This window comes from Deinococcus sp. JMULE3 (assembly GCF_013337115.1).
Classification (GTDB): domain Bacteria; phylum Deinococcota; class Deinococci; order Deinococcales; family Deinococcaceae; genus Deinococcus.
The window spans coordinates 113,924-167,208 of sequence record NZ_SGWE01000002.1; the positions used below are offsets into that span (position 1 = coordinate 113,924).

Below are 53,285 nucleotides of genomic sequence, written 5' to 3' on the forward strand. Positions count from 1 at the left end.
TCAGGGGTTCTTCAATGAGTGTCACGCCCCGCTCGTGCAGCAGCGCGCGGTGTTCCTCGGAGAGGTCCGCCGGGCGGTCAGTGCAGACCAGGACGTCCCACGTGATCTTCTGGTGATACAGCACCGTTTGGACGCCGCCCAGGCCGCTTAAGCCTGGCATGTACAGCGCGATCTGCCCGCCCCTGAGCTCCCATCCGTAGCAGTAAGGGCAATGGTGCACGCCTCTCCCCCACTGCTCCCGCAGCCCGGCAGGTGTCTCGGGCAGCACATCCCTCACCCCGGTCGCCAGGATGACCTTCCGGGCCCGCATGGTCTCACCCGTCGAGAGTGTCGCGGTGAAGTTTCCGTTCTGTCCAGTCAGTGCAGTGACTTCCGCCTCGAGCACTGGGAAGTCATATGGACGCAGGTCATCCCGAGCAGCGGCCAGGATTGCCGCTGGGCTCTGCCGGTCGTGGGCGAACACTCCACCTGCATGTGGGCTGGGCGCGCTCCGGCTCGGCCCCCTCGTAATCAGGAGGCCACGCTTCAGACCGCGCGCCGTGTAGAGCGCGGCACTCAAGCCTGCGAAGCCGCCACCTACGATCAGGACGTCCAGGAGGTCGGTGGCTGGGTGAGGGGCGGAGTCCTCGGGGGTGTCGGTATCTGCTGTTGTGATGAGGTGGTCGGTCAGCAGGGCGACTTGCTCCAGATTCGCCTGGTCGTGCGGGGACATGCCGCGCAGCATGTCATACGGAGGCACCCGCGAATGCCACAGGTGTGTCGGGATGAACCCACAGTGGGTTTCTAGACGAACACCCCATTCGCGTGACAGACGCGAACGGGGTGCTGGATGCAAACGGTGCGCTATTGAGCGCCGTGGCGGATGCTCAGGCCGGCGGCCACGATGGCCAAGAGTGTGCCGTACACCCCGATTGCCGCGATGCCGATCGCAGCAGCGACGGGGATGATGACGGCGGCGAGCAGGCTCATGTAGTGCGCGCGCGCGCGGAGCCAGCCATTGAGTGAGGTACCTCCAAACGGAACGCCTCGAACGTACGCGACAGCGGTAAGCGCAGCGAAAATCGCGCTGTATCCCACTGTGGGGTATACGTCGCTGCTCAGCCCCAACGTGGCGATCCACAGGATCGCCATGATGGCCTCTGCGCATGCCAGGACGGCAAAAATCACCACGTAGGGGCTCAGGCGATTACGAATTGGTACTGTCATGCCTCAGTTTGCCACGCCAGATTGCCGGCGATATGCCCACATGAGCAACCGGGTTTTCGTGGCACAGCGACGGGGTCATGATGACGGCGTTCCAGCCCCGTTGGATGACGTACGTCACCGGATAGTGGCCTGCATTTCAGAGCGAAAAAGAGACAGGAGCGCGCAGGTCCCATCCCCTGTTCAGCCTAGCAGCAAGGACCCGAAGGGCTCAGCTGACACCCACCATGGGCTGTGCCGGGAGTTCCATAGGGTCAACCCATTCCAGGTGGATGATTGTTGCTCCAACCTGCTGAGCCGAGAGGTGGAGCCCCTGCTCAAAAGGGAGATCTGTGTTCCATGCCAAGCGTTCGGAGAGGGCGGCGAGGACCGGTGCGGGCTGTCGCTGCTGCCACGTGCCGTCTTCAACATTCAGGGTGACGCGTTGTCCAGTCCCCAGGAGGAACACCACCTGGATCAGACGAGTGGCTTCACGGTCACGAACGGCGGTCTTTGGACTCAGCACTCCGCACACGGATCAGCCTGCTCAACATCTAGGCACTCCGGGCAGATGGATTGCTCGCGACGTGCAGGACTGGCTACTTGACCGGTGAGCACAGCCGGCGTGGGAATGGGTGACGAGTCCAGGAGTTGTGGGGGCACCTGATGAGTGTACTGGCACCTCCTCACGCCCGCACGTGCATCTGCCAGACAGTGCCGCGGGCGGAGGAAGGGAGCAAACTGATTGGCACGCTGAATCCTGACCGCGTTGGATTCTGCCTTGAGCAGAATCGGCTAAACTGGCGGTGATGACGGGGGATGTGCTCACCCAGGCGCGGGATATCCTGCAGCGGATCTGGGGATATGACGACTTTCGCGGGACGCAGGGCGATATCGTCCGCACGGTCGCGAGCGGTCAGCACGCCATGGTCCTCATGCCCACGGGTGGCGGGAAGAGCCTGTGCTATCAGGTGCCCAGTCTGGTGCGCCCTGGCGTGGGCATCGTGGTCTCGCCGCTGATCGCCCTCATGAAGGATCAGGTGGATACCCTGCGGCAGCTCGGCGTGCGAGCGGCATACCTGAATTCCACCCTGGCCCCATCTGCTGCCCGTGCCGTAGAACACGCGGTGCAACATGGGCAACTCGACCTCCTGTACATCGCGCCGGAACGCCTCTTGCTGCCACGCACCCTGGAACTGCTCCACCAGGCGCCGATCGCGTTGTTCGCCGTGGACGAGGCGCACTGCGTGTCCCAGTGGGGTCACGATTTCCGCCCGGAGTACCAGCAACTCAGCGTCCTGGTCCGCGAGTTCCCTGACATCCCCCGCCTTGCCCTGACGGCCACTGCCGATGACCGCACCCGCGCAGATATTCGCCGCGTGCTGGGCCTGGAGGACGCCTCTGAATTCCTCTCCAGTTTCGACCGCCCGAACATCCAGTACCGGGTGGCCCCCAAGGAGCAGCCCAAAGAGCAGCTGCTGGACTTTATTCAGGCTGAACACCAGGGGGATGCGGGCGTCGTGTACTGCTTGTCCCGGAAGTCCGTCGAGGACACTGCAAAGTGGCTGCAAGAGCAGGGCCTGCCGGTGGTGGCCTACCATGCGGGACTGTCCCAGGAGGAGCGGAGCCGCGCGCAGGAGCGCTTCCTGAATGACGAGGGCGTGATTGTGGTGGCAACCGTCGCGTTCGGCATGGGCATCGACAAACCCAACGTGCGCTTCGTCGCGCACCTTGATCTGCCCAAGAGCATGGAAGGGTACTACCAGGAGACCGGCCGCGCCGGACGCGACGGGCTGCCCAGCACCGCCTGGATGGTGTACGGCCTCGCGGACGTCGTGAACGTCCGCCGGATGCTCACCGACAGCGACGCCCCGCCGGACATCAAGCGAGTGGAGGCGGGAAAACTCGACGCGCTCCTGACGTACTGCGAGACGGCCGCGTGCCGCCGGGAAGTCCTCCTGGCGTACTTCGGGGAGGATCACCCTGGCCCGTGCGGGAACTGCGACACCTGCCTGAACCCGCCCATCGTGCGGGACATGACCCGGGAGGCGCAGATGGCCCTGTCTGCGGCCGTGCGCACCGGGAATAGGTACGGGGCGGCGTACCTCACGGACATCCTGATGGGCAAGGACAACGACAAGAACCGGCGGCATCGGTCCCTGCCCACGTACGGTATCGGGAAGGACCACGGGTTACGGGTGTGGCGGAGCGTGCTGCGCCAGCTCGTCAGCCTGGGGTACCTCACGGCGGGCCCGCACAACGGGCTGACGACCACGGCCAAAGCCCGGTCAATCCTGGCGGGCACGGCGCCGCTGCTGCTGCGCGAGGACACACTCGTGGTGCGGACGCCCAAACGGGTGAGGGACGCGGCACGGGTGGCGCAGGCCGTCATCGGAGATGAGGACCGGCCGCTATTCCTGGCGTTACGCGCGTGGCGGGCTGAGCGCGCCGCGCAGCTGGGCGTCCCGCCGTACGTGGTGTTCAGTGACACGGCCCTGAAGGCCATTGCGGAACTGCGGCCCGGCAGTCTGCACACCCTTGGCACCGTTCGTGGCATTGGGGAGCGGCGTCTGGCGCAGTACGGGCTGGAAGTCTTGCAGGTGATCCGGGATGGCGTGCATGAGGCGGCGCCGCGCCCGCTAGGTACCGTGCAGGCCCATGAGTTCGGTCTGACGCCCATTCGGAGCGTGCGGCCAGGCCCAGGTCTGCCCGCACGGCCCAGTGACTCCGTCCGATCTATGGAGCGCCCGCTCGACGTCGTGCCGCCTACTGGTGATGATGTGGCGATGGCAACGGCGCCAGTGGTCCGGAGGCCAGAAGTCGTGGACATCCTCCACGTCGACGAGGTAACGCCGCGTCCTGCTGAAGTTCAGCCCGACGCACTCGGGGCGTCACTCGCCGACGAGGGGATCACGACGGCGCTGAGTTCACTGCGCCGGGATCTGGCCCGTGAGACGGGATACGCGGCGTACCTCATCTTCCCGAACGCGACGCTGGCCGCACTCGCTGAACGTCGCCCGCGAACTATGGCGGACTTTGGCGGCATCGCTGGATTGGGACCGAAGCGGATTGAAGCGTACGGGGAACGCATCCTGGCGACCATTGAGAACGCCGTGCGCTCGTCGGGGAACCCTATCCAACCAACGGCGTTACCGGATGTGGACGTGCAGAACAGCGCACCTCCCCCTCTTGCCGCCGACCTGATCTCGATTCCGCCACTCGCTCAGGTGCCCGAGCTCGCCATTGAGCATCCTGCGGGGCCCGTGCTGCCTCCGGTGGCCGAGCTGCGCCCTCGGACGGCCGCTGAACTGCTGGAACAGGTGCGGGTCGCGATTGAAGGGGACGGTGGCCTTCTGGCCGTGCTGGAAGAACTTGCTGCTCTGCCTGAGATGGTGGGCGGTCTTGATCCGGAGCAGGCGAGAAGCGTGCTGGAGCCGCTGGATGACGCGCGGGGTTTGCTGGGCACGCTGGTGGTGCTGCACAAGAGAGCGCGGCGGCAGCAGGCCGCACGCCCCGAGGGTGAGCCGTCAGAGGTCTGAGGCATGTGCGGCAGCAGTGACTTCGGTCGGGCAGTACCCTCAGACCCACGGCCAGGGCGCTGCCCGACCCAAAGGAGGCCGCATGATCTGCCCCGAGTGCATCTGAACACCCTCAATCGTGACCGCACGCGGCCAGTACCCATAGTCGGGTGCGGGCCGCGTCTTCGTTTCAGTCGAATGCGCCTCGGACCACGGCAGGCCGCTTGTGTCCCCGTCAAACTGGCTCCATGATCCGCGAGCAACTCACAGCGCCGTCCCCGCAGGACCTCGCGGCGTTCCTCAACCGCCATACGCGCACCCGCGACTGTCTGATCCAGGTGGCGGGGCTGGCCGAGGTCACCTACCTGGGTCGCGCAGCCAGTACGGCCGATCTGGGGACATACTTGGTGCTGATCAAGCAGGATGGCAGTCTGCAGATCCATCACCCGACTGGCATCAAGCCGATGAACTGGCAACCGAAAACAGACCGCATCACAGCGGAAGTCGCGGAGGACGTGTGTATGTTGCTGGCTTCCCGGCGGAGTCCGGAGGAGCTGGTGCAGGTGGTGTTCCTGGAACCGCAGGTGGCTCTCGCGTTGGAACTCGCGCAGGCTGGGGGGTTCGTGCTGAAGGGGTCTGAAGCGCAGATGCAGCAGGCGTTGGCGGATCACCCGGAGTTGATCGAGCCCGGTCTGCGCGTGCTGAACCGGGAGTTGATGGTGGAGTCCGGCGGTATCGACCTGTACGCGCAAGACGCGCAGGGCCGCTATGTGGTCGTCGAACTCAAACGCGGCCGCGCGACCCAGCACGCCGTGTCCCAACTGGCCCGGTACGTTCGGTCCGTGCAGCAGACCGTCGGCAATCGGGCGACCGTGCGGGGCATCCTGGCTGCGCCGTCCATCACGGCGCCCGCGCGCCTGGAACTGGAGAACCGTGGGCTGGAATTCCGCGAGATCTCCGCGCTCCCCGAGCAGGCGGCCAGTGCCCTGCCTGTGACCGCGCAGCCCTCCTTGTTTGGCCCCTGACACGCCCCCGAGCACCCCACCAACGACACGGGCACGCGCCACTGCGCGTGCCCGTGCAACTCATGGACCGATCAGGGCTGGCAGATCGGGCAGTAGGACGACGGACTGACCGACGGCGTGATGAACGTGACGCTCTCGGTCGAGTACTCCAGGCCGTCCGCGGGCGGGTACACGGGGTACGCGCCGGCCACGCAGGCGAGAGTGGGAATCAGGGTCAGCAGAACAGTACGGAACTTCTTCATGGATCACCTCGAGGGGATGAGACGCGACGGGTGCGGGCGGACACGGCGGGCAGCGCGGGAGGCGCGCGACTCCGCACGCAGAGCGTGGGACGGGGCATGGGTCAGTACGGGAAGAGGGTGTTCAGTCGGTCGCCGTTCGCCACGGGGTTGGGAGAAGTCAGCCAGTACCGGTAGAAGCCGGTGCCTCTGGGGTGGAAGGCTGTGAACGCGAAACTGACGTCGTTCGCGCCACTCATGAGGTACGCCGAGGTGGCGGCGGTGGGGGACGTGGCGTGCACGCCGACCTGCACGCCCGCGTCCTGGCACGCTTCCTTGACGTCCGGTCCCAGTTGCGCTGGATCGCTGGTGTAAGACCCGGTGCCCGCGCGGTACGGGATCTGCGCGGCGACGATGGCCCGGCCGCACTGCTGGGCAGCCACGTTGTACGGTCGCTTCTGCGCGTCACTAAAGGTGGGGAGCAGGATGGCGGCGAGGACGCCAATGATGGCGATCACCACGAGGAGTTCGATCAGGGTGAAACCTTGGGTGTGCTGGTTCATGGGGGGCTCCTGAGTCTGGGACTGGAGGTGCGTCACGCGCTGCGTTTCGCGGGTGATGTCCTGCAACTGGGTGTGCAGGTCCGCGTGGCGGCGTTGGAGGTTGACGTGCACGTCGGGGGTGGGGTGGGTGAGGGCGATGCGGGCGAGGTGGTCGAGTTCCAGGGCGACGCGGGTGAGGTCCTGGGTGAGCTGCGCATGGCGGTCATGCAGGACCCGGGGGTCGGGGCGCATCAGTAGGTGCTGTACTGGCGGAGTTTCCAGCCGTCGCCAGTGCTGGTGTAGTACGACGCGCTGCCCCGGCGGCTGTACACCCAGAAGTTGTAGTTGAGGGTGTCCGCGCCGATCGCGCCGTTCCCGGCCTGGCCGGTACCGGGCACGAATCCTGCGGCGTAACTCTGGACTTCCACGCCCGCGCACGCCTCGGTGACGTCAGCGCCCAGCGCGGCCGGGGAGGTCGCGTAGGTGCCCGTGCTGATCTTGTGGGTGGTCTGCGCGGTGATGATCGCCCGCCCGCACTGGACGGCGGCGGTGTCATGCGGTCTCTTCTGCGCATTCGAGAAGGTGGGGAGCAGGATGGCGGCGAGGACGCCGATGATGGCGATGACGACGAGGAGTTCGATGAGGGTGAAGCCCTGTGTGCGATTGGTCATCAGAGCCCCCAGGCGGACCAGCGGAGGAAGTAGAGTTTGCAGCCCTTCGGACCACAGAACGCATCGTCACTGTTGGAGGCGAACGCGCCGCTGCCCCGGCTGTTCGCCACGAAGAATGACGGGAGGCCTTTGCTGTCGAGGCTCGTGATGGCGTACTCGGCCCCGGCGGTGGAGGTGGGCACGGCGTACGGCATGACGCGCTGCCCCGCGCAGGCCTCGCGGACATCCGCGCCGAGGACGTCTGGGGAGAAGGGCGCGGCGGGGAGTGTGCCGCCGTTCCCGGCGCGGTACGCCACGGCGCCCGTGATGATGGCCCGGCCGCACTGGAGGGCGGCAGTGTCGTTGGGTTTTTTCTGCGCGTCACTGAAGGTGGGGAGCAGGATGGCGGCGAGGACGCCGATGATGGCGATGACCACAAGGAGTTCTATGAGGGTGAAGCCCTGCGTGCGGTGGGATGCGGGTGTGTTCATGTTGAGTCTCCTGGGGTTACCAGCGGTAGAGGCGATTGAGGCGTTCACCGGTGCTGGGGGCGCTCTCCTGGTTGAAGAGGTAGTAGCCGGTGCCGCGCGGGTGGAAGACCTGGAAGGCGTAATTCGTGGCGCTTGTAGAAACCGCCTGACTCACGCCGGCGCCCGGGTTGTCGGCGCGGACGTTATTCAGCGCGACGCTGACACCTGCCGTGGTGCAGGACTCCTGCACGTCTGGGCCCATGTCCGTGAGCGCTGAGGCGTACGAACCGCGGGTGAGGTTGGCGGTGGCCTGGAACGCGACGATGGCCCGCCCGCACTGCAGGGCGGCGGTGTCGTTGGGTCGCTTCTGCGCGTCACTGAAGGTGGGCAGGAGGATGGCGGCGAGGACACCAATGATGGCGATGACCACGAGGAGCTCGATCAGGGTGAAGCCCTGGGTGCGGGTGTTCATGGGGTCTCCTGGGGGGACCAGCGGTGGAGGTGGCCGAGCCGGTCACCGCTGGCCGCGCCACTCGGGGAGGTGTAGAGGTAGTAGCCGCTCCCACGGGGGTGGAACACCTGGAAGGCATAGGTGTTCGTGGTGGTGGCGACGGCCTGCGTGGTGGTGGCGTCGGGGGTACTGACCTGGGCGTTCGCTGGGGCGACCTGCACGCCGGTCGTGAGGCAGGCCGCTTTGACGTCGCGACTCATGTCGGTCAGGTCACTGACGTACCGGCCGAGCGTGAGGGGCGCGGTCGTCTCGAAGGTGACGATGGCCCGGCCGCACTTCAGGGCGGCCGTGTTGTACGGGCGCTGCCGCGCGCCGGTCACGCTGGGGAACAGCGCGGCCGCGAGCATGCCCAGGACGGCCATGACGAGCAGGATCTCGATGAGGGTGAAGCCGGGCGTTCTGGTCGGCATGTCAGAGGCAGATGACGTCGTCGGCGTCAATGGTGGACGGTGAGGAGGCGAGGTGGGCACCGAGCGTCCACGTGACGCGGGTGGCGGCGCGGGTGGGGTCTTCGCGTGCACCGTTCGGGGGGGTGCGCAGGGCGGTGAGGAGGTCGTCGAGGGGGCGGGCGTGCGGCCAGAGGATGACGGGGCTCTGCTCGGGGTGCTGCTCGTTCCAGAGGCGCACGGTGCGGGTCTCGAGTTCGTCGAGGGCCCAGGTGGGGATGGTCTCGGGGAAGATGAGGTGGCGGAGGGTGCCCGCGTGGACGCGGTAGAGCGTCCACGGGCCGCAGGTGGTCGCCTGTACGTGGAGGCCCTGATCGGTGTGGGGCGCACTCCAGGTGGGGTCGGGGCTGCACGCGGCGACGTGGAGGAGGTCGCTGCGGAGCGTGCGGTGGGCAGCAGCGGTATCGGTGGGACTGCGGAGGGCGCTGAGGACGCTGAGCCAGGGGCGGGAGAGGATGGGAAGGGTGAGGTCACCGACGCCGGGGAGGAGGGTGCCGTCGGACCAGAGGACGGTGCCGCCGTTACCGAGGTGGTGGGCGAGGGGGTGGACGCCAGCGGGGAGGGGACGCTGCCAAGCACCATCGAAGAGGTCATGGCGGGGGGCTGGGCTGCGGACGCGGAAGGCGCCGTCGAGCCAGCACAGTTCCCACCAGGTGGGGGGTGAGGGGGAGACGGTCTGTGCGGTCGTCATGGGGCGTACCGTCCCATGCATGGGGGTGACCGTCTGGGTGGGGGTGTGGGGGCACCCGGTAGGGGTGCTGCTCTTGCAAATCCAGGGGCGGTGCGTAGGGGTGACCGCTTAGCGTTTGAGGAAGGTTTCGAGCTGGCTGTACCGGCGGGGGGCGCCCGTGTGGGCGGCGTGCGTCCAGGCGGCGCGCAGGCCAGACGCGGTCAGGGCTTCCTTGGCGCGGGTGACGGCCGTGTACGCGAGTTGCCGGGAGAGGAGGCGCTCGTGTTCCGGAGCGAGAGTGACGATGATGTCCGGCCACTCGCTGCCCTGGCTGCGGTGGATGGTCATGGCGTACGCGAGGGTGAGGGTGGGGTCGCCTGGGCTGAAGGTGTGCTCGGTGTCCTCGATGATGCAGGTGACTTGCTTCCCCGCACCGATGACGAGGCCGGTCATGCCGTTCATCAGGCCGGTGTTGTGGTTGTTCCGGGTGACGAGGATGGGATCTCCGGCGCGGAGGCGGGTGTCGCCGGGGTTGAGGGCGGCCTGCAGGGCGAGGTTCAGGGCGTCCACGCCCAGGGGGCCGGCGCGTCCGGCGGTGAGGATCATCGGACGTGCCTGACCTTGACGGGCCTGGACGAGTCGGACGATGTCCTCGGCGGATTGTGCGCCCACGAACGGCACGCCGGTCTGGGCGGGGCTCTCCCCGCTGATGAGCTGGGAGGCGAGGGTGAGGATGGGACTCCCGGCGGCCTGGCGGTGCGTCTGCGTGAGCCGCCCGGTGGGAACGGTGCGGGTGAGAGCGGCCAGCGGGTGCCCGGGGTCGATGGGGGGCAACTGGTCCTCGTCGCCGACGAGGATGACACGGGCGCCATCGCGGACGGAGCGCAGGAGTGCACCGAGAAGGGCGTTGCTCGCCATGCTGACCTCGTCGACCACGAAGACGTCGCCAGGGAGGATGCCGCTGCTGAACTTGTGACCGTCGTAGCTGAGCAGACGGTGGAGGGTGGTGGCGTCGCGGCCCGTACTCTGTTGCATGCGGCTGGCGGCCTTCCCGGTGGGGGCGCACAGGACGCTCCGGAGGTTGGCGGCGTCCAGGGCATCGAGCAGCGCGCGGAGCGTGGTGGTCTTGCCGGTGCCGGGTCCGCCGGTGATGACGCTGACGGCCGTGCCCGCCGCGAGGAGCACGGCCGCGCGCTGCTCCGTTGTCAGTCCGGGCGTGGCGGGGACGGACACCCGTGCGGGCGTGCTGGCCATGAGTCGGGCGATGTCGTCGGCGAGCCAGGCTTCCACGCGGTGCTGCTCGGGTAGGAAGGCCGCCTGAGCGTCTTCCAGGAGGAGCTGACCGTTCAGGGCGTCTTCAATGGCCTGCTGGGCTTCGTCATCGTCGAGCGCATGACTGTCCCGGAGTTCCCCGGCGAGGACGGGCAGGGGGAGGCAGGTGTGGCCGTACTCGAGGGCGGCGCGGCGGGTGAGTTCGTACGCGAGGGCGGGGCCGCGGCGGGGGTCGAAGGTGCTGAGGCCCTGGAGGCGGGCGGCATGGTCGAGGACGCGCAGGGGGATGCCGTGGCGGATGGCGAGGTAGGGCTGCTCGCGGAACGCGGCTGGTGCGCCGGCGCCGTGCTGGTTGAGGAGGGCGTGGGTGTGTTCTGGGGGGAGACCGAGATCAGCGAGGGCCTGAAGGGCGCCGTAGAGGCGGCTTTCGCGGCGGGCGTGGCGGGTGAGGGCCTGGGCGATGCTGGCAGGGACGCGGGTAGAGAGGCTGGGGGCGTTCTGGGTGACGGTGTGGTGGGGGTCTGGGCCGAGCCTGGGCAGGAGGTCCAGGGCGGTGGTTTTCTGGGGTGGACGCAGGCGGCTGTAGAAGGCGCGGGCGAGTTCGTAGGGGGTGATGACGCGTTCGGCGCGGGTGAGGGTGGAGCCTTCGGTCCAGGCGCGGAGGGTGCAGCCGGGGGTGACGGGGGGGAGGGGGCCGTAGAGGGTGAGGGAGCCGTCCTGGGTGCGGAGTTGGCAGCCTTCGCTGGTGGGGGTGCGCCAGGCGCGGAGGACGGTGCCGAGGATGGGCGCGCCGGGGTCGCTCATGCCCCTCAGGGTGGCGTACGTGGGGGTGGCGGTCCGCTGGGGTCCTGGTGGGGGGCGGCGCGCGGTCACCCCTACGCAGGGGAGGGTGCGGGCATGACATCGCGGGGGGTGGAGGGGTTCCGGTGGCGGGTGGTGGTGGCGCGCGCGGACGTGCCGGGGGTGCAGGCGGCGCTGCGGCACCTGGCGGCGCGGGTGGTGGCGTGCTGCCCGGCGGCGGCGTCGGTGGTGGTGAGTAGCGGCTGCGGCGTGGGGCTGCTCGACGCGCAGGGGGAGGTGCTGGACGTGTCGGATCTGGATGCGGAGGTCGCGGCGGACCTGGCTTCGCTGCTGGGGGTGGGCGTGTACGCGCTGCCCCTGGCGGGCCGCGCGGGGTGCCGGGTGGAAGCCGCGTACGAACCGAAGGCCGGGAAGGGAAAGCCGTGAGTGGGGTGCCGGGTCGCGCCCGCGCCTGCCTGGTCTGGTGTGAGTCCGGCGTCAGTTGAGTCAGGCGCGGGCGCGCGGGGCCCGTGGCGTCAGGGGCGCCGCTCCACCCGGACGATCAGTTCGACGGTTCGTCCGGCGAGGACGTCCACGGGGCCGAAGCGTTTCCTGGGGTACTCGCTTGAGCCGCCGTCGTAGGAGGTGTTCGCCTGGGACCGGACGTACTGCACGATGGCGTCGGCGTCCGCGTCGGGGGCGATGAAGGCCAGGAAGGCACGCAGGGCACGGGCCTCGCCGTCGTCCAGCACTGTTTCCGGCAGGTCGCCGGGCCACCGGATGCTTCCTTCCGTGAAGGCCTGAGCGGCCGGACGGAATTCGACGCCCATCGATTCCCCGGGCAGGGTGGGGTGGTCGAAGCGGTAGCTGTGGTTGCGACCCCCGGATTTCAAGTCCCACTCGTCTTTCTCCTGAAGGGTGTTCGCCTGGAACAGGGCGCTGCGTTCGAAGGCCGCCTGACTGAACGGGGACTCGGTGGTGGGTGGTGTCTCGTCCGGGACGGTGGGTTCGGGTGTCGTGGGGGGCGGGGTGGTCTCGGTGACGGGTGGCGTGACGGTGGGGGTGGCGGCGGGGGTGTCCTGGCGGGTGTGGTCTGGTCGGTGGGGACGGTGAGGATGGCGATGACGAACACGACTGGGGAGAGCAGGATGGCCAGGAGCCCGGTGCGTTTGCGCCCGCGGCGCTGACGCACGGCCCGGATGAGGAGCGTGACGCCGCCGAACAGCATGACGACGCTCAGGAGCCACAGAACAATCCACATGCGGTTCAGGAGAGCACAGGTGGCGCGGATCAGCTCGCTGAGTTGAGCGGGGGAGTGTCCGTCTTCGGGGCGTGCGTCGGAACGGCAACGTCGGATCAGCGTCAGGTTGCGCAGCTCACGGGTGGGTTCGGAGGGCGGTGGGCTATGGTCTGCGTGCTGCGTGCGGCGGCATCGTCCAGGCTGCACCGGTGACGTTTGCTTGAGGAGATCAATGGCTAAGAAAAAAATGGGGCAGAACTTCGTCACGCGCCTGCTCAAACCTGTCCGGAAGCTGGTGCAGCCTCTGCTGCCGGTGGTGCAGCGCATCTGGGCGCCCGTCGCGGCAGTCGGCAACAAGCTCCCGGATTTTGCTGGCGCGCAGCGCAGCGTGGCGCGGGATCTCGGGGGGTGTGCGCTGGCGCTGAAGAAGAAGGCACAGGATGAGCCGCTTCACCGGTCCGTGGTCCTGTATGTTCGCGCCTACCTGCTCGCGCTGGCGAGCGTCGCGATTCACTTCTACGTTGCCAATGGCGTGTCTGCCCTCCCGTTGGCGCTGCTCAAAGCTGCCCTGTTCGTCGTTGGTGTGCTCGGGATCGGGATTGCCACGGGTACGTTGTTGCTCTTGGTGGCTGCCGCACTCATCGCCACGGTGGGGCTCGCGTTGACCAAGGGTCGGAAGGCCCTGGAGGACATGCAGCCTGAGGAGGAGCCGGTCCTGCGCAGTTGGCGGGAGATTGTTCACCGGGCGTACAGCGCGCTCCGCCGTCGGCCGCCGCTGGGCTGATCACCTCAGGGGGCAGGACAGGGCGTCCGACACTGGTACTGAGCAGGGCGAGGGGGGTATGCCAGATAGATGGCATACCCCCCTGTAGAACGATGAAAACCAAGGACACGGCAGGCTCGCCGCTCACTGATCCCGAACAGCTGCCGCACTTCCCGGATGACCCGTCGTTTGACGGGCGTCTGGGCCTGCGACGACTGGTCGGGATTCACCACTTTCTGCCAACCACCTCTTTCAAGATGCTGTTGTCGAGCGCCAGATCCGCGACCAACTTCTTCAAGCGGCGATTTTCTTCTTCCAGCTGACGGACGCGCTTCGCGTCGTCCTTGGTCATGCCCCCATACCGTGCCTGCCAACGGTGAATGGTGGCCTTGGAGACCCCGGACAACCGAGCGACGTCACCGACCGCGGTGCCCGCCTCAACCTGGGCCAAGACATCGAAGATCTCGTTTTCGCTGTACTGCTTGTGTTTCATGACCCCTCCCTGGAGACGATCTTGTCTCATTCGTAGTGGGCCGACCAATTGGGGTCACGTCAGTACGGCGACACCACCGCTGGCGAAGCCAAACGGCTTCGCCAGCTTGAAAAGGAGAACGCCCGCCTGCTGAAAATAGTCGGGCAGCAACGCCTGGAAATCGATGCCATGAAGGACGTGATCCAGAAAAAGCGGTGACGCCCGCCGTGAGACGGGCGGCAGCGAGGCAACTCGTTGCCGCCCAGGTCAAGCCCGAACGGGCTTGCCTCCTGGTGGGCATTCCCAGATCCAGCTGGTACTACCGTCCGTCTGTGATTAGCGGTCGGCCGAAAGGCCGAGTACCGGGTCAGCTCATCAAGCCGGTCAGGACCGCGACGGGGTCCTGACCGCGCAACCGCGCCGTCTCCACGGTGGACTTGATCCGCATGTACGTCTGCGCACCCACCGCGTTCTTGCTGCACTGTGAGACCTTCCTCGCCATCACCACCGTCCGCAGGCTCCGTTCCGCGGCGTTGTTCGTCGGTGGAATGTCCGGGTCCTTCAAGAACCGCCATAACCGACCGAGCACACGCTGCTTCAGGATTCCGAGTCGGAGTCGCTCGTTCGCCTTCGATTTCAGTGGTGCCCGGTTCAGCAGGGCATCCAGGCGCAGGGTGAGTCCCTCACCCTGCTGCGCGTATTCCTCTCGCGTACAGACCCCGGTCGTCACCTCCCGGTGCAGTCGGATGCCATCCCGGAACACCTGCGCGACCCGTTGCCCGTACCGCTCTCCCCGCCCGGGTTGCCGCTGGAGAACCGCGGCGACCTCATCCGCGTTGCGGATCAGGTGCGCCAGGCACTTCTGCTGCCGGACGTCCTGCAGGAAGCGGCTGTCGTACGAGGAGAAGCGGTCACTGATCAGCACGCCGGCGAAGTTGTGCCCCAGGCCTTCCCGGACTTCCACGTTCGTATGCCGCAGGTTCGCGCGGAACAGCACGGTGTCCGCGCTGCGGAACGTACCCACCCAGGCGTTCTGAGCGCCGATCCGCCAGCCGGTATCGTCGTGATGCACGAACGGCGCCTGTTGAATCTGTGTCTGCAGCGTGTCCACGTGGGCCGCCAGGGCGCTGCCGTCGACTGCAAGCCGCTGGGCGGCTTGCGTGATCGCACTCTGCGTGATCTGGAGGCCGCCGAGGAGGTCCATGACCCGACCAATGCGGCGGACCAGGAGGCCCAGCTCGTGATGCAGGGTCTGCAGGGTGGCGTGCAGGACGGGCCCAAGGCGATGAGAGGTCGCGCCGACCTGATCGGCTTTCAGATCGGGATGGTCACCACGCACCGCGTGGTGACACTGCGGGCACGCCATGACGGGCACGTGGTACTCGGTGACCTGCATGGCGTTCTGGGGGACGAGTTCCGTGACCCAGGCCTTGTCCTGACGGGTGAAGATCAGCAGACCCATGAACCCACAGCGAGGACAGGTGTTGGGCGCGTCGACCTCCACGGTGGCCCTGATCTGCTCCGGCGTGGGTGGGGCCTTGTGGGCGAAAGTGCCTTCACCAGGACGCCGTCCTGGTGATTTGAGATCGGCGGTCCGCTTCTCCCGACTGAAGGGGGCAGCGTACCTGCGTTCCCGCCGCTCCAGCTCTTCGATGCGCTTCTTCAGGCGGGCGATGTCCGCCTTGAGGGCCTTGTTCTCGGCGATCAGTTGGTCGATCTGCTCGGATTGGCGACGGATGATCTCGAAGAGATCTTTCTCGGTCACCCCGGAGCCCATACCCAGCATGGTAACGGCAAGAGTGCCCGGCCGGCGGCCGGGCACCTGTGACGGGCGCTAATCACAGACCCGGGCGTTTTACAACGAGAGGCGGCCACATTCGTCGCTGGGCTACCGAACCCCTCACGAGTACGCCGAACAGTCCAGGGGGCGGCCGAACGCCCCCCTGTGCGGACAGGACACCGCACAGGCGAACGTCCGACCTTCCCCTGGTCAGGTAGGAACCGCTGATGATGTACCCTGCTCTTGAGCCGAGTCTCTACTCGAAACTGTCCAAACTTTGGGGCCAGCCCACTGCGGGATGTGAAAAGCCTGGAACGGCTGGTCATGGTGATCTCGGTGGCGATGTTGCTGCTGGTGTCCGAGGGGCTGGACGTGGTGGAGCGTGGGGATCGACGACGCGTCGATCCCCACTGGCAGCGCGGATTTAGCTACCTGAAGATTGGGCACAAAGCGATGAGCTACGCGCTGAGTCGAGGTCAGAGGTTCTTCAGAACCCTGAGATTGCGGGGCGGCCCGGACCCCGAGCCACCGAAGCCCAGAAAACGCGGCCAGCCGTCCTCGTTGGAAGCACTCAAGAACGGCTGGCACGTCAGTTTTCACTTCATCTCATAAAATCTGTCAGGCGGTTAGGGGAAAGCAGACCGCAAAGCGGTCTGCAAGGTATCGTGAGGTGGTCGGCTCCTAGGAGTTTTCATCGCAGAAACACCGTACAGGAGCCGACTTTCTGCTGCTTACTGTGCGTTTTGAAGGGTAGTTAGGCCGGGATGGTGGTCACATCAGCTCGCGCAACTGGCTGGATCCAACTACAATGTGGCTAAACAAGAGAGAGGAGGTGAAATAATGAAAATCAAATTTGTCAAAGTTGAGAAGATCAAGGCCACTAATGGCTCTGTTACTCTTTGCCTGAACCCCGGCGACGGCGTTTGGTACCTGTGCTCGTAATCTAAACATCGGCGAGACGGAAGTGATGATGCATCATCACTTCCGTCTCGCCGATGTTTATTCAAACCTAATGGCGTCTTATCGTCATGGTTATATTTTGAATCTATGCAAGCTTTTGAACTCGCTTTTTCGATATCCTCTCGGCAAGCAGCTTGAAACCAATAAAAATAGGTGTTGTCATCCGCAAAACGGCCATAAGGGCAATGATTAGGCTCCCCCAAAAGTCGAAAGACCAGATTGATCCTGACTGAAGTGTATTAATCGTCCATTTCAGCATAATCAACGAGCTTGGGATCATAATTTTAATCAAGAAAATGATGGTCCAGAGTACGCCGAGCAGCAGAATGATGATGAACCATCGCGAAGCAGTGATATCGTTAATATGAGCATTTTCAAATTTTTTTGATTCATCTCTACTAATTAGCCTGAGGGCCGATTTCAGTCTTATCCATGATATTTCATAGAGATTGAAGCAATTGAATATATTGACAATTATAAGATAAAGATCCGTTCGAAGAAAAATAAGAAGCTGCCATGATATACTAATGGACTGGAGAAGAATAACGAGGCCCGAGATCCTATAAATAGTTCCGGATATATCCCCAATACCGAAATACCACATTAGCTTTATTACAATCGCTATGAAGAGGATACAAGTGTCGTTTGCCAAGCCTGCCATTATGGGTGAGTATCTATGTCTTTTCTCCTTTAACCATAGGTTGCTGAGATCAACTTCTGCGACAGGAAATAAAAATCTGTGCCCGAAGCTGAACCTTGCTTCGATGCCAGTAGCGCGAGCTGCCAGATAATGACTGATTTCGTGAACGATTAAAAATACAAAGGACAGGATCGCCGCTGTGATAACCGATACAGTTAGGCTTGAGTGAAATGCTAAGTGGTGAGGAAGAGGTCGAATATAGGGAATAAAAGCTAAGCAGTAAAGACTGATGAGCGCACAGACTGCGTACATCGACCATGAAAATGGGTGATATATAAGTTTTAATATCGACACTGGTATCATGTCAAAAAATATTTGACTTGAGGTTTTTTATGCTGCATATGATATTTGCTCTGCTGATCTAATTCAATCATGCCCAACTCCTCTAGATTTTCGAGAAAGTCAGAGGTATCAATTTCTTCATTAAATTCCGATAAGACATGTTTTTGGACTTCTTGTGGGGTTAAACCAGATTTCAATCCATTGAGTACAGCTAGACCAATCTCAGGTAGAGCAAATCGAATTTCCCCGTTTTTGGCACTGATTACATAATGATCATCCTGCTTGACATACTCAAAGTCAGTCAAAAAGATCTGCTCACTGAGTCGGGTCGAACTGGAAGTATGCACAGAATGATTTTGGGCCGTCATGCCTTTACATACGCTGCAATATTCATTCTTATGCCACTTCGAAATTATTTTTGTTTCGCCTGTAACGAAATCAATGCACCACACCTTTCCACCCGAGATGGGTGGAGAGATGTTCGTAATGTATTTGACGGCCTCTAGCGCCATGGCTCCACCCAACTGGCTGACCGCTGGACCAATCGCTCTATTCTTGATTACGAGCGGGCGAATGATTTCGCCTGTGGTGTGTCCGTCGCTAGCGGATCGCCAGCAGGCCAAACACCCAGTTGTATGAGGATCGAGGGAATAGAAGAGTGCTTGCGTAGCCTGCATGCCACCAATGATCAACGTGATTCCTAAATCTACGCAGGCCGCATTGGCCCACATCTGGATTTCGGATGGTGTATCTGCCGTTAAAACTACCACATCGGAATTCTGAATTGCATCCTTAAAATCATCTGGACCATTAATCTTTTTATTGATTCCAATTATATTTATGCTTGGATTATTATTCCTAGCTTTCTTGCTTGCAACTTCTATTTTAGATTTTCCAACATCTGATTCTTCATATAAAAACTGCCTATTAAGATTTTTTTGCTCGACTGTGTCAAAGTCAATGAGAACAATTGTTCCGATACCAAGGCCCAGAAGATTCATCAGAACAGTAGATCCAACCCCGCCCGTCCCGACAAGTACAACCCTGGATGCTTCCAACATTTTTTGATAGTCGCCGCAAGAATCTTTTAATGTACTAAAGCTTTCGAAGAAATTGAGATTATTGTAATATCGTTCATGTATATTTTCTTGCTCATCGGTAAGCATCAACATTTTATTCTGATCAAGCCAGCGAAAGAAAGCACCTAGCTCGTGCTTATTTTTGTTTCGCCGAATGAGATTTTGAATGTCCTCCTCGTCATAAGTTCCATCCAGAATTTTAATGATTTCTAAGTGCTTGAGGTTCTGAGACTCGTACAGAGAAGACTTGCCTGCTTCCATCTGAAAATAGACGTTATTACCAGAAACTGAAATCTGGTAACCTTTAAGTAAAATATTATTTTTCTTCGATATCATTGTCAGAAAAAATGATTTTCTCAGAGAAATCCATGCCACATCCCATAGGATGCGACGACTTAGTTGACAGCTCACCATTCTCAAATATGGCCGCGAGGACACCTAAATCAATATCACCACTCTTCGCCCCCTGGATTCTGACTTGACACTCGCCGCCCGCTTGAATTTGCGCAAGTTCAGTAGGAGTGACAAAACCACTAATCGTAACGCCACCAGCAGTAATACTCAAAAATTCAGTTGCAGCTTCCATACGGCGCAGAATATCGCGGATAAAAAACTGGCGCGACCACATGTGACCATGACCTTGCCTCTGTTTCCCCAGCACATGGCACTTCGCCAAAAATGGCGTCCTGAACGCAGTTTGGCATAGCAAGGGGCAGTATCTGAGCCTGTGACGAGCTCCGATACTGCCCGCCTGCATGCTGACACGCTGGCCGACCACCTGAAAACCCACCTCTCTCATCGCCGCGTTGACGCTCTGAAGCGGCTGGCAGAAGTGCTCCTGGCGGTGCTCCAGGCCGAATCAACCTGACTACCCTTCAAAACGGGGCATGAGTGTGCTCAGGATGCGCCAGGACATGCCGGACGGATGCAGTAGAAGATCCTGGAGATGATCAAGCCCGAATCGAAACACGGACACCGCACGGTGTCCGTGTTTCTTTACTTTGGTAGCGGTTCGACGTGCCACGACCTCGCCCGTCACGCACGCCCAGATGAAGGCGACGCTGACGACCGTCAGGAGCGAAGAAACTCGTTCGGCGCGCGCCCCGTGGAACTGGCCGACCTGCTGGATGCCACGTGGAGCGTCGATCAGGGCGGAGCGGTGAGCGGTCCGGACCAGGAATCCCGCACGCATCTCGCCGATCGCCCGGGCTGCGACGAGGACCTCCGCGCTGAAGCCTGGGTGGCGTGGCGGGACGACCTGATCGCGGACGGGCGGAGTGTCGACGACGCCATGTACTGGCTGGATGTGGCGTTCGTGCAGCCCTGCCCGGAGGACACCTGATGACCCAGGGCCCCCGATCAGGGGAAAGACACGTGTGCTTTCCCCGGCGACACCCGCCTGCGTACAGTGCTGGGTGATGACCACCAACCCACTCCATGTGCTGCGCGTCCTGCTGGTGGATGATAACCCCGCCGATCAACTCCTGGCCCTCGAAGCGTTCGCTGATCACGACGCGCGGGTCCACGTCTCCGTCTGCAATGACGGTCCGGAGGCCCTGTCCGTCCTGACGAGCGGGCGTGACCTGCCGGACGTGGTCGTACTCGACCTGAACATGCCCGTCATGTCGGGCTTCGACGTGATCCGCGAGATTCGTAGCGCCCCAGCTCTGAAGCACCTGCCGGTCGTGATCCTCTCGACGAGCAGTGACCGCGAGGACATCCGGCGGGCCTACGACCTGCTCGCCAGCGCGTACCTCGTGAAGAGCGCGAGCTTCCCGGCGTTCGTGGAGCAGGTCGACCGGTTCGTGGCGTTCTGGCACAGCTGCCGCTTCCCCGGCCGCACTGATCAGACCGCGTAGTCCCGGCGCGCCGGGTTCACCGGAGCGCGCCCTCCACCGGCCGCCACTGCACCTGCATTTCCGCGACGGGCCGGTCGAACAGTCCGGCGCCGCGAGTGCTGAACAGCTGCTCCCAGTCGGCCGGGTCGAGCGCCTTGCGCAGCCGAGTGGCGTAGTTCTGCACGAGCGCCGCGCGGTAGTGCCCCGCGTCGTAATCGCGCCCGTCCGGGTCGGTCAGGACGCTCAGGCCTGCCCCCGCGCGGACGTACAGGTCAACGCGGTCCCCTACCCGGAAGTCCAGGCCCGCCTGCCACGCCGCTTCCAGGTGCGCTTCCCTGCGCTGGCCGCGCGTCTGCGCGTAGTCGGCGCGCGCCTTGCCGATCCGGACGCGGGTGCTCACCTCCGCGTTCGTGACGTCACGCGCCGTCAGCCGGTTCGTCGTGTCCTCGAACGCCGCCTGCACGCCGGGCACGTCATCCTGTAGCAGGGCCCGCAGCGCCGTTCGCAGGAAGGCCGTGCCGTACCGCTCGGACCGGCTGGACTCGAACGACGCGCCGCTGAGGTCCAGTGTGCCGTCGTAGCGGAGCAGCACGTAATTCTTCACCTGGTGGCTCAGCATGGCCTGCGCGCGGCCGTCGAACTCCAGCGTGATGCCGTCCGGGAGGACCGCCGAGACTTCGCTGATCAGTTGTCTCTCCTGCGCTTCGCCGATATCCCCGCCCGTGCTGAAGTACACGCCGTCCGTGTCCGACTCGATCAACTGCACGCCCCGGGCTTCCAGGGCGCCCGTCACCTGCTGGAGCAGGGCCCGGCCCCGGGCGGTGACGCGGTCGGCAGCCTCCCGGTCTCCCAGCCGTGCGAGCCGCCCGGCGCCGAGGTAGCCGTACGCGGCGTTCACGACGAGCTTCATGGCGTCCTGCATCGCGTGGTGCTCCCGGCGCTGCGGGCCACTCAGGGTGGCGTCGCGGGCAGCCCGCTTGTGGGTGAGCCGCTGGGTGGTCAGGTCATGCGTACGCTGGTGAAATCCGGCGGGCGGCGCTGGAGTTATCCGGCACGTCCCGCTGGATGAAATCGGCACCCTGCGCTGGGCGAATCCGGCACCCTCTGCTGGATGTCGGCACCCGACACGTAGACGAGACTCCCTTGGTCATCCTGAAGGATGACCAGAAAGCGAGCGTCTATGCGAAAAATCAGAGAAGTCTTGCGCTTGAAGTTGGACCTCAAACTGAGCGACCACCAGGTCGGGCAGAGTGTCGGTCTGGCGCGCAGCACGGTTCAGGACTACGTCATCCGAGCGAAACAGGCCGGGCTGACCTGGCCACTTCCCCCTGACCTGGATGACCACCAGCTTGAACAGCAACTGTTCAAGCAACAGGATCAGGCGGCGCAGCGTGCCGTGCACATTCCCGATTGGGCTGCACTGGACCGAGAACTCCGGCGCAAAGGCGTTACACGCCAACTCCTGTGGGAAGAATATCGGCGCCAGCATCCCGATGGCTGGCAGTACGCGACGTTCAACGAACACTACCGTCACTGGAAAGCCGCGAGCGGTTTGACCATGCGTCAAACCCACCGAGCAGGGGAAAAACTCTTCGTCGACTACGCCGGACTGACCGTGCCCATCACGGATCCAAAAACCGGAAAAGTAAGTGCAGGACAGGTGTTTGTGGCGACCCTGGGAGCCAGTGACTATACCTACGCGGAAGTCACACGCACGCAGAGCGTTCCGGACTGGATTGCCTCGCATGTCCGTGCCCTGGCGTTTTTCGGCGGTGTCCCGGACATCATCGTTCCTGACAACCTCAAGGCTGGCGTGCACCACGCCAGCCGCTACGAACCTGAGCTGAACCGCACCTATCAGGAGTTTGCCCAGCACTACGATGTCGCGATCATTCCGACCCGGGTTCGTAAGCCCAAAGACAAGGCCCTGGTCGAAGTGCATGTGCAAATCGTGGAACGCCGGATTCTGGCGCCCCTTCGTGATCGGGTGTTGTTCAGCGTGTCGGAAGCGAATGCACTGATCTGGGCGCTGGTCGAGGCACTGAATCAGCAACCGTTTCAGAAACGACCCGGCAGTCGGCGCAGTGAGTTCGAAGCCCTGGATCGCCCCCTACTCCGCCCTTTACCCATCCAACCGTTCGAAATTGCGGAGTGGAAGCAGGCTGTGGTGGGGCTGGATTACCACGTCGTCGTCCTGGGGCACGCCTATAGCGTGCCCCACCTGCACGCCAGGACGCGGGTGGATGTTCGCCTGACTCCGCAGCTCATCGAAATCTACCGGGCAGGACAGCGGATCGCCGTGCACCACCGGGTGTCAGAGGAGCACGGCAGGACGATGCGGCACACGACATTGGCGGAACATATGCCGACCCATCATCGGCAGCTCGCTGCTCTGAACGCGGATGCCTTGATCCAGCAAGCCCAAGCCATTGGTGAACAGACCGCCGCGCTGGTCTGCGCCATTTTCGATGGTGAACAGCATCCTGAACAGCAAAAACGCACGGTGTTGGGCATTCTCCGGTTGCACCGTGAATATGGCGCGCGGCTGGAAGCCGCGTGCCGCCGTGCCCTGTTTTTGCAGGCCCACAGCCTGCAGAGCGTCCGTTCCATCCTGAAGCACCGCCTGGACGAGGCCGAACTGCCCGCGGCCTCTGAGGTGCTGCCCGTGGCGGTTCACAGCAATCTCCGTGGCCCGCAGTACTTCGCCGATCTCGACGAACCCGACACGGACCGCGTGTTGAATTGAGGTTTTGATGCTCCTGCACCCTGTGATTCAACAACTCCGCACGCTCAAACTCGATGGCATGGCCCTGGCGCTTCAGGAACAGCAGGAACAGGCCAGCATCCGCGAACTGAGCTTCGAAGAACGCTTGACCCTCCTGTTGGAACGCGAGCGCGTGATTCGGGATACCAAAGGCATGCAGCGCCGCCTGTCGGCGGCGCGGCTGAAACAGAACGTCAGCATGGAGGAGGTGGATGTCAAACATCCACGTGGGCTCGACGCCAAACTGTTCAGGTCACTTCACAGCGGGCAATGGATCGCCGAAAAGAGAGGTGTCATCATCACCGGCCCGACGGGGGTCGGCAAGACGTTCATTGGGTGTGCCCTGGCACACCAGGCCTGCCGCCAGGGGTTTACCGCGCTGTACGCACAAACAGGACGACTGCTTGGGGACATGACGCTGGCCAAAGGCGACGGGCGGTACCTGAAGTTGCTCGCTCACCTGGCCAAGGTGCAGGTGCTGATTCTGGACGACTGGGGGCTGGATGTGCCGACGCCAGAAGGCAGAAGAATTCTCCTGGAGATTCTGGATGACCGCTATGAGCGGTCATCCACCATCATCACCAGTCAATTTCCGACGTCGGCCTGGCACGCCAATCTGGGTGATCCGACACTGGCGGACGCGATCTTGGATCGCGTCCTGCATCACGCCTACCGGATTGAATTGAAGGGAGAAAGTCTGCGGAAGAGGTCGCGTCACTTGACCCCATCAGCCGTCAGCCTTTCATAATGGACACAGCTCGTCTGCCGTGGGGGAGAGTGCCGGATAACCTCAGCATGAGGTGCCGGATAACTCCAGCGGCGACTGCCGGATTAGCCAGCATACGCAGGTCACTCACGATCCGGTGGAAGACGCCAAGTTCGTCCTGGAGTGGCCCGATGCCCTCGGCGCGGATGATGCTGGGGTACATGCTCGCCACGTCCGCCTTGACGACGTGCCGCAGGACGCCCTCGGCGTGCAATTGCACGTGCCCACCCCTGTGCGGTTCGAGGTGCCCCCGTTCCGACGCAGGGAAGGGCCGACCTGCTTCGACATATGCGCGGATCAGCATGGGTTCGAGCACGCCCTTGGCAGGCCCGGCGCGGGTCAGGCGGTGGTACGGGCGGGGCGTCAGGCGGGCCAGCGCGAAACTCGGGGCCAGCACGATGCGGGCCAGATCGTCCACCTCCTGCACGTCCTGCCGCGCGTACTGCCGCACGCGGGCCGGGTGGTCGCGGTAGGTGCTCACGATCTCCGCCCCTTCCAGGTAGACGCGGCCTTCCGGGGCGATGCCAAAGTGCCGCGCGGCGGCCTTCAGGCCACTGGACGGCAGATTCAACCGGCGGACGGCGTCGAGCGTGTCGAGGATCTCCCGCCCGGGGCAGACCCACATCGGCACGCGGCTCCCGTCGTCGACCGTCCAGGGCACGCCGTCTCCGGACCGGCCGAGCCGGAAGGGAATGCCGTGTCGCCGGGCGCGGGCGGCCAGGAACGGCAGGTCGAAGCCGTGGATGAAGTGGTTCTCGATGACGTCCGGGTCACGCTCCTGCACCAGGGCCAGGAACGCCTCGATGATCTCGGGCTCCTGCACGGGGCGCCTGGCTTCGAGCAGGGTGTCCAGGCCGCGGTTGTCGCGCACGGCGATCAGGAACAGGCGGCCCTCGTCGGGGCTCAGCGCCGTGGTTTCCAGGTCGAACTGCAGGCGGACGGGCTGATCGAAGGTCAGTCCCTGGTGGTACGTCTGCCCGGTGGTGATGAGGTACTGCTCCGCGTAGCCCACTCGGAGGTACCCATTGAGGTCACCAAGAGCAGGTCTCGCCTTCAGGCTGCGGGCGGTGACGGCGCCCCGCTGGATCTCCCCTTCCAGTTGCCGGGGACTGGGACCGCTCAGGAGGTAGCGGTAGGCGCGGGGATCCACCGGCCCGTCCGGAGCGAGGTCCTGGGCATGGAAGGCTGCGTGCATTGGAGCTGGGCCAGGAGCGACGGTCAGTCGGCTCCCGAGGTGCAGCAGCTCATCGACGTTCCGGGCGTAGATCCAGCCGCGCTGCCGGGTGCGCTGCACGCGCCCCTCACCGGTGACCGGGTCGCGCCGCCAGACGTCCACCGCGCCGTCCGCCGTGGCGTGCACTGAGACGATGCCCGGCAGGGGGGTGATCAGGTCGGGGGCGGGAACGTGCACCACCCCAGTATCCCTGCCGGGGCGCTCAGTAGCCTGAGCAGGGCCCGACACCATCACTGCGGCCAGAGGTCGGGCAGGGCGGCACGGGGGTAGCTGTCGAAGTCGTCATGAGAGACAGTGTTGCAGAGTCGGCACCCTGAGGAAGGCTCACCGGTCAGATGCGCCGGGCGCTGCGCCGCAGCGTTCGGGTCAGGGCCACTGACGCCCGCCCGGCCGCCTCATGCTGATTCAGGCTGGCCGTCACCTCACCCTCCGGGTCCACCTATGTCCTCAGCAGCGTGGGCAGGTGCTCCAGTTCAATCATTCGCCTGACACTCTCACAGCCCTTGAGTGTCGCTGGAAAACGGCGACGACGCCCAGCGTCGCGATGCAATCATCAGACAAGACACAGTTCTGGTGTTCACAATAGCCTCTATGAATCCACCCCTGCGTGACTGGCTACGCCTCCTTCTTCCCCTGAGTTTTGTTATGTCTATTTGGTTCACCGTCCGTTCTCGGGTGGCCGTTGGAACTGTTCGTGGACCCAGCGATTTTGCTGGCGAAATCCCTATTTTGAACATTTATGGCTTTCCTTTCGGCTATACCCACGCCAAAGATTCAGTTTCCGCCGAAAGCATGGTTTACGTTATGCCGCTTCTGGGAAATGCACTTATCTACTCCGTGTTTTTTCTGGGCATTGCTTGGCTTGTTCGTGGTCGACTTCGTCAACCAAAGCGCTGGATCAAATTTATTATTTGGATTGCCTCTATTCTAACTTTAGCGTTTATTGTATTGCTCGCCGGAATTGGAGACTGGCAATTGTTCTTCCCATATGAGCATATCAATGTCATGAAGCGCGAGGTGTCGATTGGGCTTCCAATCGACACCTCGCATTACTGATTCCTGCTTAAATCGATAACGACGCGGTGAAGGGCGTACCCCGGATGAAGGCCAGAGGCAACCCTCTGCGACGGATTCGCTGCCATCCCACTGTCAATCGCTTTTTCAACGCTGCAACCGATAGCGCGCAGAAGTTCCCCACCACATTCCGCTTGAGGGTAGAACCACAGGACAGCGTGGAGTGATGAGCAACGAGATCGGGAAGATGGAGTGGTATGCAGCCAACTCCCTCTTCCCGACGCACTGATGATACGCCCCGATGCCCGTATTGCCCGTCGCCCACCAGAGTGGGCGTTCATTCCCGTCGCGACGCTCGATACCGCTGTCATCGCTGCCACACGACGTTCACCGCGACGCACGGCACACCGCTCTATCGACTCAAGACCGATCCGAACATCGTCCAACTAGTACTGACCCTCCTCACCTTCGGTTGCCCCATCCCAGCAGTGGTCATGGCCTTCAAGATCGACGAGCGCACACTGGCCGACTGGGTGAGGAAAGCCGGTGAACACGCGCAGCGTGTTCACGAGCACCTTGTCTGTCAGGGCCAGTTGCATCTCGGGCAGGTGCAGGCGGACGAACTCTGGTGTCGGACCCAACGGGGCGTGCGGTGGCTGGCAACGGCCGTCTGCGTCTCCTCACGACTGCTCCTGTGGGGTGCGTTGGCTGCTGAGCGAACGCACGCCCTGATCGCCGAGGTCGTGAATCAGGTGCACTGCGCTGCACAGCTTCAATCACCAGTGCTGTGGGCAACAGATGGATACGGCGCGTGGAAAACACAGGTTCTCAGGATGTTCCGGACGCCGCGGCACACTGGGCGCCGTGGGCGCCCAGCGTTGGTGCCCTGGGCGGAGTTGCACATCGTGCAGGTCGTGAAACGAACCTCCCGTGACCGAATCGAGCGACGCATCGCATTCGGTGATCTCTTCGAAGCGCTGCACCTGATCGAAGCGTCGCAAGGTCGCCCGGGTACCGTGAACACCGCATTCGTGGAACGGTTGAACGCGACCCTCCGGACGTGGTTGCCGGCACTGGTCCGTCGCTCCCGGCATGCCGGGAGCGACGGCGAGCGACTGGAACGTCACTTCTTCCTGGTGTTGGCGGCGTACAACCTCATTCGTCCACATCGGTCACTTCGGGTGCAGGTGAATGGTCGGTGGGTGGATCGAACGCCGGGGATGGCCGCAGGTGTGACGGATCACGCCTGGACGGTCGCGGAACTGCTCCGCTATCGGATCGAACCGTTTGTTGAAGCCGCATGATTCAACTCCACGCTGTCCTGTGGTCCTACCCTGCACCTGCTCCAGGTCAGCCTGGTCTACGTCAATACGCTGATGATGCAGCAGGTGCTGTCAGAGCCGGAGTGGCAGGGGCAGTTGACCGGGGCGGACCTGCGGGCCTTGACCCCACTGAAGTGGCAGCACATCAATCCCTACGGCACCTTCACGCTGAATATGCATGAGCGGCTGCCACTCAGGGTCTAGCGGGTACAGGCGAGTTGGACAAATTTTTGTCCTTCGCTAGGTTAAGCCCGACTCGTGCTGCTGTCCGCGAGGGCCTGTGCGTGCCGGAGGGCTTCTCGGTAGTCCTTGTCGCGGGTGTAGCCGAGGGTCTGGGGCGTGCCGGGGTGGTCGCGCAACGCAGCGCGGCGGATCTGGCCTGGGGGAATGAAGGGGAGGTCGTGGTCGCGGGTGACCTGTCGGAGGCGGAGGCGGAGGGCGTCCTGGGTGTCGTAGGGGAACATGCGGAGGTCCTCGGTGCGGCCGTGCGTGTCCGGGTAGAGGGGGTCGTAGCCGGCGCGTTGATGGAGGCGGGTCAGGGCGGCTTCGGTCTGGGGGGTGAGGGGGGTGATGAGGTCACCGCGCAGGAGGGTGCCCTCGTCTGGGGTGAAGGCGCTCCATTTGAGGCGGAGGAGGATGCTGCTGGGGAGGGCGTGGTGCCAGAGGAGGAGGATGGCGGCGTGGAGGGCGGGGTCTTTGTGGGCGACTTTCAGGAGGCGGTCGAGGTCGTCTCTGGTGGGAAGGGGGTCGTCGGCGCGTTCGGCGGTGGCGTTCTGGAAGTCGATGAGGGGGTCGCCGGTGAGGAGGGCGAGGCGGCGCAGGGCTTTGTAGAGGGCGCGGAGGGTGCTGATGCGGGCGTTGCGGGTGTTGGGTTTGGCGCTTGAGCCGTCGAGGTTGGTGGCGAGGATGGTGTGGAGCCAGGGGTGGAAGTCGGGTGGGGGGCGGAGGAGGCTGAGGTGGTCGCGGTGGGCAGCGTGGAGGATGGGTTTGAGGTTGCTGATGTGTTGGGCGGGGGTGCCCTGGAGGAGTTGGTGGTGGTGGAGGGTGGTGATGAGGGTGTCGGGGTCGGCGTCTCTGAGGGCTTGGGTGACCTGCTGGGCGAGCTGGTCGTGGGGGTGGGTCATGCGAATGAGTGTATCTGGCGGCATATAGCTAAAGGGTGTGATAAAGCGTCTCTGCTCTTCTTCGTCACCCCTACGTCCACCATCGCAGGGGTGCCACTAACACTTGTTCAGTCTTGGTTGTGTGGGAAGCCGGGGCCGTTTCACACGCGAGTGAGACTGGATGCTCCGACTCGTGATGCTGCAGCACTCGCCTATGCACGGCAGACTTACCGATCAGCAACAGTGAAGCACCGTAGACGTGGCTGGTACGACGTCACCATCCCCGAATTCGAGTGGGATGGAACACCCTGCACCCTCGTGAACCACTTCCGCGTGGCACGGCCACCCAGTCAGGAAGGTCGAGGCCTGCATGAAACCGCGGCCCGGCAGGCCCTCATGGCGTTGCATCCAGCCAGCTGGGTCATTCCGGAGATCAGCATCCTGTCCGCTGAGGGCTTCTCCGGCCGGACAGATCTCTGTGTGATGCCAGATGAAGGCCACAGCATTGGGTACGAGATCAAAACGGAGAAGGACAGTCTGAGCCGACTGGCACACCAGGTCCGCATGTACGACCACTGCTTTGCGGAGCGAGTTCTCGCTACGACGCCGCGCCACCTGGGAGGGGTGTGCCAGTTACTCCCTGAGACCTGGGGGCTCATCGTGCTGGAGCCAGTCAGTCATGAAGTAGTTAAGCTTGAGCGTCGGCCTCGGCCACAGGACAAGGACCTCGCTGCTGGGCACCTGATCCTGGAAACACTCCGCGTCGAGGAACTCAGCGCACTGCTCCACAACCTAGGGGTGACCCGCACCCACACGATGAACAACGATCAATGCCACGCCCTACTCAACACCCACTATGACGTGGCGACCCTCCGCGAACTGGCCTTCCAGACCCTGGCGGCACGTAAAGGCGGACGCGTCCACGCAACACGGGCAGGGACGTCATGACAAATACTTGGAGCAGGGTGGGAAGAGGAAGGCTCTCGTATGTGCCGCCGTATACGCAAACCAACTCCACACCCCCGAACAAATAAGCGCGTCAACACAGCCACGCTTCCCGGTGACACACCCGTTGAAAACCACCATCCACCCGGAGACACACCTGTTGAAAAAAGCACGGCACCCGGTGACACACCCATTGAATCCAGCCGGCCACCCCAGTGACACACTGGTTGCTAAGCCCAATCAACCGAGTGACACACCCGTTGCACAGGCGGTGTCCCACCCGTTGCGTCCCCTGTGACACACCTGTCGCACCCAAAACACGCCCGGTGACACACCTGTCGCATTGATCACCCACCACGGTGACACACTCATTGCATCCACGGTGACACACCCATTGCAAACAGGCAGAAAACCGCGATCCAGTCGACATCCAATACCCGTCACTGATGATGTCATCATTTCAAATCTTTACTTCTTTTTTCCAGAAGTACCCATAGAATCATCATCACGACCTTGAAGATCCAGCCGCGCCACCACGACGACCTCAACCTCTCCCGCCTCAACCTCATCGTGGCGCTGGACCAAGTTGACATGCAGGAATGGAGCGTCACTTACGAGTCCCGCGGCCGCATCGTCCGCATCAGTTGCGAAGCAGGCGTCAAATACGCCGTCCCACACGGTCTCGACAGTGACGTCAGCGCGGCCCTGATCAACCTCTACATCGAAGAAGGCATGCCTGACGACGGCCGCATCACCGTCGCCGCCACTGCCCTGCTTCACCTGTGCGGCTGGCACAAGTCCGGCAAGTACATGGGCCTGCTGCGCGACTGCCTCGAACGCCTCCACCAGGCGAACTACACCGTCTCCGGTGGATGGCGCGACCACCCCAAACAACGCTGGACGCACGCGAAATTCCACTTCATCGAGTCACTGAACTTCACGACACTCGACGGCGTCGGCCTCTTCGACGAACGCTCCATGATCGTTCTCCGCCTCGCCGAAGACGTCACCGCCAGCATCCGCAGTGGATACCTCAAACCCCTCGACTCCGAGTTCATGACCTCCCTCTCCCGCCCACGCACCCGCGTGCTCTACCGGGTCCTCGACGCCGCCCGCTTCGACCCGGAAAACCCAGACCGGCAGGTCGATACCCTCACCTTCCCCGTCCTCGCCTGGGGCGACCAATGCAAGATCCCCAGCGAAGGTCAGGCCTGGCGGGTCATCCGCGCCCTGACCTCCCCACACCAAGAACTGATCAAACGCGGGTACCTCGCCGACGTCATCCTCTCCGGCCGCGGCAAAGACCAAACCGTCCGCTACGAATTCGCCCGGGACTTCACCAAGGTCGACCCGGCCCTCATGCGCAAATTCCGGGAGTATGGCGTCGCCGACGGCATGGTCCGCAAACTCGTCCGGGAACACGGCGAGAGTTTCCTGACAGAAACCATCACCCGCTTTGCCGCACTGGTCTCCTCCGGCGTCCTGGTCGTCCGGAAAACCAAAGCCGCGGCCCTGATGCACCTGATCGCCCATCCCGACGACTACCCCTACCCGAATAAGCCCGCCCCACCCCCCACGAAAGCTGCACCGACCATGCAGCCTCTACTCGCTGAACCCAGCCTTGAAGAGGACTTCGCGGATCTGACGCCCGAGCGGGCAGCAGACCGCCTGATCCGCCGACTGGACCTGCACTACCGGAAGTTGCTCCGCGCGCCGGACTACGACCAGATCCGACACCGCGTCCTCACAGGCGACATCATTCCAGCAGAACTCCTGCGAACTGCTGTATCGGCCGTCGCCGCTGGAAAACAGGAACAATTCGTGGCCAACTTGAGGCAAGCAACCGGCCACTGACAGGGATCACTCAGCATCGATGTCGAGAGGTGAATTCTCTTCCCCATGTTCCTGACCCAACTCCACAAAGTGTCTCCGCACGACCACGCTCAACTGGCCTGCAAACGACCCAGTTCCGCCGGCCGGATAAAGGGCGCGAGTGGCTCCGCCCCATCCAGCAGTTCCCCACTTGCCCGGTCGAACCGCAATTCCACGTCCCCCAGTGCCACGCGCAGAACCCGCCCGCTCAGCCGCACCTTCCGCGCCAGACGCACACGCAGCAGCGGCCCTTCGAACACGCACACCGGCACCCCCGTCCCGAACAACGCTGGAATGGCCAGCCGCGCCTGCCGCGCCGCCCGCTCGAACAACGCCAGGTGCACCTCGTGCACCGCCACGTACGGCGCCTCCACGCCCTGCAGCAGCGTCAGACCGTCTGCCGCCCACGTGCGCAGCAAGGTCCGGTCCTCTTCCGCCAATGCCGTCAGCCGTTCCCGCACGAGACCCACCGGCATGGGCGTGCCCCCACCGAACAGCGGCCACGCCCCCCGGGGATCCATCAGAGTCGCCATCGGCGGTCCCCCTTCCGGCAGCGCCGGCAACATCGACCGGCACCCCGAGCTGGGCGGCGGCACCGACAGGGCCAGAACAGGCGAGGGCGCCGGAGCAACACCCTCCGGCACCTCGGCCCAGACAGGCAGTTCAGGTGCGACCTCCTCCACTTCTCCAGCGGGTAGGACGCCCGGCATCACCAGCTGCTGCGCCGCCCACGCGTCCTTCCCGTACGCGAACCGCAACACCCGCTGCGCCCGCGTCACCGCCACGAACTGCACCGCCCGCTCCTCCGCCTCGTCCCCCTGACTCAGTGGCATCAGTTCCGGGTACAGGATCGTCACCCGCGGCCACTCCTTGCCCTTCGCCCGGTGTACTGACGCCAGCAGCACGTCCGCCTCCGCGTCCTCCCGGCACAGCTGCCCCAGGAGCGTCAACGCGTCCGCCTGCGTTCCCATCCCCGTGCGCCGCGAGACGACCCACGCCAGGTACCGCAGGCATCGGCCCACGTCGAGGAGTTCCGTCAACGCCCGCCGGGCTCCCTGGTCGCCCGTGCTTGCCCGCGCCTTCAGTGGAGCGGCCACTGGTTCCAGATACGCCCGGACGAGATCTGTGACGGCGTCGTTCCCGAAGTCCGGTGGGAGCGCCTCAGTCACGCCGTCCCGGAGACGCTGCGCGAGATCCCGCCCCGTCACCGCCACACTGAGGTTCCGGCTCATCAACTCCAGCGCGAGGCGGATCAGCGGCGCGTTCGTGCGGCACAGCACCACATCCCCCCGAGCGTACGTGGCCGTTTCCGCACTCGCATGCTCGACGATGCCCGGCTCTGCCCGAGGGGCCGGCCGGATGAAGCTCGAGTGCGCCCGCGCGTACCGCACCACCTCACGCGGACAGCGGAAGGACACGCTCAGCGGAAGTTCGAGGGCATCCACGCGCTCCTTGAGGCGGGACAGCGCCATGGGGTCAGCCCCCGCCCAGGTGTAGATCGACTGGTCGCTGTCCCCCACGAAGATCAGACGGCCAGGGGACGCTGCCGCGCCACGCAGGCCCAGCAGGTGCAGCACGTACCGCTGCCGTAGTGGCGTGAGGTCCTGCGCCTCGTCGACGAGTGCCAGGGACAGGCTCCCAGCCCCGTACCCGAACGTCACCGGCAGCCACAGCAGGTCCGTAAAGTCCGCCGCGCCCGCGTCCGACCAGAGATCCGCGCCCACCTGATGGAACACGGGGATCAAGTCCACCAGCTCGTCGGGCGCCGCGGGCCACTGCGCCCGGTCCGCCAGCCACTTCGCCTGCTCAGGCGTCGGGACGTGCAGGCCTTCCTCGCGCGCGATCGTCCACGCCCGCGCAGCCGGTGCATGGAGCTGCGTGTGGTCCGGGATCACCGTGGACGCGACCAGGCGGCCCTTCTCGTCGAGGATCTGCAAGGGGCTGTTCAGCTGCTGCTGCAGGAGGCGGAATCCATGCGCATGCAGCGTCAGGGCGCGCACCCGGGCCGGTAAGCGAGGCTGGAGGTCCGAGACGGCGTGCCGGTTGTACGCGAAGTACACGCCACGCTCCTCCAGGTGCCACGCCGCCTCCGTCAACGTCGTCGTCTTCCCCGCTCCGGCGGTCGCCCGCAGGAACAGGTGTCGTCTCGACGTCGTGACGGCCGTCATGAATGCGCGCTGTTCCGGGGTGAAGTGCAGGGGAATGGGCCTGGACATGCGGGAACCTCCTGCCTTCACCGTATGCGGCGTAGGGGTGATCACGCTACGGCGATCACCCTCACCGTTCACCGGCGCCTCGACGTCGCTGGACGCCATGCGAACATGCCCGCCAGATGGCGGGCAAGCCTGGACCTCCTGCACGTGCACCTGATCCTGAGCATGCACCCTGAACGCGAACGTCGCCCCCACCGGACCACCCTGCGCCAGGCCCAGCACCACCAGGGCCCGCATCACCCCCAGCGCCCCCGCCGAATCCATGTCCAGCGCCCGCGCAAACATCCCCAGCAGCCCACTGCGCCCAGAGAGCAGCCGCGCGGCCGCCTCCACCTCCAGCAGACCCGCTGCCGGCACCCACGCCACGGGCGCGATGTACCCCGCCCGACCCGAGCGCGTCTCCAGGCCCCCCGGCACCTCCACGGACAGCCACGCCGCCGTGAGTTCCGCCAGCACTTCTCCTGCCCGCGCTTCCCCGACGAGTCTGGTCAGGGCCACCTGGGACAGCCGTCCATCCTGGGAGAGCCGGTCGTACGCAAGTTGCGCGTCCGCGCTCAGGGTCGGCACTGCGAACCGGGCGTCCGGCGGCGTCAGTGGAGGGGTGAAGGGGATCGGGTCGGGGATTGAGGGGATCGGGCGGGCGCGTGGGGCAGTCTTGGGCATGATGGGGTCTCCTGAACGCCACGGCTGAGCGCGTGGGGTTGCAGCGCGGCCTGGCCCCACCGCATCGGTGGGGCCACCCCTGAAGCGAAGGCATGCGGGAGGGGAAGAGGCACGGTCCTCTCCCCCACTCGCGGGTCAGTCGGCGGCGTTCTCCTGCGCGGGCCCCACCGCGTGCCGCTGCCGCTGCCCGCCCGGCAGGCTGAATTCCGGCATGGCCTTCCCGCCACCCCGAAACATGATCAGCGTCCGGTACTTGAACTCCCCGTTGGATTCCTCCACGAGGTGTTCCGGGTCGGTCTCCCGGGCCCCGCGGCTGTACTTCAGGGCCTGAGGTAATTTCATCTTCCTGGAGTCCACGGCTTCGAGCTCCCTGAGCTTGTAGAAGCTGCCGTCGTGAATCACGCCCCGGTCTCCATCCGGGCTCGTCCACGGGGTCGCGCCGATCAGCGACCAGTCGAACGTGTCGTGCTGCGCGTACGGCAACTGAAGGCCGCCGCACGGGATCTCCCCCTCGGGGCGGTACCCTCGCCGTCCGTACTCGCGTTGCAGGGCGCGCAGGTCCTGCGGGGTATTCGCGTACACGGTGATGCGGGTGCCGATGGCGTCGACCAGCACGAGGCTGCTGCGGTGCGGAATCTCGTTCATGGGGTGCTCCTGGAATGAGGACGAAACGGGCGTGATCGGCGTGCGACACGCGTGAACCCCTCTGCCCTGGCCTGCCCCACGGGCAGGCCACCCCTGACCACCGGGCCGAGCGTGACCACATGTGTGTGCACTCGTCACCCCTACGCACGGGACGCTCTGGTCATGTCCCTGCCCCCACACCCCCACGGTGGCGCGCCCGTTCCCGGCGTGTTCGCCCTCCTGCGCACCCACGACGCCCCCGGCGGCCCCGTCCACACCCCACTGCACGTCCTGCACTGCCCGGAAGAGAACGCCCTGCGGGTCGCGCATCTCCTGAACACGCAGGCCGGCCAGGTCCGGTACCACGTCCAGCCCCTGACGGCCCTGAATGAGCAGGATCTCGTCGAGGAGACCCTGCACGTCACCACCGTCCGCTTCACCCTGGCCACCGGCGGCGTCCGGTACAGCGTCAGTCAGACCCGCCACCTCAGTGTCCAGGCCTTCCACCCGCCCCTGGACACGCCCACCGCGCAGGGCGGCGGTTTCGCCCCGCACCTGACGGTGACCACTCGTGACCCCCAGTCGGGACTCCACCTCGCCCGTCAAGTGCAGGGCGTCCGCTTGTGCGGCGTTCACCCGGCCCTCGCAGCGTGGGTGCGCCACTGGACGGCGTGCGCCGTCACCGGGCGCATGGGGGCGTGGCCGCACGCCCAGTTCCCGGGCGTGCACGTCGTCTGGGCGCACCCCACCGGTATGTTTTTCGTCGTGAACGCGGACGGGCTCAGTGTGCCCGCCGCCTTCCTGCAGGAGCGCGCGGGTGAACTCGTCGGACCGGGCGTGGTCTTGCCCCTGGCGGCCCTGTTTGTGCAGAGTAGACCTATGACTCGTACTGGTGTGGCCTCGTGACGGCCGATCAGGAGACCTTCCTGATTGCCGCTGCGCTTCTCGTGAGTGTCCTGCTGGCCGTCCTGTTCCCCCTCCCGCTCCTGCACTGGGCGGTCCTGCTGGCCTGTGGGTTCGTCGTGGCGCTGGCCCTGCTGAACGTGTGGACGCTTGGTTTTGTTCGGCCCGGCGAGCGGGTCACAGCGGCCCTCGGACGCATGCCTGTGTACCTCACTGGCGGTGTGGCTGCCGCAGGCCTCGTCACGCTGCTCCTCTGATCTCGACTTCAGTCCACGGGGTGCCAGGGGTTCACCTGGCCAAGCGCGGTCTTCCGGTGAATGCGCGCGTCGATGTCTGACAGCTGCCGCAGCGTCTGGGCGTGCTCTGGCCAGATCTCGTCCAGGATGATCAGGAGTGCGCCCTCGGGAAGCGCGCGGCGCAGCGCCGTGAGCCAGTGATCGCTCGTGTGCATGGCCCGCCGCAGGCTCGGCGCGAGCGCCCGCAGGCGGCGCAATTGACGCAGCGCAGCGGGATAGGTCTCTGGGCAGTGGGACTTCATCGCGCGGCGGAACTGCTCACCGCGTACGGCGGCTGCCGCCTCCAGGGCCCCGAGTCGCTCTCGCAGGTCCTCATTCAGCCGGACTTGATGATCAGGGCGGCGGTCGCGCAGGACGCCAGTCCGGATCAGGTCACCCTCCAGCCCGGCGTCCATGAACAGAGGCAGGCGGGCACGCTGGCGGTCATTCCAGCGCTTGGCGTTGCGTTCGCTGGCCTGCTGGGGGGTGCGGGGCGTTCTCGGCATCCGTGAGACGTGGCCCCGGGGCGGGGCCAGGGCTTCACGCCACCTGGGCGTCCACGTGCTCGGGCGTCAGGGCGGTCCGCACATCCTGCGCCAGTTGCGCCGCTGGCAGCACCCAGCTCGCCCAGCGGTTGCGGTACTCGTGCGCCCAGCGGTCCTGCCCCGCGAGCGGTTCTAGGCGCCACATGACCGCCACGCCACTTGGACTGGCCTGCCGAGGGGCCCACAACCCACAGGCGGACACTTCGATGAACACGCCCGTGTCCGCACCGTCCGGCGCAAGGTGAGCGGTCATCTCACCACTCACGGCGACCCCACCCGGATTCCAGTGCACCTTTCCTGGCCAGCCCAGGTGCCGCTGCACGGCCTTCAGGTACCGCCGGGCATCCAGTTCGAACGCGCGCTTGCCTTCCGCGTTGTACCCGACGTATCCCTGGGCGTCCGGGTACTCGCCGAGCAGTCGTTCACCGCTCAGCGCGGTCTTCACTCGGGCCTGCCACTCTTCGCAGCGGGCCCGCCACGTCCCGTCGACGTGCAGACCGGCGGCGGGCGTGAGGTGCCGCGTGAATGTCCGGCTCGCGCGGGCAGCCGCGGGATTGCGGTCCTCTCCCTCCAGGGTCAACGCGGCATTCTCCCCACTCGGGAGGGGATGGTCGAGCAGGTGCACCGTGCCGATCAGGGCCGTCGTGAGTCCCGCCCGGCGGCACGCGGCATAGAGCGTGCGGCCCTCGCGTTCGAGGGCAACGATCTCGCTCCCGGTCGCCTGAGAGAGAGCCTGCGGCAGCCGTTCAGGGCACGCCGGGTCGAGAGTGATCAGCAGCTTTGCCATGACGGCTGCGTGGCCCCCGGAGTGGGGGCCAGGGTTGGTCAGGCGCGGAGCGCGCGGCGGGACTGCATCCAGTCGTGCGCGGCGCTCGCCACCCCGCAACTCGGGCACGTCCACGTCTCGTCCGGCGCCTCGAGGAGCGTGCATTCCACATGCTTCGCGCTGCACCCCGGGCAGGCCACGTGGTACGCACCCACGCTATCCAGCAGTCCGGGCAGTTCCACGCCCAGCACCTCTGCCAGAGCCTCCGGGGCGTACTGGAGAGCCAGCGCGAGACGTTCGAGCGTGGTGGAATCCTGAATGAGCGCACTCAGCTGCACGGTCGTCGAGCGGGGCTGAGATGCTGCTGTCGGGGGCTGGGTGACCTGCTGGTTGTCGTTGGCTTCGATCATGCGTGTCGCGTGGCCCCCGGGAGGGGGCCAGGACTGCAGGGTGCGTCAGCGAGGGGCGGGCGGCAGGATCAACGCCGGGAGTTCCTTCCCCACCGTCTCCGGGAAGGTCGACGGCAGGACCGGGGCCGCCACCGTGGCGTCAGGCGCCGTGAGCGTGATCAGGCCCACCCGGGCGTCCGTGCTGTACTCCACCCACACTGGCGGCTTCTGACCGTGCTGCACCCGCACCCGGTTCAGCCCTTCGGGTGTGAGCGTCCACGTGCTCAGTGTGAGTGGCCCCGCCCCCCGCACCCCATCAAGGGCCTCCAGGGTCGGCAGGAAGCGGGGATCCTTCGACGCGGCGCGCAGGGACGCCGCCACCTGCCGCGCCCGGACCGGGTGGGCGTGCACGTGATCGGCGAGCTGCGCGGCCGTCACCTCGTTCGTCGCGCGGCCGCGCCGGTGCTCCACGAGGCCGATCTCGATGGCGAACATGCGCAGGGTGGTGGGAGACAGGACCTTCAGGGCCTGCCGCAAATTGGTCTTGGTGGTGTGTTTCATAGAGGCGTGGGGGCCAGCAGCAGTTCCCGGGCCAGTGGGGTCTCCCAGAGGGTCAGGACCTCCTGGGCAGCCCGGGCGTCGCCCGTCCGGTTCCACCGGCGCAGCGCCGTCAGGAACGGCGTCAGGCGGGCGTCGTTCAGGGCATCCAGGGCGTCCAGGTGGAAGCAGGTCACCGCTGCTGGGGCCGCATGGTACAGCAGCCGCGCGTCCGACTCGGTGTCCGTCCCGAGGAGGAACCCGGTCGGCTCACCGTCCAGGTACGCGAAGACGCTCAGCCGGCCGATCACCATGGGTTCGCTTTCGAACGTGATCAGGTCCGGCCTGGGGCGCAGGCCGCCCGTCACAGGGGGACCTGCTCGAAGGTGAGGAGGTGCTCGGTGGGCAGGCGGTGCCGGAGGCCCAGTAGCGTCCCGTACCGGACGTCCCGGTACGCGCGTTCCAGTGCGCTGTGCCGGTGCACCCCCCGGAAGATCAGGCGGCCGTCCTCCAGTACCAGGAGCGTGCCCTCGTGCATCAGGTACGCCGGGGCCTCGGGGTGCTCCTGCACGCGACTCGCCAGGGACAGGGCTTCCACCTCGCCGGGCTCCACGCGTTTCAGATGGTCGCCGCAGTACCTGTCTGCGGCGCGGGCACGGGGCGCGTCCTCTGGCAGGATCGGCACGAGACCCTGCTGCTGCGCCGCGACGAGCAGGGCGCACACAGCCATGCAGCGCGTCGCGTCGTGGGCCGTAGGTGGGGTGCCCTGGGGCGTGAGCAGCAGACTCGCCAGGGCGGTCACGCGCGGCTCCCAGCGGAAGGGACGTTGGAGCGGGTGGGGTGCATGGAACCTCCGTACAGGGTGCGGCAGAGGGCGAGCGGGATCAGAACGGACAGGATCGCGGTGAGCATGCGGCTCACGTGGCCCCCGGGCAGGGGGCCAGGACTGGTTACGGGTGCCGGGGGCCCCGGCGGACCTTCACGGCGATGACTGCGGCCGTGAGGGTGCCGAGTGTGGCGAGCAGGCCGACGTACGCGAGGAACAGGGTGAGCAAATTCATGGGCACTCCAGGAGTCAGGCGAGGTCAAGGGCGAGTTCACGCCTCAGAGCGGCCGCGTCCCGCAGGAGGCTCGCGAGCTCCAGGCACAGGTCCGCCCGGCGGTCCAGACGCGTGAGGTCCGGCAGGGGGAGCCCGGACGCCTCGAGGCTCTCCGCGCGCAGCTCGCCCAGCTGCTGGACCGTGCGCTCGTCCGCGAGGGCCTGCTGGTCAAGTTGCTCGGCACTCAGGGGCTGCGGGGCGAGTGGGGTGGGCAGGGCGGCCCGTTCGGCCCGGGCGGCATGGAGGGTGTCCTCGTCGAGAACGTCCAGCAGGGAGATCAGGGCGACCAGATCACCCTCGCAGTGCGCGGCCAGGCGGTGCAGGACCGTCACGCGACCCGCTCCGGTGTGGCGGCCGCGACGGCCGTGATGGCGTCGGCGAGCAGTTGACGGTCGGCGGGCGTGACGTGCAGGGTGACGTCCCCACCGTGCACGCTCAGGGTCAGGCAGGCGGGGTGCAGGGTGACGCTCGCGGGGTCCAGGGGATCGCTGTGGTCCTTGAAGGTACCAACCGCGCCGTCGACCAGGCGGGCGGCGCACGTGGCAGCCCAGGTGGGATGGAAGCCGCCACTGCCCTGCGGCGCCTCGATCACGATGGCTTCCCCGTCGACGTCCTGCCGGTGGGCCACGTGGACGGTCAGGCCGGACGCGAGGGTAAGCGTGACCGTGTGAGTGGCCGCGGCCTGTGGGGCGGCGGGCTGAACGTTGCTGCCGGTCATGCGCGGACCTGGGTGAGGACGAGGCTCTGGGCGCGGGGTTTCTTCACGGCGAGGTTGGCGAGCGTATCCGCGTCCAGATCCCCGGCCGTGGCGAGACGATCGGCTTTCTTCCGGTCGATGGTGGCCACCTCCAGGGTCGCTGCATCCCCGAAGCATTCCCGGAAGCGGTCCAGGGGGTACTCGATGGTGGTCGAGGTGCGCAGTTCCGCCCGGTACAGGTCGGTCTGCACGGTCTCGCCGTCCAGCAGAGCGGCTTTGAGTTCCGCGCCGAGCTGGTCGCGTTCAGCTTCCAAGCCGAGGATGGTGTCGCGGAGGGTGGCGTAGCGGTCGAGCAGGTCGGTCAGGTGGGGGTTGGTCATGGTGTCGGACTCCTTAGGGGGTGAGGGGACGTGGTGGGCAGGCCAGCGAGGTGAAGTCATGGGGTCATCAAGTGCAGTCGGCTGCCGCGCAGGGCGAGAGCGCAGCGGGCTGCACTGAGGGAAGCGAGCAGGTCGTCCGGCGCGTGCTCGGGGTGAGTCCAGAGGTGCGCGGCGTAGGGCGGCACGCCGCGCACCCGGACGCGGACGCCGGGTGGGGCGCGGCCCGCGAGGTCGATCAGGATGCGCAGGGCCGCCAGGGGCCCGTGGGCGACCGCGCGCAGTCCACCGCCGCGGGCGGACGTGCCGTCCGGGTGGTGGCGCAGGCGGACGATCACCCCAGGGGTCGCTGGGGGAAGTGGGGGGAGGTGGACCCGGCGGGCGCGGCGGTGCGTGCGCATGTGCCCGGCGGTGTGGTGCGCGGGGTGGTGGGCGGCGTTCTCGCCCCTGGGAATCCACTGCACGTGCAGGGCGACGCCCCGTTCCGCGGCGAGCTGAAGGAGCTCCTGCGCGGGTTCGGTCAGGGGCGACTTGGACCGCGCGAGTCCCGTCAGGACGTGCGCGGTGGCCAGGCAATCGACATACAGGTGCAGGAGGCCGGGATCGGCGTGCTGGACCGCGAGGCGTGCGGCCTGCAGTTCCGCCTGCTGGGTGGTGTGCGCCCGCGCGCGGTGGTCGTGATGGTCACGCCGTTCACGACGGCCGCCAGGGCGTATACATCCTGAACGGCGAGGCTGGCGTCGGTGTACGCGATCTGGTGTGGCATAGGGTGCACGGTGCCGGACGTGGGGGTGACTGTCACGCGGCCTGCTCCGGCTGGACGGGGGCGGGCTCGGCGAGCCACGTGGCGGGGACGCGGAGCGTGTAGACCGCGAGGCGGAACTGCGCGCGGAACTCGTCACGTGGGAGGAAGCGGCTGCGGCCGTCCCGGCAGAGGATGTCCACGCCGGCCGTGGCGTGCGACAGGCGGTACTCGCAGATGGGCCAGCCGTCCTGGTCGTGCACGCTGACCCGCACGGGCCCACGCGTGAGACCGGCGAGGATTTCGTCGGGGGTGACGGCCGTGAGGACCTCGGGTTCTTTCGCGGCGTAGGCGCGCAGGGCCGTGACGGTGGCCTGGACGCGGCAGGGGTCGCCGGTGAGTTTCAGGGCGCGGCCCGCGGCGAGCAGACGCGCGAGGCGTTTCAGGCGCAGCTGCAGGGCGGGGCGGGCAAGAGCCACCTTGCGGAGGTCCGCGAGGGCCTGCTGAGGGGTGGGAGCGGGCTTGTGGGCGCCGGGGACGCTGATCGTCAGAGGAGTGAGCATGCGCCCGTCCTGGCCCACACCCCCGGTGTGGGCCAGATCTGCGTGTCCAGCCGATATCGTGGTCGGGTGCCACGCCCCCGCGAGTCGCAGCTGTACAGGTCATTCCGACACGTGCGGGAGGACGTCACGTACGTCGTGGAACTCCATCACGACGCGGAGGACCGCCGAACGGCTCACCTGGTGCCGGTGGACGAGGTGGGCGCGTGGGCGGAGGACGTCGTGTTCACGAGTCGACCGGTTCCGGGGCGTGAGCTTCGGGGGGTATCACCGCTGGATCGCGACCTGTTCGTGATCCGGTTGTTCGATGAGCCGGTCAGCCTGGGTGCGCACGGGGAGTGGTTCACCGACCAGGAACTCACTGACGGACCGTGGGTCACCCCCAGGACGCCGCGACTCCCGCCGAAGTGAAGGTCAGTTCAGCAGGCTGACCGCGAGGATGTGTTTGCACAGCTGCACGCCATCCGGGCAGTCGCAGATGAAGGCCTCGCCCTGGCGGGTGACGGTGCGTGCTTGACTCCCGCCGGTGACCGTCCAGCCGTGTGTCGTGGGGGTGACCGTCAAGAGGTGGGCGCGGGCGAGCCGGGCCGGGTCCGCGAGGACCGTCCGGGCGCGGGGCGCGGGGGTGGGTTCGCTCAGGATGAGCGGGCCGTACGCCTGGGCAGCCTGGGTCAGCCGTTCTGCGGTGCGGAGCGTGAATCCGGCAGCGGTGAGCTGCGCGGGGGGCGTGCGGGCGAGCGTGGGGAGATCCGGGACGCCGGCGGCGCTGAGTGCGCGGGCGGTGACCTGCCCGACCCCGCTGAGCAGCGCGAGGGTCGCGGCGCGGGGTGGAAGCTGCGCGGCGAGGCTCACGCGGGTGAGGTTCACGCTGATGCTGGGGGACAGGGCGTGCCAGGCGCTCACGATGCGGAGGGTTTCCTCGCGCAGGGCCGTCAGGGTTGGCTCGTGCAGGCCACTCAGCTCCGCGGCCCCGTCGTCCCCGTGGTGGGTGGTGGCGTGCAGGAGGGCCGCGCCGATCACCGCGTCCGGCGGGGCGGTGCCCGCGTCCAGCGTGCGGGACGGAACGCTCATCAGGGCGTCGACGAGGGTGGCGCGCGACTCGTCCCCGAGGCTGGGCAGGCGGACATGCGCGGCGGCGGCCAGCAGCACGTCCAGCACCGTCGGGTCCTGTGGGAGGGCGCGAACGGCCGCGACGACGGGCACAGGGAGCAGCGCCTGACTGGCCACGCGGCCCAGTGGCGTGACGCTGAGCACGCCCCCATGGTCGGCGAGGGCACCCTGCTGGAGGAGCGTCGCCACGGCGCGGGGGGCGTTCAGGGTGCCGGTGTGCGCCGCGAAGGTCTGCTGGGCCATGCGGGTCGCCTGTGCGCGGGTGCGGGCGTACCCGCCATCCACGCAGCCGAGCAGGAAACCCAGCAGGTGCTCGCCACGGGCCAGGGGACTGCTGAGCGGTTCGAAGCGGCCGCGTTCGTACTGGCCGGGCTGCTCCGCGCGGGTGCCGAGCACCGTGACGTGGGCGCGCGTGGCGCCGGGCCGTCCGGCGCGTCCGGCGCGCTGCCACGCGGCGTTCACGGTCAGTTCCTGCCGACCGTCGGGGCCGAACGTGGTGAGGTCGTACAGAACGACGTGCTCGGCGGGAAGGTTCACGCCGACTTCCAGGGTGGGCGTGGCGATCAGGACGCGGGTGTGGCCCGCCCGGAAGTTCGCCTCGACCTTGGCCCGGGTGTCGGGGGTGAGACCCGCATGGTGCGCGGCGCTGGCGTGCCCGGCCGTCTGGAGCTGCGCGGTGAGATCAGCGGCCCGCTGGCGGCCGTGCACGAACACCAGCGTGGACTCCCCGGGCGTGAGCACCCGCTGGAGGGCGGCGGGTTTGTCGGCGACTGCGCGGACGGTCTTGGCGGTCCAGGTGAGTGGCATCGGTCGGATGCCACCTCCAATGTGGAGGGCGCCCAGCCAGTCGGCGAGCACGCGGGGGTTCCCGCAGGTGGCCGTCAGGGCCAGGACGCGCAGGAGGGGGAGCGTGGCCCGCAGGCGCGTGAGGGCGGCGTCCAGGGCGGCGCCGCGTGCGGGGTCACTGATGGTGTGGATCTCGTCGGTGATCAGGAGGCCCACCCGCGCGAGCCAGGGGTGGTGGCGGCGCCAGCGGCGCGTCACGAGGTCCAGGCGTTCGGGCGTCATGATCAGGACCTGCGCGGCGCGGTACGGGGGGCTGGGCTGGTCGCGGGTGAACGCCTGCACGCGGCCGGGGAGGTCGGCCCAGGTGTGGGCGATCTCGTGCGCGAGGGCCTTGGTAGGCACAGTGACGATGACGCGTTCGCCGTGAGCGAGGGCGTGTCGGGCGGCCTCGCGGGCGAGATGGGTCTTGCCGCTGCCGGTGGGGCTCGTGATCAGGGCGCTGACGGGGAGCGTGGTCACGCCGCACGCCAGGGCGAGATCCGGGCCGGAGAGGCGCGGCGCGGTGCCGGTCACGCGCTCCTCCCGGGCGTGAGGGGTCGCCAGGCGGGGTGCAGGGCGAGGGGTACGTCCGCATGCAGCGCGGTCAGGAGATTCGTGACGGCGAGCCGCAGGCGTTCGTGCGGGGCGGCGTCCGGGATGACCTCGCCCGTCCAGGCGCGGCCATTGGCGGCCATGCGCTGGGGGCTGCTGGAGTCCACGGTGTTCGCGCCGGCCGTGAGGGCCACGTGGATGGAGTCGGGGTGCCCGAGGCCGAACACGTGCAGGGGCAGACCGGCGGGGAGCTGGGCACGGACGGTGCGGATTTCGTGCTGGAGGCGGTCCCGGTCAGCGCTGTGCGGGGCGAGGCCGCCGAGGGCGATGCCGTCCGGTCTCGCGGCAAGGATCCTGGTGAGGTCCTGGCCGGGCTGGACGCTGGCGTACAGGGTGCCGGGGCGGATCTGAGACAGGGCCCACAGGGCATTGCGTTCCCCGAGGTGCAGGCGGCGCGCGCGTTCGTCGCTGCTGGCGGTGCTGGGCACGGGGAAGTCGAGGGTGAAGCACACGGCAGCCCGCGCGGACCGCTGCAGGTCGTACACGTCCAGTGGGGTGAGGGGGGCCGCGCCGGGCACGTGCAGCGCTGCGAACGGTCCGGTGTCCACGACAGTTGCGTGGGCGTCCAGGGCCTGGTACCCGCCGCTGTCGATCATCAGGGGCAGGGCGGGCAGGGGTGCGCCGGGCGCGGCGCGGAGTTCGGCGGCGCTGATGAGCGCGGCGGGCGCGTAGCGCTCCACATACGGCGTGAGCAGGGCGTCGAGCGGAAAGCGGTGGGTCAGGACGGGAATGAAGCCGTGAAGAGTCATCAAGCGCAGGCTGGCCGGGGGGCAATCCCCCCGGCCAGCCCTGGTCAGTCCTGGGGTGTGGGCCGCTCCGGCTTCCAGCCTTCGCCGATGTGCCAGACCTCCGTTACCCGGGACCACCAGGGGGCGCTGGCCCGGTAGGTGGCCAGGGCGCGGGTCGGTGTCAGCGTGGACGCGAATTTCACGCTGCGGTACTGATCGGGTCCGTCGCCCGCCTCGCGGTAGACGATGGCCGTCTGGGCTCGCCGGTCAAAGGCCCGCGCCTCGCGACGCGCGTCGTCGATCTGGAGCAGGCGCTCGATGGCGGTCTCCTCGTCGAACGGCACGGTGAGTTCGGGCCTGCCGTTCCGAGCGGGGTAGGTGTGCGTGCCGAGCGTGGCGACCCACGCGCGGAAGGCGGTCCCGCCTTCACGCGTATCGAAGTGTGCGCAGTTGGGGCCGCCGGTGCCGCCGTTCTCGACGCTGCCGATCCGCTTGCCGTCCTTGTACAGCGTGCCAGTGAAGGCGACGCCGTCGCGGGTGGGGAGGTACTTCACGCCTTTGATGTCGTATCCATTGGGGTTGAACATGGGTTCTCCTGTGGGGGTTGAGTGGCGTCGGGGGGACGTCAGAACGTCAGCGTCCAGGTCCCATCGGGGTTGTGGGCGTACAGCTGCTCGCCGGTGAGCTGGGACGCGTGGCCCATCACGTCAGCGGTGAGCTGCTCGTCCCGGATGATTTCGGCCTGCTCCCGGTCGAAGTTGTGCCCGGCGAGGCGACGCATCAGCCGCCGCCCGACGCGTTCCGTGGGCAGCAGGGCGCGGATGGCGAGCCCGGAGCGTTCGTGCGTGAGGGCCCACCCGGCGTGATCGAGCATGCGGTGCAGCGCGGCGCCGGGCAGGTCAGCGAGGCGGACGCAGGGCACGGTCTGGGTCTGATCGCCCTGCACGGCGCGGACTTCCCCAGGGATGAACCGGGATGGACGTTGTGTGGTCTGGGCCATGCGTGCCCGTGGCCCCCGGGCGTGCCGGGGGCCATCACTTCTGGGCGGGGCGGGCAGCGCTACTTCCGGGTGGGACCGGGCGTCCGAGTGCCGCCCAGGCGTGGCTGGGCCGGTTGGATCGTCGTGGGGTCAGGGTGGGCGGCCAGCAGGTCCGCGATGGCCTGCGGGGCAGTGGCCGCGAGGACGGGGCGGTTCAGCGCTCGGCCCTGTGGGGTGGTCCACCAGGCCGCGAACACGAAGGTGAAGTCCGTGTTCTGCACGCGCAGTTCCACGGTGAGGTGATGGCCGGGCGTCAGGGGGACGTCGAGGCCTGGGGCGGGCGGCAGCAGGACGGGCTGTTGGGCCGCCAGGTGCGTCAGGGCGGCCTCGATGGTAGGCCCGTGGCCGGTCACCGAGGTGTCCTTCCCGGTCTGGAGCCGGGCGCAGCACGCGTCGTTGTCGGCGAGGAGGACGAGGCGCGAGGGGAAGTGTGGTTCGGTGACCGGCGGTGTGTCCATGGCCCGCAGGGTGACGTGCCTGGGGGTGACGGCGATCAGGTCAGGATCTGCCCGAGGGTCTGCCCCGCGTTCACGAGCACCTCGGCCGGGAACGTGCCCTGCGCCTGCGCCGTGTCCAGCAGTTCCTCGTAGCTCTTCCCCCAGTTCATGTACCGGTCCGTGCGGCTCGGCCCGGTGAACTCCGACTGGAAGAACACCTCCTCCCAGTCGGCTTGCGTGTCCGGGGTGCAGGCCTGCGGGTACGCGGTGGACCCCCGGCACACCTGGCCGCTGGGGAAGATGTTCCAGAACGGCGCGTGGCACACGGGCGTGTCCAGGGTGGGGCGCGTGTTCTCCCGGAGGGCGTACACGCTCAGGCTGCCCGGCCCGGCAATGAACACCAGCGGTGGGTGGGGCACGAGCTGCCCGGAGAAGCGGGCCACGCTGCCGGCCTGGGCGTACTTGGGGTTAAACAGGAGGGCTCGTTCCCCGACGGGGATCCACCAGGCGCACGCGGTGGGTGAGGTGGCCAGCGTGTTCTCCCGGGTGGGCGTGAGGGCCCGGCCGCCCAGAGTCACCAGGAGGTCACGGGCGTCCTCGTGGGTCAGCGCCTGCGCGGCGCCCAGCACGGCCCGGCCACCGCTGTCGTGCCGGATGCGGTGCTTGCGGGTGTACGCGCTGTTCAGGCCGTCCTGGCCGCCGGGCGCGTACAGGACCAGGGCGAGGACCGGTTCGTGCAGGGCGGGGGCAGCGCGCTGGGTGCGCGCGGTGGAGATGGTGATGGTGGCGCTCATGCGTGCGGGGTGGCCCCCAGCTGGGGGCCAGCGCTTCACGGGGTGGAGACTGCGGCGGGCGACCAGGGGTACAGGTGCTTGTGAATCACGCGCACCCGCCTGCTCGCCCTGAAGTCGGCGAGCACGTCGGTGATGTTGCCCGGGTGGGCGTGCGGGAAGGCCTGCTGCACGTCCACGGCGGTGACTCCTGGATTGGTGTGCACGTAGTCCTCGATCAGGGCGCCAAGCGTGCCCTGTTCGAGTGCGGGGGCGTCCGGCGCGTTCGGTGCCTGGTGCCGCTGGACGCGGAGGGTGCGCAGCGTCTCGTGATCCAGGTCATCCAGCAAGTCGATGAGGGCCCGGCGGGCCTGCCACGCCGGTTCAGCGGGGAAGTGAGTGCGGGCCATGTGGTCCAGAAGGCTGAGTTCGCTCATACGCGTCCGTGGCCCCCGGGCAGGGGGCCAGGGCTGCGTCACGAGGTGGCGCCGCGGGTGAGGGCGTCCCACATGGCGCGCGTGCGGGCCTGCACGTCCGCGACCGCGCGCAGGTACCTCAGCGCGGCCTCGTGTGAAGCCCAGTCGTGGACTTCGAGCATGGCCAGGGATTCGACGGGGCTCTCCGTGTGCGGCATGCCGAGCAGGTCGGTCACGTCCCGGTGGAATTCCAGCACGGGGTCCCGCTCCGGGGCGTCCTGGCAGATCACTACGTCGATCACCCCCGGGTGCAGGCCGTCCTCGGCCCAGGCGCGCGTGGTGCGCCACTCGAAGGGCAGCGTGGCGAGGTGTGCGAGCAGGTCCGCGGCCTCCGTCAGGCCTGGGACCACCCGGTGGGCGTGCAGTCGGGCCTGGAGGGAGCGGGCCACGTCGTCTGGCGCAGTCCACGTGTCCATGGGGTACGTGCGGCCCAGGTCGTAGGGCGTGGGTGCGCCCTGGCGCTGCAGCCAGCGGCACAGGTCCCGCGCGCGGGGTTCGCGGGTGCGTTCCTCGTGCTCGGCCTCACTGAGGGCTTCGAGGTGGTCATCCCACCACATCTCCCCGAACCGCAGGGCCTCCTCGCCCTGGACGGCGTCCTGACCGGTGAAGACGGGCTGGTACGGGGCGAGGGCTGCGCGCAGGGCGAACATCAGGGCGCCGAACAGGTATCGGTCCCGGGCGCGCAGATCCGCACGCAGGGCCCGCAGGTCCAGCACCCGGCCGGACTGGGGCAGGACCTCCATGCCGACGGTGGCGGTGTTGTGCTGCGAGTACCCGCACAGGAGGGTGACATCGAGGCGCACGTCCGGCGGGCTGAGCTCTACCCGCCAGGTCTCCACGTACGAGTTCAAGATGTACGACTCCGGTGTCTCACCCGGACGGGGGGCGCGGCGGGGGATGAGGCCCGCCTGCGTGAGGTGGAGGGCGAGGGTGCACGCGGCGTCCATGACGCCCTCCTCCACGGGGCGGATGACGTACCCGGTGGGGAGGCGGTGCGCGCGGGGCACGTTCAGGGGTGCCATGCGGGGGGTGGTCAGGGCAACAGGGGCGGTGGGGGCAAGCGCGGGTCGGATGGCGTCCGCTCTTGCGTCCGTGTGAGTTTGACCAGGGCGCGGGTGAGCGCCTCGGGGGCGCGCGTACGCTGGGCGAGCGTGCGGAGCGGGGGTTGTCGGGTGCGGTGCGAGTTGAGCCATGTGGTGAACTCCTCCTCGGAGATGGTCGGGATGGGCGTCATGCGGCGGGACGGCGGGGACGGCGTTCCCGGCGGGCTTTGAGTAGGGGCTTGGGGCGGCGGGCACGCGGCACGTCGGGCTGTCCCTCGGGCACGGGGAGCGCCACGACGCGCAGCGGCTCAGCGAGGTTGATGAACGCCCCGCACGTGGGGGTCTTCGCGTTCAGGAGGAGTTCCCCGAGGAGCTGCGCCGCCTGGAGGGCGACGGCCGGATTGATGAACAGGTGCTGACGGGTCAGGGCCTCCGCGGCCGAGCAGCTGGGGCGGTCATCATCCACGCCCGTGTGCATGGTGGGGTCGCGGTCCAGGACGTGCGGGAGGCGCGCCGGACTCTGACGGACCTGCCCGAGGATGACCTGCCCGGTGGCCGCGTCGTTCCCGCAGTCCAGCCAGTACTGCGGGGGCTGGGCGCGGAAGGTGGCGTGGATGGCCCGGCGGCTCTGGGCGCTGTCCACGCAGCTGATCACGACGTGCACGCTCTTGACGTCCCCGTCCTGGAGGGTACGGGGGTACGCGTCCCAGCACAGGCCCGCGTACAGGTTGCAGCGCTCGACGAGGACCACGGCCTTGTGGCGGCCGATGTCGGCGGGGGCGAAGTTCTGCCGGGTGAGGTTGGTTTCGCTGACCACGTCCGGATCGAAGGCCGTGACGTGCAGGCCGGCACCGCCGAGGGCGCGGATGGCCTGGTCGAGGCGGACGAGGTGGGTGAGCATGAGGCTGCCGGTGCCGCCGACGCCCACGAGGATGAGGCGGACGGGGTCCTTGGGGTCGAAGGTCAGGGTGTGCATGATGCCCGCGTGGCCCCCGTCAGGGGGCCAGGACTCTCGGGTGTCAGCTCAGGGCCTGGGCGAGGGTCAGTCCAGCGGGAATGAGGACCTGTTCGGGGAACGTCCCGGCGGCGAGGGCCGCGTCGAGGAGTTCCTCGTAGCTCTTGCCCCAGTTCATGTACCGGTCAGTGCGGCTGGGGCCGGTAAACACGGACTGGAAGAACGCGGTCTCCCAATCGTCCTGCGCGGCAGGGGTGCACGAGTCGGGGTAGCGGGTGGTGCCGCGGCACAGCTGCCCGCCGGGGAACATGTTCCAGTACGGGGCGTGCATCAGGGGCGTGTCGTCCGTGGGGAGCCCGTCCCCGGTGACGGCGTACACCTTGAGCGTACCGGGCGTGGCGACGAAGACCAGACCTGGGTGAGGGACCGGAATGCCGGACAGGCGCGCGACGCTCCTCGACTGGGCGTACTTTGCGTCGAAGAGCATGGGGCGTAGGCCGGGCGGCCGCCACCAGGCGACGCACTGGAGGCCGACCGCGAGGGTCGTGGGGCGGGTGCGCTGCAGGCCCTGACTAGCGAGGAGGCGCGTGAGGTCGTTGACGTCGGCCCGGGTGAGCGCCTGGGCGGGTCCGAGCGTGCACGCCCTCTCGTCCTGCCGCACGGCGTGCTTGCGCAGGAGGACCTGGCTGCCGTGCTGAGTGGCGCGCTCGTAGATCAGCAGAGCGAGGGTGGGCAGGAGGGGCTGGGGCATGAGCTCGGCGGGGCTGGGCGGGTACGTGACCTGGAAGGGCATGCGCGTGTCCTGGCCCACCGCTAGGGTGGGCCAGAACTCCCCGCTTCAGGACGAGGCGTCGAGCGTGGGCAGGGGTTCAGATGAAGAGTCATCCGCGATGTACAGGTGCAGGACATTCAGGGTGATCATCTCACTGCGACGAAGAATGAAGTGATCGCCCCTGATGTCGTAGTAGCGACTGTCAACCCCTGTGACCGGATCTGGATCGCCTGCTGGACTTTCGGCGCTCAGGGGTCGACGGAATGCCCGGCTCAGGACGATGTAGTCCAGATCGCCCGCCGGCGTGAGAAACCAGTCCTTCACGAGGCCTCGGACGAGCACCGGCTGATCTTTGATCTTCAGATCGACTACGGTCGTGATGTACACGTCCGGGAGCAGGTCGGGGCCGCCATTGGGGTTCGGCTGACGGTTGGCGTCTCTGGAGAGCAGGTCGTGCCAGTCGTTGATCAGCGGGAGCCGTCGGGCGAGGGTGCCGCGCCGCATGCTGTCATGCAGCCCCAGGCCGAGCAGGTAGGCGGCTGCACTGGTCCCGAAGAAGTACCCGATGTACACCCAGGGGCGCCCGCCGAGATCCTGAAGGATCGTCGTGAGCAACACGCTGTCCTTTCCGAATTGACCGAGGAGAAGGGGCAGGAGGACATCGAGTTTTGGGGCCACGCCCCAGTTGAATGTTGCCCAGCCGAAGAACAGGTGGATCAGCGCACTGAAGAAGGTGACGCTGCCCAGGTCAGCCGTCACGGTCTGGGCGGTGATGGGGCTGCGGCGGTAGGTGCCGCGCAACATGCCGTAGCGCAACAAAAACCCTGGTAGGAGTACCAGGGTGAGGAGCAGGACCGGGAAGGCGATGTTCATCTGCTGACGGTCGGGCGCGGTCTGTTGCGCTGCATGTTGCGGAGGCCGTCACGGGTGGCCACGACGACGCGCTTGCCGTTGACAACGGTCCGGACGAATCCCTCTTCGTTCGTCGCGGCGCGGTGCACGGCCGCCGTGCCTTCTCGGGTGGCCAGCAGGTCCTGCATGAGTTTGCTCAGTCGGTTGCGCATCGGTGGTCCTCCTTTGTCGCCCATGATGGCGTGAACGCACGTGCTGACACAAGTGCATGACATTCATTCTATGGGGCAGTCGCCCTCAGGATGAGCACGTGTTCTCCGCAGTCGTCAGGGCGTCGTGAATGCGGTTCAGGGCGTCGTCCACGCGCGGGGCGTGCGTGAGCAGGTCCGCGAGCCGCGCGCGGTCCGCGTCGCAGTCGTGCAGGATCAGGTGCAGGGCCGCGCCGGTCTCCCCGCCCTGCCAGTGCAGGTCCATCACCTCATCGAGCACGTCCACCATCGCGCTTGCCCCTTCCTTCAGAGGGCTGTATGCCCGACTGGGCAGGTGGTCGAGCAGACCGCTGCCGCGCTCCTCGACTGTCATGGTCGGCAGGGCGCCGTGCGCCTCGCGCAACTCCGGCAGGGCACTCAGGAGAGGCCGCAGGGCCGGGAAGTCCGGGATGAGGGGCCGCAGGCGCGCCACCGTCTCGTCGAGGCCCGGCACGTCCCGCAGGTACGGCCAGGGCATCTCGTCGCGCACCACCCAGGGGTGCGGGATGCCGCTGCGCCGCGCGAGGCGGATCACGTCCCGCTTCGTCAGGGCCTCCCAGTCCGGGTGCTCCTGGAGGAGGTCCTCGATGACGCGGTCCTCGTGGTGCCACTGCCCGGCCAGCTCATGCGCTTCACGCGGGCCGAACTGCGGGGTGAGGCGCGCGGAGTGCGTTTCGAGTGCGGCAAGGATCCCGGGGAGGACGTGTGGGTCACGCCGGGCGAGGGCCGCATGCAGGGAGGGCAGGTGCGTGAACCCGTTCGCGCTGGCTTCGACGGTGAGCGTGACCTGGTCCGTGCAGGCGTGCAGGGTCACCTCGGCGTCCTCCAGGGGTGTCAGCAGGTCGAGTTCTGCCTGAAGGGTCGGGGCGCTGCCCGGTTCATCCGGAAGGAGATCCCGAAACAGGGCGCGGAGCACGTCTGCTGGGTCCTGATGCAGAGCGAGCTGCACGCGGGCGTCCAGGCCACGCAGGTCTGCGTCGAGGATCAGGGGCGTCACGCCGTCCAGGCGGGGAACGGCCGGGATCAGGGCAGCAGGGGCGCGAGTGGGCTGCTGTGCGCGGGACTGGCGCCGCTCTGCCTCAGGGTGACGGTCAGGCGTTTCAGGTCGGGGGATTGCAGGTCGGCCGCTTTGGGCGCGGGAATGACGTGCGTTCCGGTAGGCAGCAGGGCGCGCAGGGTCGGGGTGAAGTCGGGGCATATGGGCTCCTCCATGCGCGCGCGGTGGCCCACCCGAAGGTGGGCCAGCCCTTCACGCGAGGTCTGCCAGGGTCTTCCCGGCGTCCAGCAGCGCGCTGTCCGGGAAGGCTCCCTGGGCCCTGGCCTCGTCGAGCAGTTCCTCGTAGCTCTTGCTCCAATTCATGTACCGGTCGGTGCGGCTGGGCCCGGTGAACACCGACTGGAAGAACGCCGTTTCCCACGCGTCCTGCGTGTCTGGCGTGCAGGCCTCCGGGTAGCGGGTGGTGCCACGGCACACCTGGGCGGAACTGAACATGTTCCAGTACGGCGCGTGGCACAGGGCCGTGGCCGGGGTGGGGCGCTGGTCGCCGCGTACGGCGTACACGGTCAGCGTGCCGGGCGAGGCGATGAACACCAGGCCGGGGTGCGGGAC

Annotated in this window: 63 protein-coding genes and 3 pseudogenes (2 of these 66 running past the window's edge); 19 read left to right on the forward strand and 47 right to left on the reverse strand. The window is 66.5% G+C overall.

The features are described 5' to 3' along the window. Both EXW95_RS01890 and EXW95_RS01895 read right to left on the reverse strand, forming a co-directional pair. On the reverse strand, positions 1 to 712 hold the 5' portion of the coding sequence (locus tag EXW95_RS01890; RefSeq protein ID WP_078305770.1) for an NAD(P)/FAD-dependent oxidoreductase. The gene continues 329 nt to the left of window position 1, outside the view; the window shows 712 of its 1,041 coding nt (coding positions 1-712); the start codon lies at positions 710 to 712; its stop codon lies off the left edge, out of view. A 131-nt stretch (positions 713 to 843) separates the two neighbouring features. Then, positions 844 to 1,206 carry a hypothetical protein gene (locus EXW95_RS01895; RefSeq protein WP_144012338.1) on the reverse strand — a complete coding sequence of 121 codons (363 nt, stop codon included), beginning with the start codon at positions 1,204 to 1,206 and terminating at the stop codon, positions 844 to 846. A 785-nt stretch (positions 1,207 to 1,991) separates the two neighbouring features. Between EXW95_RS01895 and recQ the strand changes: the two genes are divergently transcribed. Both recQ and nucS read left to right on the forward strand, forming a co-directional pair. Next, positions 1,992 to 4,721, forward strand: coding sequence for a DNA helicase RecQ (recQ, locus tag EXW95_RS01900; RefSeq protein ID WP_144012339.1), 2,730 nt, complete (start codon positions 1,992 to 1,994; stop codon positions 4,719 to 4,721). 227 nt (positions 4,722 to 4,948) lie between these two features. Next, a complete protein-coding gene (nucS, locus tag EXW95_RS01905) occupies positions 4,949 to 5,725 on the forward strand; it encodes an endonuclease NucS (RefSeq protein WP_078305631.1) in 777 nt (258 codons plus the stop codon). A 71-nt stretch (positions 5,726 to 5,796) separates the two neighbouring features. On the opposite strand, the gene EXW95_RS01910 is transcribed toward nucS, so the two are convergent. The 8 genes from EXW95_RS01910 to EXW95_RS01945 form a co-directional block, all read right to left on the reverse strand. After that, positions 5,797 to 5,967 (reverse strand): hypothetical protein, encoded by a 171-nt coding sequence (locus EXW95_RS01910; RefSeq protein ID WP_168174666.1) that lies wholly within the window; start codon positions 5,965 to 5,967, stop codon positions 5,797 to 5,799. A gap of 101 nt (positions 5,968 to 6,068) precedes the next feature. Next, a complete protein-coding gene (locus EXW95_RS01915; RefSeq protein ID WP_346417601.1) occupies positions 6,069 to 6,737 on the reverse strand; it encodes a prepilin-type N-terminal cleavage/methylation domain-containing protein in 669 nt (222 codons plus the stop codon). Further along, positions 6,737 to 7,156, reverse strand: coding sequence for a type IV pilin protein (locus EXW95_RS01920; protein WP_078305632.1), 420 nt, complete (start codon positions 7,154 to 7,156; stop codon positions 6,737 to 6,739). The genes EXW95_RS01915 and EXW95_RS01920 overlap by 1 nt, the downstream gene beginning before the upstream one ends. Then, complete coding sequence (locus tag EXW95_RS21120; RefSeq protein ID WP_078305633.1) at positions 7,156 to 7,626, reverse strand: type II secretion system protein; 471 nt, start codon at positions 7,624 to 7,626, stop codon at positions 7,156 to 7,158. The genes EXW95_RS01920 and EXW95_RS21120 overlap by 1 nt, the downstream gene beginning before the upstream one ends. A gap of 16 nt (positions 7,627 to 7,642) precedes the next feature. Continuing rightward, positions 7,643 to 8,077 (reverse strand): type IV pilin protein, encoded by a 435-nt coding sequence (locus tag EXW95_RS21125; protein WP_078305634.1) that lies wholly within the window; start codon positions 8,075 to 8,077, stop codon positions 7,643 to 7,645. Further along, positions 8,074 to 8,526, reverse strand: a complete 453-nt coding sequence (locus EXW95_RS21130) for a prepilin-type N-terminal cleavage/methylation domain-containing protein (protein ID WP_078305635.1) — start codon at positions 8,524 to 8,526, stop codon at positions 8,074 to 8,076. The genes EXW95_RS21125 and EXW95_RS21130 overlap by 4 nt, the downstream gene beginning before the upstream one ends. Position 8,527: 1 nt before the next feature. Then, the gene (locus EXW95_RS01940) at positions 8,528 to 9,253 is read right to left on the reverse strand and encodes a hypothetical protein (RefSeq protein WP_078305636.1); all 726 of its coding nucleotides are present in this window, start codon (positions 9,251 to 9,253) and stop codon (positions 8,528 to 8,530) included. Between the two features lie 108 nt (positions 9,254 to 9,361). Further along, the gene (locus EXW95_RS01945) at positions 9,362 to 11,308 is read right to left on the reverse strand and encodes an AAA family ATPase (protein ID WP_078305637.1); all 1,947 of its coding nucleotides are present in this window, start codon (positions 11,306 to 11,308) and stop codon (positions 9,362 to 9,364) included. 93 nt (positions 11,309 to 11,401) lie between these two features. On the opposite strand from EXW95_RS01945, the gene EXW95_RS01950 reads away from it, so the two are divergent. Next, complete coding sequence (locus EXW95_RS01950; protein ID WP_168174658.1) at positions 11,402 to 11,731, forward strand: hypothetical protein; 330 nt, start codon at positions 11,402 to 11,404, stop codon at positions 11,729 to 11,731. An 89-nt stretch (positions 11,732 to 11,820) separates the two neighbouring features. Here EXW95_RS01950 and EXW95_RS01955 read toward each other — a convergent pair whose 3' ends face one another. After that, positions 11,821 to 12,177 (reverse strand): hypothetical protein, encoded by a 357-nt coding sequence (locus tag EXW95_RS01955; protein WP_174366053.1) that lies wholly within the window; start codon positions 12,175 to 12,177, stop codon positions 11,821 to 11,823. Positions 12,178 to 12,756: 579 nt separating this feature from the next. On the opposite strand from EXW95_RS01955, the gene EXW95_RS01960 reads away from it, so the two are divergent. Next, complete coding sequence (locus tag EXW95_RS01960) at positions 12,757 to 13,308, forward strand: hypothetical protein (protein WP_144012341.1); 552 nt, start codon at positions 12,757 to 12,759, stop codon at positions 13,306 to 13,308. A gap of 205 nt (positions 13,309 to 13,513) precedes the next feature. On the opposite strand, the gene EXW95_RS01965 is transcribed toward EXW95_RS01960, so the two are convergent. Continuing rightward, positions 13,514 to 13,780 (reverse strand): transposase, encoded by a 267-nt coding sequence (locus EXW95_RS01965; RefSeq protein WP_168174667.1) that lies wholly within the window; start codon positions 13,778 to 13,780, stop codon positions 13,514 to 13,516. 346 nt (positions 13,781 to 14,126) lie between these two features. After that, positions 14,127 to 15,536, reverse strand: coding sequence for an IS66 family transposase (locus EXW95_RS01970; protein WP_240501482.1), 1,410 nt, complete (start codon positions 15,534 to 15,536; stop codon positions 14,127 to 14,129). Between the two features lie 70 nt (positions 15,537 to 15,606). On the opposite strand from EXW95_RS01970, the pseudogene EXW95_RS01975 reads away from it, so the two are divergent. Together EXW95_RS01975 and EXW95_RS01980 are read left to right on the forward strand one after the other, a co-directional pair. Further along, positions 15,607 to 15,786, forward strand: a pseudogene (locus EXW95_RS01975) (hypothetical protein); the annotation flags it as partial. Between the two features lie 53 nt (positions 15,787 to 15,839). After that, a complete protein-coding gene (locus tag EXW95_RS01980; RefSeq protein ID WP_078305643.1) occupies positions 15,840 to 16,151 on the forward strand; it encodes a hypothetical protein in 312 nt (103 codons plus the stop codon). A 1,347-nt stretch (positions 16,152 to 17,498) separates the two neighbouring features. Here the strand turns inward: EXW95_RS01980 and EXW95_RS01985 are convergent. From EXW95_RS01985 to EXW95_RS01995, 3 genes and pseudogenes are all read right to left on the reverse strand, one after another. After that, positions 17,499 to 18,935, reverse strand: a complete 1,437-nt coding sequence (locus EXW95_RS01985) for a ThiF family adenylyltransferase (protein ID WP_174366054.1) — start codon at positions 18,933 to 18,935, stop codon at positions 17,499 to 17,501. Further along, the gene (locus EXW95_RS01990) at positions 18,877 to 19,221 is read right to left on the reverse strand and encodes a hypothetical protein (RefSeq protein WP_168174670.1); all 345 of its coding nucleotides are present in this window, start codon (positions 19,219 to 19,221) and stop codon (positions 18,877 to 18,879) included. The genes EXW95_RS01985 and EXW95_RS01990 overlap by 59 nt, the downstream gene beginning before the upstream one ends. 207 nt (positions 19,222 to 19,428) lie before the next feature. Next, a pseudogene (locus EXW95_RS01995) lies at positions 19,429 to 19,659 on the reverse strand (IS4 family transposase); the annotation flags it as partial. A gap of 60 nt (positions 19,660 to 19,719) precedes the next feature. Here EXW95_RS01995 and EXW95_RS02000 point away from each other — a divergent pair. Further along, positions 19,720 to 19,902 (forward strand): hypothetical protein, encoded by a 183-nt coding sequence (locus EXW95_RS02000; protein ID WP_254605456.1) that lies wholly within the window; start codon positions 19,720 to 19,722, stop codon positions 19,900 to 19,902. A gap of 76 nt (positions 19,903 to 19,978) precedes the next feature. Next, positions 19,979 to 20,419: a response regulator gene (locus EXW95_RS02005; protein ID WP_078305645.1), complete on the forward strand. Its 441-nt coding sequence runs from the start codon at positions 19,979 to 19,981 to the stop codon at positions 20,417 to 20,419. 16 nt (positions 20,420 to 20,435) lie between these two features. Here the strand turns inward: EXW95_RS02005 and EXW95_RS02010 are convergent, their stop codons facing one another. Next, the gene (locus EXW95_RS02010; protein WP_168174671.1) at positions 20,436 to 21,476 is read right to left on the reverse strand and encodes a DNA polymerase domain-containing protein; all 1,041 of its coding nucleotides are present in this window, start codon (positions 21,474 to 21,476) and stop codon (positions 20,436 to 20,438) included. Positions 21,477 to 21,578: 102 nt separating this feature from the next. On the opposite strand from EXW95_RS02010, the gene istA reads away from it, so the two are divergent. Then, positions 21,579 to 23,144 (forward strand): IS21 family transposase, encoded by a 1,566-nt coding sequence (gene istA, locus EXW95_RS02015; RefSeq protein WP_119673501.1) that lies wholly within the window; start codon positions 21,579 to 21,581, stop codon positions 23,142 to 23,144. A gap of 7 nt (positions 23,145 to 23,151) precedes the next feature. Next, positions 23,152 to 23,910 (forward strand): IS21-like element helper ATPase IstB, encoded by a 759-nt coding sequence (gene istB / locus EXW95_RS02020; protein WP_058979396.1) that lies wholly within the window; start codon positions 23,152 to 23,154, stop codon positions 23,908 to 23,910. Here istB and EXW95_RS02025 read toward each other — a convergent pair. Next, positions 23,897 to 25,339, reverse strand: a complete 1,443-nt coding sequence (locus EXW95_RS02025) for a ribonuclease H-like domain-containing protein (protein ID WP_240501484.1) — start codon at positions 25,337 to 25,339, stop codon at positions 23,897 to 23,899. The two genes, istB and EXW95_RS02025, sit on opposite strands and share 14 nt — an antisense overlap. Before the next feature lie 414 nt (positions 25,340 to 25,753). On the opposite strand from EXW95_RS02025, the gene EXW95_RS02030 reads away from it, so the two are divergent. From EXW95_RS02030 to EXW95_RS02040, 3 genes and pseudogenes are all read left to right on the forward strand, one after another. Then, the gene (locus EXW95_RS02030; protein ID WP_144012343.1) at positions 25,754 to 26,218 is read left to right on the forward strand and encodes a hypothetical protein; all 465 of its coding nucleotides are present in this window, start codon (positions 25,754 to 25,756) and stop codon (positions 26,216 to 26,218) included. A gap of 452 nt (positions 26,219 to 26,670) precedes the next feature. Continuing rightward, positions 26,671 to 27,480: a transposase gene (locus EXW95_RS02035; protein WP_144012344.1), complete on the forward strand. Its 810-nt coding sequence runs from the start codon at positions 26,671 to 26,673 to the stop codon at positions 27,478 to 27,480. 27 nt (positions 27,481 to 27,507) lie between these two features. Then, positions 27,508 to 27,702: pseudogene (locus EXW95_RS02040) on the forward strand (Tn3 family transposase); the annotation flags it as partial. A 41-nt stretch (positions 27,703 to 27,743) separates the two neighbouring features. Here EXW95_RS02040 and EXW95_RS02045 read toward each other — a convergent pair. After that, complete coding sequence (locus EXW95_RS02045; RefSeq protein WP_174366055.1) at positions 27,744 to 28,622, reverse strand: hypothetical protein; 879 nt, start codon at positions 28,620 to 28,622, stop codon at positions 27,744 to 27,746. 297 nt (positions 28,623 to 28,919) lie between these two features. Here EXW95_RS02045 and EXW95_RS02050 point away from each other — a divergent pair, with 297 nt between their 5' ends. Further along, positions 28,920 to 29,549 (forward strand): sce7726 family protein, encoded by a 630-nt coding sequence (locus EXW95_RS02050; protein ID WP_144012352.1) that lies wholly within the window; start codon positions 28,920 to 28,922, stop codon positions 29,547 to 29,549. Positions 29,550 to 30,059: 510 nt separating this feature from the next. Beyond that, positions 30,060 to 31,400, forward strand: coding sequence for a replication initiator protein A (locus tag EXW95_RS02055; protein ID WP_078305672.1), 1,341 nt, complete (start codon positions 30,060 to 30,062; stop codon positions 31,398 to 31,400). A gap of 89 nt (positions 31,401 to 31,489) precedes the next feature. Here EXW95_RS02055 and EXW95_RS02060 read toward each other — a convergent pair whose 3' ends face one another. Both EXW95_RS02060 and EXW95_RS02065 read right to left on the reverse strand, forming a co-directional pair. Continuing rightward, on the reverse strand, positions 31,490 to 34,294 hold the full coding sequence (locus EXW95_RS02060; RefSeq protein ID WP_240501491.1) for a UvrD-helicase domain-containing protein: 2,805 nt from the start codon (positions 34,292 to 34,294) through the stop codon (positions 31,490 to 31,492). 135 nt (positions 34,295 to 34,429) lie between these two features. Then, complete coding sequence (locus tag EXW95_RS02065) at positions 34,430 to 34,939, reverse strand: single-stranded DNA-binding protein (RefSeq protein WP_078305673.1); 510 nt, start codon at positions 34,937 to 34,939, stop codon at positions 34,430 to 34,432. A gap of 162 nt (positions 34,940 to 35,101) precedes the next feature. On the opposite strand from EXW95_RS02065, the gene EXW95_RS02070 reads away from it, so the two are divergent. Further along, positions 35,102 to 35,824, forward strand: a complete 723-nt coding sequence (locus EXW95_RS02070; RefSeq protein WP_144012353.1) for a hypothetical protein — start codon at positions 35,102 to 35,104, stop codon at positions 35,822 to 35,824. Further along, on the forward strand, positions 35,821 to 36,078 hold the full coding sequence (locus EXW95_RS02075) for a hypothetical protein (RefSeq protein WP_078305675.1): 258 nt from the start codon (positions 35,821 to 35,823) through the stop codon (positions 36,076 to 36,078). The genes EXW95_RS02070 and EXW95_RS02075 overlap by 4 nt, the downstream gene beginning before the upstream one ends. An 8-nt stretch (positions 36,079 to 36,086) precedes the next feature. Here the strand turns inward: EXW95_RS02075 and EXW95_RS02080 are convergent, their stop codons facing one another. From EXW95_RS02080 to EXW95_RS02125, 10 genes are all read right to left on the reverse strand, one after another. Further along, the gene (locus EXW95_RS02080) at positions 36,087 to 36,602 is read right to left on the reverse strand and encodes a hypothetical protein (RefSeq protein ID WP_078305676.1); all 516 of its coding nucleotides are present in this window, start codon (positions 36,600 to 36,602) and stop codon (positions 36,087 to 36,089) included. Positions 36,603 to 36,636: 34 nt separating this feature from the next. Then, entirely contained in the window at positions 36,637 to 37,428 is a 792-nt protein-coding gene (locus tag EXW95_RS02085; RefSeq protein WP_174366056.1) for a hypothetical protein, read from the reverse strand. A 38-nt stretch (positions 37,429 to 37,466) separates the two neighbouring features. Beyond that, positions 37,467 to 37,817, reverse strand: a complete 351-nt coding sequence (locus tag EXW95_RS02090) for a hypothetical protein (protein ID WP_078305678.1) — start codon at positions 37,815 to 37,817, stop codon at positions 37,467 to 37,469. A gap of 45 nt (positions 37,818 to 37,862) precedes the next feature. Continuing rightward, positions 37,863 to 38,357 carry a hypothetical protein gene (locus EXW95_RS02095; protein WP_078305679.1) on the reverse strand — a complete coding sequence of 165 codons (495 nt, stop codon included), beginning with the start codon at positions 38,355 to 38,357 and terminating at the stop codon, positions 37,863 to 37,865. After that, the gene (locus EXW95_RS02100; RefSeq protein WP_078305680.1) at positions 38,354 to 38,701 is read right to left on the reverse strand and encodes a hypothetical protein; all 348 of its coding nucleotides are present in this window, start codon (positions 38,699 to 38,701) and stop codon (positions 38,354 to 38,356) included. Before EXW95_RS02100 ends, EXW95_RS02095 begins: the two co-directional genes overlap by 4 nt. After that, complete coding sequence (locus tag EXW95_RS02105) at positions 38,698 to 39,135, reverse strand: hypothetical protein (RefSeq protein ID WP_078305681.1); 438 nt, start codon at positions 39,133 to 39,135, stop codon at positions 38,698 to 38,700. The genes EXW95_RS02100 and EXW95_RS02105 overlap by 4 nt, the downstream gene beginning before the upstream one ends. A gap of 273 nt (positions 39,136 to 39,408) precedes the next feature. Further along, positions 39,409 to 39,765, reverse strand: coding sequence for a hypothetical protein (locus tag EXW95_RS02110; protein ID WP_078305682.1), 357 nt, complete (start codon positions 39,763 to 39,765; stop codon positions 39,409 to 39,411). Then, complete coding sequence (locus tag EXW95_RS02115; RefSeq protein ID WP_078305683.1) at positions 39,762 to 40,151, reverse strand: hypothetical protein; 390 nt, start codon at positions 40,149 to 40,151, stop codon at positions 39,762 to 39,764. Before EXW95_RS02115 ends, EXW95_RS02110 begins: the two co-directional genes overlap by 4 nt. After that, positions 40,148 to 40,510, reverse strand: coding sequence for a hypothetical protein (locus EXW95_RS02120; RefSeq protein ID WP_078305775.1), 363 nt, complete (start codon positions 40,508 to 40,510; stop codon positions 40,148 to 40,150). The genes EXW95_RS02115 and EXW95_RS02120 overlap by 4 nt, the downstream gene beginning before the upstream one ends. Positions 40,511 to 40,566: 56 nt before the next feature. Then, entirely contained in the window at positions 40,567 to 40,971 is a 405-nt protein-coding gene (locus EXW95_RS02125; RefSeq protein ID WP_174366057.1) for a hypothetical protein, read from the reverse strand. On the opposite strand from EXW95_RS02125, the gene EXW95_RS02130 reads away from it, so the two are divergent. Next, complete coding sequence (locus EXW95_RS02130; RefSeq protein WP_174366058.1) at positions 40,972 to 41,232, forward strand: hypothetical protein; 261 nt, start codon at positions 40,972 to 40,974, stop codon at positions 41,230 to 41,232. It abuts the gene before it with no gap. A gap of 73 nt (positions 41,233 to 41,305) precedes the next feature. Here the strand turns inward: EXW95_RS02130 and EXW95_RS02135 are convergent, their stop codons facing one another. After that, entirely contained in the window at positions 41,306 to 41,812 is a 507-nt protein-coding gene (locus EXW95_RS02135) for a hypothetical protein (RefSeq protein ID WP_078305684.1), read from the reverse strand. Between the two features lie 66 nt (positions 41,813 to 41,878). Here EXW95_RS02135 and EXW95_RS02140 point away from each other — a divergent pair, with 66 nt between their 5' ends. Further along, on the forward strand, positions 41,879 to 42,220 hold the full coding sequence (locus tag EXW95_RS02140) for a hypothetical protein (RefSeq protein ID WP_174366059.1): 342 nt from the start codon (positions 41,879 to 41,881) through the stop codon (positions 42,218 to 42,220). A gap of 3 nt (positions 42,221 to 42,223) precedes the next feature. On the opposite strand, the gene EXW95_RS02145 is transcribed toward EXW95_RS02140, so the two are convergent. From EXW95_RS02145 to EXW95_RS02215, 15 genes are all read right to left on the reverse strand, one after another. After that, on the reverse strand, positions 42,224 to 44,278 hold the full coding sequence (locus EXW95_RS02145; RefSeq protein ID WP_078305686.1) for a DEAD/DEAH box helicase: 2,055 nt from the start codon (positions 44,276 to 44,278) through the stop codon (positions 42,224 to 42,226). Continuing rightward, positions 44,275 to 45,105 (reverse strand): tRNA-guanine transglycosylase, encoded by an 831-nt coding sequence (locus tag EXW95_RS02150; RefSeq protein WP_078305687.1) that lies wholly within the window; start codon positions 45,103 to 45,105, stop codon positions 44,275 to 44,277. The genes EXW95_RS02145 and EXW95_RS02150 overlap by 4 nt, the downstream gene beginning before the upstream one ends. Positions 45,106 to 45,149: 44 nt before the next feature. Then, the gene (locus EXW95_RS02155; RefSeq protein ID WP_078305688.1) at positions 45,150 to 45,671 is read right to left on the reverse strand and encodes a hypothetical protein; all 522 of its coding nucleotides are present in this window, start codon (positions 45,669 to 45,671) and stop codon (positions 45,150 to 45,152) included. A gap of 38 nt (positions 45,672 to 45,709) precedes the next feature. Further along, entirely contained in the window at positions 45,710 to 46,084 is a 375-nt protein-coding gene (locus EXW95_RS02160; RefSeq protein ID WP_174366060.1) for a hypothetical protein, read from the reverse strand. 59 nt (positions 46,085 to 46,143) lie between these two features. Continuing rightward, positions 46,144 to 46,581, reverse strand: a complete 438-nt coding sequence (locus EXW95_RS02165) for a hypothetical protein (protein WP_078305690.1) — start codon at positions 46,579 to 46,581, stop codon at positions 46,144 to 46,146. 35 nt (positions 46,582 to 46,616) lie between these two features. After that, on the reverse strand, positions 46,617 to 47,354 hold the full coding sequence (locus tag EXW95_RS02170) for a PRTRC system protein B (protein WP_078305691.1): 738 nt from the start codon (positions 47,352 to 47,354) through the stop codon (positions 46,617 to 46,619). Positions 47,355 to 47,389: 35 nt separating this feature from the next. Beyond that, complete coding sequence (locus tag EXW95_RS02175; protein WP_078305692.1) at positions 47,390 to 47,767, reverse strand: hypothetical protein; 378 nt, start codon at positions 47,765 to 47,767, stop codon at positions 47,390 to 47,392. Between the two features lie 38 nt (positions 47,768 to 47,805). Beyond that, positions 47,806 to 48,828 (reverse strand): hypothetical protein, encoded by a 1,023-nt coding sequence (locus EXW95_RS02180; RefSeq protein WP_078305693.1) that lies wholly within the window; start codon positions 48,826 to 48,828, stop codon positions 47,806 to 47,808. A gap of 208 nt (positions 48,829 to 49,036) precedes the next feature. Beyond that, positions 49,037 to 49,825, reverse strand: coding sequence for a PRTRC system ThiF family protein (locus tag EXW95_RS02185; protein WP_078305694.1), 789 nt, complete (start codon positions 49,823 to 49,825; stop codon positions 49,037 to 49,039). 43 nt (positions 49,826 to 49,868) lie between these two features. Further along, entirely contained in the window at positions 49,869 to 50,597 is a 729-nt protein-coding gene (locus EXW95_RS02190) for a PRTRC system protein B (protein ID WP_078305776.1), read from the reverse strand. A 45-nt stretch (positions 50,598 to 50,642) separates the two neighbouring features. Then, positions 50,643 to 51,449, reverse strand: coding sequence for a hypothetical protein (locus tag EXW95_RS02195; RefSeq protein WP_078305695.1), 807 nt, complete (start codon positions 51,447 to 51,449; stop codon positions 50,643 to 50,645). Next, the gene (locus EXW95_RS02200; RefSeq protein WP_055364133.1) at positions 51,446 to 51,640 is read right to left on the reverse strand and encodes a hypothetical protein; all 195 of its coding nucleotides are present in this window, start codon (positions 51,638 to 51,640) and stop codon (positions 51,446 to 51,448) included. The genes EXW95_RS02195 and EXW95_RS02200 overlap by 4 nt, the downstream gene beginning before the upstream one ends. 85 nt (positions 51,641 to 51,725) lie before the next feature. Continuing rightward, positions 51,726 to 52,673 carry a hypothetical protein gene (locus EXW95_RS02205; RefSeq protein ID WP_078305696.1) on the reverse strand — a complete coding sequence of 316 codons (948 nt, stop codon included), beginning with the start codon at positions 52,671 to 52,673 and terminating at the stop codon, positions 51,726 to 51,728. 26 nt (positions 52,674 to 52,699) lie between these two features. Further along, positions 52,700 to 52,888, reverse strand: coding sequence for a hypothetical protein (locus EXW95_RS02210; protein WP_144012358.1), 189 nt, complete (start codon positions 52,886 to 52,888; stop codon positions 52,700 to 52,702). Between the two features lie 37 nt (positions 52,889 to 52,925). Continuing rightward, positions 52,926 to 53,285, reverse strand: partial view of a PRTRC system protein B gene (locus tag EXW95_RS02215; RefSeq protein ID WP_144012359.1) — the 3' portion only. It continues 351 nt past the right edge of the window; only the last 360 of its 711 coding nucleotides appear in the window; its start codon lies beyond the right edge, outside the window — the gene reads right to left on this strand; it ends in the stop codon at positions 52,926 to 52,928.

What these genes read in the sequence shown, in the direction of transcription:
- EXW95_RS01895 (WP_144012338.1), bottom strand. Translation starts at nt 1,206, where the DNA reads ATGACAGTACCAATTCGTAATCGCCTGAGCCCCTACGTGGTGATTTTT.
- recQ (WP_144012339.1), top strand. Translation starts at nt 1,992, where the DNA reads ATGACGGGGGATGTGCTCACCCAGGCGCGGGATATCCTGCAGCGGATC.
- nucS (WP_078305631.1), top strand. Translation starts at nt 4,949, where the DNA reads ATGATCCGCGAGCAACTCACAGCGCCGTCCCCGCAGGACCTCGCGGCG.
- EXW95_RS01910 (WP_168174666.1), bottom strand. Translation starts at nt 5,967, where the DNA reads ATGAAGAAGTTCCGTACTGTTCTGCTGACCCTGATTCCCACTCTCGCC.
- EXW95_RS01915 (WP_346417601.1), bottom strand. Translation starts at nt 6,737, where the DNA reads ATGCGCCCCGACCCCCGGGTCCTGCATGACCGCCATGCGCAGCTCACC.
- EXW95_RS01920 (WP_078305632.1), bottom strand. Translation starts at nt 7,156, where the DNA reads ATGACCAATCGCACACAGGGCTTCACCCTCATCGAACTCCTCGTCGTC.
- EXW95_RS21120 (WP_078305633.1), bottom strand. Translation starts at nt 7,626, where the DNA reads ATGAACACACCCGCATCCCACCGCACGCAGGGCTTCACCCTCATAGAA.
- EXW95_RS21125 (WP_078305634.1), bottom strand. Translation starts at nt 8,077, where the DNA reads ATGAACACCCGCACCCAGGGCTTCACCCTGATCGAGCTCCTCGTGGTC.
- EXW95_RS21130 (WP_078305635.1), bottom strand. Translation starts at nt 8,526, where the DNA reads ATGCCGACCAGAACGCCCGGCTTCACCCTCATCGAGATCCTGCTCGTC.
- EXW95_RS01940 (WP_078305636.1), bottom strand. Translation starts at nt 9,253, where the DNA reads ATGACGACCGCACAGACCGTCTCCCCCTCACCCCCCACCTGGTGGGAA.
- EXW95_RS01945 (WP_078305637.1), bottom strand. Translation starts at nt 11,308, where the DNA reads ATGAGCGACCCCGGCGCGCCCATCCTCGGCACCGTCCTCCGCGCCTGG.
- EXW95_RS01950 (WP_168174658.1), top strand. Translation starts at nt 11,402, where the DNA reads ATGACATCGCGGGGGGTGGAGGGGTTCCGGTGGCGGGTGGTGGTGGCG.
- EXW95_RS01960 (WP_144012341.1), top strand. Translation starts at nt 12,757, where the DNA reads ATGGCTAAGAAAAAAATGGGGCAGAACTTCGTCACGCGCCTGCTCAAA.
- EXW95_RS01965 (WP_168174667.1), bottom strand. Translation starts at nt 13,780, where the DNA reads ATGAAACACAAGCAGTACAGCGAAAACGAGATCTTCGATGTCTTGGCC.
- EXW95_RS01970 (WP_240501482.1), bottom strand. Translation starts at nt 15,536, where the DNA reads ATGGGCTCCGGGGTGACCGAGAAAGATCTCTTCGAGATCATCCGTCGC.
- EXW95_RS02005 (WP_078305645.1), top strand. Translation starts at nt 19,979, where the DNA reads ATGACCACCAACCCACTCCATGTGCTGCGCGTCCTGCTGGTGGATGAT.
- istA (WP_119673501.1), top strand. Translation starts at nt 21,579, where the DNA reads ATGCGAAAAATCAGAGAAGTCTTGCGCTTGAAGTTGGACCTCAAACTG.
- istB (WP_058979396.1), top strand. Translation starts at nt 23,152, where the DNA reads ATGCTCCTGCACCCTGTGATTCAACAACTCCGCACGCTCAAACTCGAT.
- EXW95_RS02030 (WP_144012343.1), top strand. Translation starts at nt 25,754, where the DNA reads ATGAATCCACCCCTGCGTGACTGGCTACGCCTCCTTCTTCCCCTGAGT.
- EXW95_RS02035 (WP_144012344.1), top strand. Translation starts at nt 26,671, where the DNA reads ATGGCCTTCAAGATCGACGAGCGCACACTGGCCGACTGGGTGAGGAAA.
- EXW95_RS02045 (WP_174366055.1), bottom strand. Translation starts at nt 28,622, where the DNA reads ATGACCCACCCCCACGACCAGCTCGCCCAGCAGGTCACCCAAGCCCTC.
- EXW95_RS02060 (WP_240501491.1), bottom strand. Translation starts at nt 34,294, where the DNA reads ATGCCCAAGACTGCCCCACGCGCCCGCCCGATCCCCTCAATCCCCGAC.
- EXW95_RS02065 (WP_078305673.1), bottom strand. Translation starts at nt 34,939, where the DNA reads ATGAACGAGATTCCGCACCGCAGCAGCCTCGTGCTGGTCGACGCCATC.
- EXW95_RS02070 (WP_144012353.1), top strand. Translation starts at nt 35,102, where the DNA reads ATGTCCCTGCCCCCACACCCCCACGGTGGCGCGCCCGTTCCCGGCGTG.
- EXW95_RS02080 (WP_078305676.1), bottom strand. Translation starts at nt 36,602, where the DNA reads ATGCCGAGAACGCCCCGCACCCCCCAGCAGGCCAGCGAACGCAACGCC.
- EXW95_RS02085 (WP_174366056.1), bottom strand. Translation starts at nt 37,428, where the DNA reads ATGGCAAAGCTGCTGATCACTCTCGACCCGGCGTGCCCTGAACGGCTG.
- EXW95_RS02090 (WP_078305678.1), bottom strand. Translation starts at nt 37,817, where the DNA reads ATGATCGAAGCCAACGACAACCAGCAGGTCACCCAGCCCCCGACAGCA.
- EXW95_RS02095 (WP_078305679.1), bottom strand. Translation starts at nt 38,357, where the DNA reads ATGAAACACACCACCAAGACCAATTTGCGGCAGGCCCTGAAGGTCCTG.
- EXW95_RS02115 (WP_078305683.1), bottom strand. Translation starts at nt 40,151, where the DNA reads ATGACCGGCAGCAACGTTCAGCCCGCCGCCCCACAGGCCGCGGCCACT.
- EXW95_RS02120 (WP_078305775.1), bottom strand. Translation starts at nt 40,510, where the DNA reads ATGACCAACCCCCACCTGACCGACCTGCTCGACCGCTACGCCACCCTC.
- EXW95_RS02135 (WP_078305684.1), bottom strand. Translation starts at nt 41,812, where the DNA reads ATGCTCACTCCTCTGACGATCAGCGTCCCCGGCGCCCACAAGCCCGCT.
- EXW95_RS02150 (WP_078305687.1), bottom strand. Translation starts at nt 45,105, where the DNA reads ATGACTCTTCACGGCTTCATTCCCGTCCTGACCCACCGCTTTCCGCTC.
- EXW95_RS02155 (WP_078305688.1), bottom strand. Translation starts at nt 45,671, where the DNA reads ATGTTCAACCCCAATGGATACGACATCAAAGGCGTGAAGTACCTCCCC.
- EXW95_RS02160 (WP_174366060.1), bottom strand. Translation starts at nt 46,084, where the DNA reads ATGGCCCAGACCACACAACGTCCATCCCGGTTCATCCCTGGGGAAGTC.
- EXW95_RS02165 (WP_078305690.1), bottom strand. Translation starts at nt 46,581, where the DNA reads ATGGACACACCGCCGGTCACCGAACCACACTTCCCCTCGCGCCTCGTC.
- EXW95_RS02170 (WP_078305691.1), bottom strand. Translation starts at nt 47,354, where the DNA reads ATGAGCGCCACCATCACCATCTCCACCGCGCGCACCCAGCGCGCTGCC.
- EXW95_RS02175 (WP_078305692.1), bottom strand. Translation starts at nt 47,767, where the DNA reads ATGAGCGAACTCAGCCTTCTGGACCACATGGCCCGCACTCACTTCCCC.
- EXW95_RS02180 (WP_078305693.1), bottom strand. Translation starts at nt 48,828, where the DNA reads ATGGCACCCCTGAACGTGCCCCGCGCGCACCGCCTCCCCACCGGGTAC.
- EXW95_RS02185 (WP_078305694.1), bottom strand. Translation starts at nt 49,825, where the DNA reads ATGCACACCCTGACCTTCGACCCCAAGGACCCCGTCCGCCTCATCCTC.
- EXW95_RS02190 (WP_078305776.1), bottom strand. Translation starts at nt 50,597, where the DNA reads ATGCCCTTCCAGGTCACGTACCCGCCCAGCCCCGCCGAGCTCATGCCC.
- EXW95_RS02195 (WP_078305695.1), bottom strand. Translation starts at nt 51,449, where the DNA reads ATGAACATCGCCTTCCCGGTCCTGCTCCTCACCCTGGTACTCCTACCA.
- EXW95_RS02200 (WP_055364133.1), bottom strand. Translation starts at nt 51,640, where the DNA reads ATGCGCAACCGACTGAGCAAACTCATGCAGGACCTGCTGGCCACCCGA.
- EXW95_RS02210 (WP_144012358.1), bottom strand. Translation starts at nt 52,888, where the DNA reads ATGGAGGAGCCCATATGCCCCGACTTCACCCCGACCCTGCGCGCCCTG.